This window comes from Eoetvoesiella caeni, assembly GCF_003315175.1.
Classification (GTDB): Bacteria; Pseudomonadota; Gammaproteobacteria; order Burkholderiales; family Burkholderiaceae_B; genus Eoetvoesia; species Eoetvoesia caeni.
The window spans coordinates 56872-112801 of the sequence record NZ_QNRQ01000014.1 but is presented as its reverse complement, the minus strand read 5'-3'; the positions used below and the strand labels follow the sequence as shown (position 1 = coordinate 112801).

At 59.7% G+C, this 55930-nt stretch carries 47 protein-coding genes and 1 pseudogene (1 of these 48 cut by a window edge); 35 read left to right on the top strand and 13 right to left on the bottom strand.

Annotation, left to right across the window (positions count from 1 at the left end):
• The first annotated feature begins 164 nt into the window (after positions 1 to 164).
• From DFR37_RS19390 to DFR37_RS19360, 7 genes are all read left to right on the top strand, one after another.
• A complete protein-coding gene (locus tag DFR37_RS19390; protein WP_113934837.1) occupies positions 165 to 737 on the top strand; it encodes a recombinase family protein in 573 nt (190 codons plus the stop codon).
• Between the two features lie 29 nt (positions 738 to 766).
• On the top strand, positions 767 to 2893 hold the full coding sequence (locus DFR37_RS19385; protein ID WP_113934836.1) for a site-specific DNA-methyltransferase: 2127 nt from the start codon (positions 767 to 769) through the stop codon (positions 2891 to 2893).
• 3 nt (positions 2894 to 2896) lie between these two features.
• Positions 2897 to 5497: a DEAD/DEAH box helicase gene (locus DFR37_RS19380; protein WP_113934835.1), complete on the top strand. Its 2601-nt coding sequence runs from the start codon at positions 2897 to 2899 to the stop codon at positions 5495 to 5497.
• A gap of 51 nt (positions 5498 to 5548) precedes the next feature.
• Positions 5549 to 5761, top strand: a complete 213-nt coding sequence (locus DFR37_RS19375) for a hypothetical protein (protein ID WP_113934834.1) — start codon at positions 5549 to 5551, stop codon at positions 5759 to 5761.
• A 107-nt stretch (positions 5762 to 5868) separates the two neighbouring features.
• The gene (locus DFR37_RS19370; RefSeq protein WP_113934833.1) at positions 5869 to 6672 is read left to right on the top strand and encodes a restriction endonuclease; all 804 of its coding nucleotides are present in this window, start codon (positions 5869 to 5871) and stop codon (positions 6670 to 6672) included.
• Between the two features lie 10 nt (positions 6673 to 6682).
• Positions 6683 to 7462 carry a Hachiman antiphage defense system protein HamA gene (locus tag DFR37_RS19365; RefSeq protein WP_113934832.1) on the top strand — a complete coding sequence of 260 codons (780 nt, stop codon included), beginning with the start codon at positions 6683 to 6685 and terminating at the stop codon, positions 7460 to 7462.
• Between the two features lie 79 nt (positions 7463 to 7541).
• Positions 7542 to 10967 (top strand): DEAD/DEAH box helicase, encoded by a 3426-nt coding sequence (locus tag DFR37_RS19360; RefSeq protein ID WP_242341728.1) that lies wholly within the window; start codon positions 7542 to 7544, stop codon positions 10965 to 10967.
• A 739-nt stretch (positions 10968 to 11706) separates the two neighbouring features.
• On the opposite strand, the gene glmS is transcribed toward DFR37_RS19360, so the two are convergent.
• Positions 11707 to 13539, bottom strand: a complete 1833-nt coding sequence (glmS, locus tag DFR37_RS19350; protein WP_113934829.1) for a glutamine--fructose-6-phosphate transaminase (isomerizing) — start codon at positions 13537 to 13539, stop codon at positions 11707 to 11709.
• A 246-nt stretch (positions 13540 to 13785) separates the two neighbouring features.
• Here glmS and DFR37_RS19345 point away from each other — a divergent pair, with 246 nt between their 5' ends.
• Positions 13786 to 14274, top strand: coding sequence for an Lrp/AsnC family transcriptional regulator (locus DFR37_RS19345; RefSeq protein ID WP_113934828.1), 489 nt, complete (start codon positions 13786 to 13788; stop codon positions 14272 to 14274).
• Positions 14275 to 14335: 61 nt separating this feature from the next.
• Here DFR37_RS19345 and DFR37_RS19340 read toward each other — a convergent pair whose 3' ends face one another.
• The 6 genes from DFR37_RS19340 to DFR37_RS19315 form a co-directional block, all read right to left on the bottom strand.
• Positions 14336 to 15646, bottom strand: a complete 1311-nt coding sequence (locus DFR37_RS19340; protein ID WP_113934827.1) for a HipA domain-containing protein — start codon at positions 15644 to 15646, stop codon at positions 14336 to 14338.
• Positions 15643 to 15909, bottom strand: a complete 267-nt coding sequence (locus tag DFR37_RS19335) for a helix-turn-helix domain-containing protein (RefSeq protein ID WP_113934826.1) — start codon at positions 15907 to 15909, stop codon at positions 15643 to 15645. Before DFR37_RS19335 ends, DFR37_RS19340 begins: the two co-directional genes overlap by 4 nt.
• Positions 15910 to 16170: 261 nt before the next feature.
• Positions 16171 to 17238 carry a glycosyltransferase family 4 protein gene (locus tag DFR37_RS19330; protein WP_113934825.1) on the bottom strand — a complete coding sequence of 356 codons (1068 nt, stop codon included), beginning with the start codon at positions 17236 to 17238 and terminating at the stop codon, positions 16171 to 16173.
• 6 nt (positions 17239 to 17244) lie between these two features.
• The gene (locus tag DFR37_RS19325) at positions 17245 to 18597 is read right to left on the bottom strand and encodes an MFS transporter (protein WP_113934843.1); all 1353 of its coding nucleotides are present in this window, start codon (positions 18595 to 18597) and stop codon (positions 17245 to 17247) included.
• Between the two features lie 40 nt (positions 18598 to 18637).
• Positions 18638 to 20008, bottom strand: a complete 1371-nt coding sequence (gene glmU, locus DFR37_RS19320) for a bifunctional UDP-N-acetylglucosamine diphosphorylase/glucosamine-1-phosphate N-acetyltransferase GlmU (RefSeq protein WP_113934824.1) — start codon at positions 20006 to 20008, stop codon at positions 18638 to 18640.
• A 120-nt stretch (positions 20009 to 20128) separates the two neighbouring features.
• Positions 20129 to 20860 carry a PhaM family polyhydroxyalkanoate granule multifunctional regulatory protein gene (locus tag DFR37_RS19315; RefSeq protein ID WP_113934823.1) on the bottom strand — a complete coding sequence of 244 codons (732 nt, stop codon included), beginning with the start codon at positions 20858 to 20860 and terminating at the stop codon, positions 20129 to 20131.
• Between the two features lie 93 nt (positions 20861 to 20953).
• Between DFR37_RS19315 and DFR37_RS19310 the strand changes: the two genes are divergently transcribed.
• On the top strand, positions 20954 to 21181 hold the full coding sequence (locus tag DFR37_RS19310; protein ID WP_113934822.1) for a DUF3717 domain-containing protein: 228 nt from the start codon (positions 20954 to 20956) through the stop codon (positions 21179 to 21181).
• Here the strand turns inward: DFR37_RS19310 and DFR37_RS19305 are convergent.
• Positions 21114 to 21983: an NUDIX hydrolase gene (locus DFR37_RS19305; RefSeq protein WP_113934821.1), complete on the bottom strand. Its 870-nt coding sequence runs from the start codon at positions 21981 to 21983 to the stop codon at positions 21114 to 21116. The two genes, DFR37_RS19310 and DFR37_RS19305, sit on opposite strands and share 68 nt — an antisense overlap.
• Before the next feature lie 262 nt (positions 21984 to 22245).
• On the opposite strand from DFR37_RS19305, the gene coxB reads away from it, so the two are divergent.
• From coxB to DFR37_RS19285, 5 genes are all read left to right on the top strand, one after another.
• Positions 22246 to 23406 carry a cytochrome c oxidase subunit II gene (coxB, locus tag DFR37_RS19300; RefSeq protein WP_113934820.1) on the top strand — a complete coding sequence of 387 codons (1161 nt, stop codon included), beginning with the start codon at positions 22246 to 22248 and terminating at the stop codon, positions 23404 to 23406.
• 89 nt (positions 23407 to 23495) lie between these two features.
• Positions 23496 to 25097, top strand: coding sequence for a cytochrome c oxidase subunit I (gene ctaD / locus DFR37_RS19295; protein ID WP_113934819.1), 1602 nt, complete (start codon positions 23496 to 23498; stop codon positions 25095 to 25097).
• A 9-nt stretch (positions 25098 to 25106) separates the two neighbouring features.
• A complete protein-coding gene (locus DFR37_RS23165; RefSeq protein ID WP_211317288.1) occupies positions 25107 to 25217 on the top strand; it encodes a cytochrome oxidase small assembly protein in 111 nt (36 codons plus the stop codon).
• Positions 25218 to 25228: 11 nt separating this feature from the next.
• A complete protein-coding gene (locus DFR37_RS19290) occupies positions 25229 to 25453 on the top strand; it encodes a DUF2970 domain-containing protein (protein WP_113934818.1) in 225 nt (74 codons plus the stop codon).
• A 47-nt stretch (positions 25454 to 25500) separates the two neighbouring features.
• Positions 25501 to 26376, top strand: coding sequence for a cytochrome c oxidase subunit 3 (locus DFR37_RS19285; RefSeq protein WP_113934817.1), 876 nt, complete (start codon positions 25501 to 25503; stop codon positions 26374 to 26376).
• A gap of 218 nt (positions 26377 to 26594) precedes the next feature.
• Here the strand turns inward: DFR37_RS19285 and DFR37_RS19280 are convergent, their stop codons facing one another.
• The gene (locus DFR37_RS19280) at positions 26595 to 26801 is read right to left on the bottom strand and encodes a twin transmembrane helix small protein (protein ID WP_113934816.1); all 207 of its coding nucleotides are present in this window, start codon (positions 26799 to 26801) and stop codon (positions 26595 to 26597) included.
• Between the two features lie 35 nt (positions 26802 to 26836).
• Between DFR37_RS19280 and DFR37_RS19275 the strand changes: the two genes are divergently transcribed.
• The 5 genes from DFR37_RS19275 to DFR37_RS19255 all read left to right on the top strand — a co-directional run bounded on the left by DFR37_RS19275 (position 26837) and on the right by DFR37_RS19255 (position 30812).
• Complete coding sequence (locus DFR37_RS19275) at positions 26837 to 27622, top strand: SURF1 family protein (RefSeq protein WP_113934815.1); 786 nt, start codon at positions 26837 to 26839, stop codon at positions 27620 to 27622.
• Positions 27623 to 27746: 124 nt separating this feature from the next.
• The gene (locus DFR37_RS19270; RefSeq protein WP_242341739.1) at positions 27747 to 28292 is read left to right on the top strand and encodes an SCO family protein; all 546 of its coding nucleotides are present in this window, start codon (positions 27747 to 27749) and stop codon (positions 28290 to 28292) included.
• Between the two features lie 9 nt (positions 28293 to 28301).
• Entirely contained in the window at positions 28302 to 29312 is a 1011-nt protein-coding gene (locus DFR37_RS19265; RefSeq protein WP_113934841.1) for a COX15/CtaA family protein, read from the top strand.
• Positions 29309 to 30199, top strand: a complete 891-nt coding sequence (gene cyoE / locus DFR37_RS19260) for a heme o synthase (protein WP_113934814.1) — start codon at positions 29309 to 29311, stop codon at positions 30197 to 30199. Before DFR37_RS19265 ends, cyoE begins: the two co-directional genes overlap by 4 nt.
• Positions 30200 to 30209: 10 nt before the next feature.
• Positions 30210 to 30812 (top strand): SCO family protein, encoded by a 603-nt coding sequence (locus tag DFR37_RS19255; RefSeq protein ID WP_113934813.1) that lies wholly within the window; start codon positions 30210 to 30212, stop codon positions 30810 to 30812.
• Positions 30813 to 30910: 98 nt separating this feature from the next.
• On the opposite strand, the pseudogene DFR37_RS19250 reads toward DFR37_RS19255, so the two are convergent.
• Both DFR37_RS19250 and rpoH read right to left on the bottom strand, forming a co-directional pair.
• Positions 30911 to 33473: pseudogene (locus tag DFR37_RS19250) on the bottom strand (cation:proton antiporter).
• Between the two features lie 710 nt (positions 33474 to 34183).
• Positions 34184 to 35065, bottom strand: a complete 882-nt coding sequence (gene rpoH / locus DFR37_RS19240; RefSeq protein ID WP_113934811.1) for an RNA polymerase sigma factor RpoH — start codon at positions 35063 to 35065, stop codon at positions 34184 to 34186.
• A 294-nt stretch (positions 35066 to 35359) separates the two neighbouring features.
• On the opposite strand from rpoH, the gene DFR37_RS19235 reads away from it, so the two are divergent.
• From DFR37_RS19235 to DFR37_RS19220, 4 genes are all read left to right on the top strand, one after another.
• On the top strand, positions 35360 to 35989 hold the full coding sequence (locus DFR37_RS19235; RefSeq protein ID WP_113934810.1) for a PepSY-associated TM helix domain-containing protein: 630 nt from the start codon (positions 35360 to 35362) through the stop codon (positions 35987 to 35989).
• Positions 35990 to 36032: 43 nt separating this feature from the next.
• A complete protein-coding gene (locus DFR37_RS19230; protein ID WP_180148034.1) occupies positions 36033 to 36545 on the top strand; it encodes a DUF2271 domain-containing protein in 513 nt (170 codons plus the stop codon).
• 161 nt (positions 36546 to 36706) lie between these two features.
• Positions 36707 to 37507: a DUF4198 domain-containing protein gene (locus tag DFR37_RS19225; protein WP_113934808.1), complete on the top strand. Its 801-nt coding sequence runs from the start codon at positions 36707 to 36709 to the stop codon at positions 37505 to 37507.
• A gap of 27 nt (positions 37508 to 37534) precedes the next feature.
• Positions 37535 to 38542, top strand: coding sequence for an FAD:protein FMN transferase (locus DFR37_RS19220; RefSeq protein WP_113934807.1), 1008 nt, complete (start codon positions 37535 to 37537; stop codon positions 38540 to 38542).
• 52 nt (positions 38543 to 38594) lie between these two features.
• Here the strand turns inward: DFR37_RS19220 and DFR37_RS19215 are convergent, their stop codons facing one another.
• Positions 38595 to 39029: a MarR family winged helix-turn-helix transcriptional regulator gene (locus DFR37_RS19215; protein WP_113934806.1), complete on the bottom strand. Its 435-nt coding sequence runs from the start codon at positions 39027 to 39029 to the stop codon at positions 38595 to 38597.
• A gap of 349 nt (positions 39030 to 39378) precedes the next feature.
• On the opposite strand from DFR37_RS19215, the gene DFR37_RS19210 reads away from it, so the two are divergent.
• The 12 genes from DFR37_RS19210 to DFR37_RS19155 all read left to right on the top strand — a co-directional run bounded on the left by DFR37_RS19210 (position 39379) and on the right by DFR37_RS19155 (position 54090).
• Positions 39379 to 41817 carry a thiamine pyrophosphate-dependent enzyme gene (locus tag DFR37_RS19210; RefSeq protein ID WP_113934805.1) on the top strand — a complete coding sequence of 813 codons (2439 nt, stop codon included), beginning with the start codon at positions 39379 to 39381 and terminating at the stop codon, positions 41815 to 41817.
• 13 nt (positions 41818 to 41830) lie between these two features.
• Entirely contained in the window at positions 41831 to 43387 is a 1557-nt protein-coding gene (locus DFR37_RS19205) for an indolepyruvate oxidoreductase subunit beta family protein (RefSeq protein ID WP_113934804.1), read from the top strand.
• 28 nt (positions 43388 to 43415) lie between these two features.
• Positions 43416 to 44738 carry an aromatic ring-hydroxylating dioxygenase subunit alpha gene (locus DFR37_RS19200; protein WP_113934803.1) on the top strand — a complete coding sequence of 441 codons (1323 nt, stop codon included), beginning with the start codon at positions 43416 to 43418 and terminating at the stop codon, positions 44736 to 44738.
• Positions 44735 to 45229 carry an aromatic-ring-hydroxylating dioxygenase subunit beta gene (locus DFR37_RS19195; RefSeq protein WP_113934802.1) on the top strand — a complete coding sequence of 165 codons (495 nt, stop codon included), beginning with the start codon at positions 44735 to 44737 and terminating at the stop codon, positions 45227 to 45229. The genes DFR37_RS19200 and DFR37_RS19195 overlap by 4 nt, the downstream gene beginning before the upstream one ends.
• 10 nt (positions 45230 to 45239) lie before the next feature.
• The gene (locus DFR37_RS19190) at positions 45240 to 46868 is read left to right on the top strand and encodes an AMP-binding protein (RefSeq protein ID WP_113934801.1); all 1629 of its coding nucleotides are present in this window, start codon (positions 45240 to 45242) and stop codon (positions 46866 to 46868) included.
• On the top strand, positions 46865 to 48040 hold the full coding sequence (locus DFR37_RS19185) for a thiolase family protein (protein WP_113934800.1): 1176 nt from the start codon (positions 46865 to 46867) through the stop codon (positions 48038 to 48040). Before DFR37_RS19190 ends, DFR37_RS19185 begins: the two co-directional genes overlap by 4 nt.
• Positions 48037 to 49284 carry an SDR family NAD(P)-dependent oxidoreductase gene (locus DFR37_RS19180; protein WP_113934799.1) on the top strand — a complete coding sequence of 416 codons (1248 nt, stop codon included), beginning with the start codon at positions 48037 to 48039 and terminating at the stop codon, positions 49282 to 49284. The genes DFR37_RS19185 and DFR37_RS19180 overlap by 4 nt, the downstream gene beginning before the upstream one ends.
• Positions 49285 to 49341: 57 nt before the next feature.
• On the top strand, positions 49342 to 50133 hold the full coding sequence (locus tag DFR37_RS19175) for a cyclase family protein (protein WP_113934798.1): 792 nt from the start codon (positions 49342 to 49344) through the stop codon (positions 50131 to 50133).
• A 33-nt stretch (positions 50134 to 50166) separates the two neighbouring features.
• Positions 50167 to 50895: an SDR family NAD(P)-dependent oxidoreductase gene (locus tag DFR37_RS19170; RefSeq protein WP_113934797.1), complete on the top strand. Its 729-nt coding sequence runs from the start codon at positions 50167 to 50169 to the stop codon at positions 50893 to 50895.
• Between the two features lie 142 nt (positions 50896 to 51037).
• The gene (locus tag DFR37_RS19165; protein WP_113934796.1) at positions 51038 to 52192 is read left to right on the top strand and encodes an ABC transporter substrate-binding protein; all 1155 of its coding nucleotides are present in this window, start codon (positions 51038 to 51040) and stop codon (positions 52190 to 52192) included.
• 491 nt (positions 52193 to 52683) lie between these two features.
• A complete protein-coding gene (locus DFR37_RS19160) occupies positions 52684 to 53793 on the top strand; it encodes an S-(hydroxymethyl)glutathione dehydrogenase/class III alcohol dehydrogenase (RefSeq protein ID WP_113934795.1) in 1110 nt (369 codons plus the stop codon).
• A gap of 9 nt (positions 53794 to 53802) precedes the next feature.
• Positions 53803 to 54090, top strand: a complete 288-nt coding sequence (locus DFR37_RS19155) for a metal/formaldehyde-sensitive transcriptional repressor (RefSeq protein ID WP_113934794.1) — start codon at positions 53803 to 53805, stop codon at positions 54088 to 54090.
• A gap of 78 nt (positions 54091 to 54168) precedes the next feature.
• On the opposite strand, the gene DFR37_RS19150 is transcribed toward DFR37_RS19155, so the two are convergent.
• Positions 54169 to 55930, bottom strand: the 3' end of a protein-coding gene (locus DFR37_RS19150; protein WP_113934793.1) for a hydantoinase B/oxoprolinase family protein. The gene runs 1907 nt beyond the window's last position; 1762 of the gene's 3669 nt are visible here — the last part of the coding sequence; its start codon lies off the right edge, out of view; its stop codon occupies positions 54169 to 54171.

The window sequence follows — 55930 nt, the reverse complement described above, 5'->3', positions numbered from 1 at the left end:
GTGCTTTATTTTCCGTTTTCTGAGACGACCACAGATCAGAAAAGACTGTGCAGCCGACTCTTGATATTCCGTGCAGTCACCTTCTGAAAATGACATTTACCTTCGTGAAAGCCGCTCTCTGGTGTTAATATCGGCGTCAAGTTTTCAATGTCCCGGATGCGTCCATGAATCAACGCATAGGATACGCCCGCGTATCAACCGATGATCAGCACCTTGACCTGCAGCGCGACGCGCTCCAGCAGGCTGGGTGTGGCGTGATCTATGAAGAAGCGGCCAGTGGCAAGAATACGGCTCGCCCCGAGCTTGAGCAGTGCCGCAAGGCGCTGCGGGCAGGGGACACCCTGGTGGTGTGGCGGCTGGATCGGCTCGGGCGCAGCCTGCCAGACCTTGTGCAGATCGTGACCGATCTTGAGCAGCGCAGCATCGGCTTTGAAAGTTTGACAGAAAAGATCGAAACCGGCAGCGCGGCGGGCAAGCTTATTTTTCATGTGTTCGCAGCACTGGCCGAATTTGAGCGCGGTTTGATCCGAGAGCGGACGCAAGCCGGGTTGGCGGCCGCTCGTGCCCGTGGCCGCGCCGGTGGCCGCAAGCCGAAGCTGGATGAACAGCAGGTTAGAGAGATCAAAGCCCTGCTGCGTGACCCCCATATTCAGGTGGCTGACGTGGCCCGTCGCTATGGCGTATCTCGAACCACGATTTACAAGCATTGCGGCGTCGTACAACCACGCCATCAATAGCGAAGAAACAAAAGAGGGAAAGCATTTCCGTGTCCAGACTGACTGATTTGATTGCCAAGGCAAAAGCCAAAGATTCGGCCCTGGGGGCTGAGTTGGATCGAGAGTTCAAGATTCTCTCTTCGCGCCTTCCCTTCGGCTTGAACTTCGAGCGGCATAGCCCCGAAGCGGTTGAACTGCCGCTGCGCCCGATACGCAAGGGCGACAAGGTGCGCGTGCTGTCGGAACGTGGCACAACCCAAAAGGGCGATCAGCGGCTGTGGCAGGTGAAGTCGATCCACAAGGCGAAGAAAACGGCTGACTTGGAGCTGCTGGATGCGACAGAGGTCGAAATGCAGACCGTGGCGCTGGGGGATTTGGTGGTGGTAGCCCAGTTCCGCGACATCATCTATCCCGGCCTGGTCAGCACCGGTAAAGTGCAGCGTGGTGGCGACAAGCCGTGCCACACCGTCATCAACGGTGAGAACTACCACGCTCTCAAAGCGCTGACCTATACCCACCGGGGAAAGGTGGACGTCATCTATATCGACCCGCCGTATAACACCGGGGCGAAGGACTGGAAGTATAACAACGACTATGTGGAGGGCGACGACCAATATCGTCACAGCAAATGGCTGGCGATGATGGAGCGCCGCTTGCTGGTAGCGAAAGAATTGTTGAATCCGGCGGATTCAGTGTTGATCGTAACTATTGATGAAAAGGAGTATCTGCGGCTTGGGTTGCTTTTAGAACAGGTATTCCCAGAAGCTAGAACCCAAATGGTTAGTGTTTCAATCAACCCAGCAGCGGTTGCTCGTGCAGGGTATTTCGGCAGATCCGACGAGTATTATTTTTTCGTGATGCTGGGGCGAAGTGGGGTCAAACCAATTCGCCTTTCTGACGAGTGGATCACGACAAAGGGCCGAACTCATAAAGGTGACATTCGATGGGATTTACTTCGAAAATCTGGATCAAGTCCAACTCGAGACGGGCACCCTGAAACTTTCTACCCTTTTTTTGTTTATGAAGATGGGAAATCGTTCCATAGCGTTGGTGAACCAATTGGGGTAGGTGCGAATCGTCACGACACGGTAGCTCCCGATGGAACGATAGCTGTTTGGCCCATCCGCAAAAACGGAACAGAGGGACGTTGGCGGCTTAAGCCATCCACTGTGAGAGAAGTTTTGTCGTCCGGAGGGCTTCGACTTGGAGAACTGAAGGGTGAAACAACTCCCGTATATTACCTGGCAGAGGGCGAGCGTTCGAAAATTGAGAACGGAACTTATGAGGTGCTTGGGCGTCGCGACGACGGATCGGTAATTACTTCGACACTAGAAACGACAGATCGCGTTACCGTACCTGGCTCTCAATGGCGTATTGGTTCACATGATGCGACACAATACGGCACGAGGTTGCTGCTGAATTTTCTTCCTTATCGCAGATTTCCATTTCCAAAGTCGCTCTATGCGGTTGAAGATGCACTACGTTTCTTTGTCTCTGACAAATCGGAGGCTGTTATTCTCGACTTCTTTTCTGGTTCTGGAACCACTGCGCACGCTGTAATGCGGCTTAACAAGCAAGACGGCGGGCAGCGCCAATGCATCAGTGTGACTAACAACGAAGTTGCCGCTGACGAACAGAAAAAGTTGCGCGAAGCAGGTTGGCGTCCCGGCGATGCCGAGTGGGAAAAGTGGGGCATCTGCGACTACATCACCAAACCTCGCGTTGCCGCTGCCATCACGGGCAAGACACCCGACGGCGAACCCATCAAGGGCGACTACAAATTCACCGATGAATTTCCGATGGCTGAAGGCTTCGAGGAAAACGCAGAGTTCTTCACGCTGACCTATGAGACGCCGGTATCGGTCAATTACAACCTGGCGTTCAACCGGATTGCGCCGTTGCTGTGGCTGCGAGCAGGAGCGCAGGGCAGTCGCATAGACAAGCTGCCCGACAATGGGTGGGCGGTGGCCAATACTTATGGCTTGCTCAGCAATGTGGATGCGGCCACACCCTTTATCAAGGCGCTGGCTAAGGCCGATGGAGTACGCATTGCCTATATCGTCACCGATGATGACCGCCGCTTCCAGGCGATTGCCAAGCGGTTGCCCGATGGCGTCGAGCCGGTGCGCTTGTACGAATCGTATCTGACCAATTTCAGCTTCACTAACGGAGAGTAACGGATGAAGTTCACGCTCAAAGACTACCAGCGCGACGCCGTCCGCGACTCCCTGAATAACCTGGGCAAGGCCCGCCGCCTGTGGCATAACGAATCCGACCGAACGGCGTTTTCGCTTACAGCGGTGACTGGTGCGGGTAAGACCGTGATGGCCGCTGCCACATTCGAGGCGCTGTTTCACGGTGATGATGAGTTCAGCTTTGATGCCGACCCCGGCGCGGTGGTGATCTGGTTCAGCGACGACCCTTCGCTGAACGAACAGACCCGCTTTCGCTTTATCGAGGCGAGTGACCGCATCAACTACACCGACCTGGTGGTGGTGGAAAACACCTTCAACAGACCGAAATTCCAGGCGGGGAAAATTTACTTCCTCAATACCCAGAAGCTCAGCAAGAACAGCTTGCTGGTGCGTGGCCATGATCCTGAAGAAATGGCCGCCAAGCTGGACAGCACCTTCGCGGACATGCGGCCCGACCTGCGGGCATACACGATTTGGGACACTATTCAGAACACCATTGAAGACCCGGATTTGACGCTTTATCTGGTGCTGGATGAGGCGCACCGTGGTATGGGTGTGCAGACAGCAGCCAGCCAGAACGCCAAAAGCACGATTGTGCAGCGGCTCATCAATGGCGTGGGCAGCGTGCCCGGTGTTCCTGCTGTCTGGGGTATTTCAGCCACGGTGGAGCGGTTCAACAAAGCGATTGAGTCGGCAGGCAAACACATCAAGCTGCCCAATGTGGAAGTTGATGCGTCCAAGGTGCAAGAGTCCGGCCTGATCAAGGACACCATCCTGCTGGATATTCCAGACAATGCGGGCGATTTCGATACCGTGCTGGTGCGGCGTGCGACCGATAAATTGAAGGAATCCAGTCTTGCCTGGGGCGCTTATTCCAAGCAGCAACAGGAAGCTCAGCTTGTCGTGCCATTGATGGTTTTGCAGGTGCCCAACACGCCTGACCCCGATGAAATCGGGCGGGCGCTGGATACCATTTTCGAGCGCTACCCTGAGCTGCCCTCTGCCAGCGTGGCGCACGTTTTTGGGGATCACACCACACAGCGCTTCGGTAACCGCGATGTGCCCTACATCGAGCCGCAGCGAGTTCAAGAATCGGCCTGGGTGCGGGTGCTGATTGCCAAGGATGCGATCAGCACCGGCTGGGATTGCCCGCGTGCCGAGGTCATGGTGTCGTTCCGTGCGGCCAGCGACAAGACGCACATCACTCAGTTGCTGGGTCGCCTGGTACGTTCGCCGCTGGCCCGCCGTATTCCTGGCAACGACCGCCTGAACGCAGTGGACTGCTTGCTGCCGAAATTCAATCGCAAGGCCGTGGAGCAGGTGGTCGATGAGCTGACAACTGGCAACGAGGCGGCAACGCCTGGGCGCGTGTTGATCGACTACATGGAGGTGCAGCCGAACCCTGCTGTCGCGCCTGCCGTGTGGGAAGCATTCGAGGCGTTGCCGTCACAAACGCGGCCGCAACGTGGTGCCAGGCCTGCGGTCAGGTTGACTTCGTTGGCACACGAATTGGCGTCCGACGATATTCTGTCCGGCGCGGGCAGACTGGCACACGCCGAGATGCACGCAGCCTTGGATTCGTTTCAGGCCGACAACGAAGCCAAGATCAAGGCCAAGCGGCAGTCCGTGTTAGTTGTGGACGGGAAAACCGTGAAAGCAGACATGCTGGGACAGGGCCGGAGCCTGGAACAGTTCTGGGAAGATGCCGATATGGCGGTGATCGACGATGCCTACCGCCGTGCGGCGCGCATCTTCAGCCCGGCGATTGCTCATTCGTATGTCGACCATCTGGCGAGCCAGGAAGCCGACCGGAACGAAGACCCGGAAGGCTTTCTTGAGGCCATCATGGAGGCCCGCGTAACCGTTGCTGGTTTGGGGCTGGTGATGGAGGCGCAGGCCTATTTTGATGCTGAGGCCGATAAGCTAGCGAAGGACTGGTTGACTCGGTATGGGGCGCAGATCAAGGCGCTCAGCGATGATCGACGAGAGTCGTACAGGCAGATCATCGAAATGAGCACGGAGCCGCAGGACGTGGGCTTGCTCAAGCCTGAAGCTCGTTATGAGGCAACCAAGGCGAACGAAAACGGCAAGGTGAGAGTGCTCCCAGTCTGGGATGACCACTTGCTATGCAACGATGCCGGCAAATACCCCGCTGAACTGAATGACTGGGAGCGGACGGTAGTCGAGACTGAATCGGCAAGGCCGGGGTTCTCGTTCTGGTATCGCAACCCGCAGCAGCCTGGGCAGGCTTCGCTGGGTATTGCCTATGAGAAATCGGGGCAGTACGGCATTGTTCGCCCCGACTTTCTGTTCTTTGCCACGCAGGGGGATGGCTCTCTCGCCGTCGATCTGGTTGACCCGCACGGCCTGCATCTGAGTGACGCGCTTGCCAAGCTGCAAGGCTTGGCGCTGTACGCTGCCAACCATGCTGATGCCTATCGCAGGATCGAGTCGATTGCACAGGTGAAGGGTAGCGACAAGCTGCGGGTACTCGATTTGAAACGGCAGGACGTGCGGGATGCGATTGCCGTGGGCCAGGATGCAGAGCTGCTGTTCAGCAGTGGGCTGGCAGATGACTATCAGTGATTGTCCAAGCGCAGTGACGAATCAGATCAGCGACTATCGGAGCGGCAGCGTATGAAGAGGGACAGCACAAGCGAGCCGTTTTTCATCACCGAGGAAGTCGGGGCCGAGATGGCCGCCGCTGGCTATGAGTTCGAGCCGCCGCCCATTGCCTGCTGGGGGCGTCTGCGTGATGTGCTGGAGGGTATGAGCGATGCCGAGCTGGCATTGCAGCCGGGTGAGATCGCCGACCAGGACCGCGAGCGCCGTCAGAGCTGCGTGAGTTAGTTAAGCGGTTTGTTTTCGTCAATGGGGGTGAATTTATTAACTCAATACGGTCCAACGATCTACGCCTTGTAGATGACCTCGTTGATTTCATCCGAGGTCCCGGGTTCGTGCTCGATTTTTCCGACACGAGTTTTGCGGATTTTTTTGCCTCGGAGCTAAGGGTCAATATTGACGATCCCAAATACGCGGCTAATGGTGGCTCCAAGGGGAAGCGGCTGCGCTATTTCCTACAGAACTGTGACGATGCCACTGCCGTTTGCATACTTACAGCTCTCTGGGAGCACCGCTCCGACTATCTTGCCCGCAGCGGCAGCAAGGATCCAGTAATCAATGCGCAGTCGCGCTATCAAGGCTTGATTAATCGTCTCTCCGGTGGTGCGGCTCCGAAGCCAACCCAATCCCAGCTCCAACCCACCGTCGATCGTCAGAAGATCGCCACCATTAAGGCCGAGCTGCTACAGGTCTCCTCGCTCAGTGCTCAGGCCCGTGGTTTTGCCTTCGAGGGTTTTCTCAAGGGGATGTTCGACGCATTCGGTTTGGCCGCTCAGGAGCCGTTCCGCCTTCGCGGTGAGCAAATCGACGGCAGCTTCCAACTCGGCAGCGAGACCTATCTGCTGGAAGCCAAATGGCATAGTCAGCCAATTGGCGTCGCCGATTTGCACACGTTCCACGGCAAGATTGAACAGAAGGCCGCCTGGACGCGGGGCCTGTTCGTGAGCAACAGCGGCTTCTCGAATGATGGCCTCATCGCCTTCGGCCGAGGCAAGCGCGTTATCTGTATGGACGGCCTCGATCTCTATGAGTTGCTCGACCGCGAGATACCGCTCAACCAAGTTCTTGAACAGAAGGTGCGCAGAGCAGCCGAAACCGGCATGCCCTTTCTTCGCGTTCGCGACCTTTTTCCGAGCTAAGGAGGAGGGCATGGTCCAATTCAATGATTGGTGCGACTCGGCAGACACGCCATTAGGCAATCATCATGTTCGCGTCATGACAGGCCGGCCAGCGGACACTGCGACCGGCATTCAGGTGACGGCTAGGGCTATCCCCGCCCACTACGCCACCGAGGAGCGCATCGCCGCCGCGTTTGCGAGGTTGGGCAAGGCCGCAGCTGCTCAGATGATCACCGATCTACTCCCGCAAACGCCGCAGATCCGATCGGGTGACCTCGGCGAGATCTACGCTACAGAATGGATCGACGCGCACAGCGGTTATCGCGCGCCTATCAAACGGTTGCGCTGGAAGGATCACCGCAACATGGCGATGCGCGGCGACGACGTCATCGGCATGCTTCTCGATCCGGCAACACAGCGCCTCTGTTTCCTGAAAACAGAGGCCAAGAGCCGCATCAACCTGCGTGCTCAAACGCTGGAGGAGGCGCGGGGCGGCCTGGATAAGGATGGCGGCCTTCCCTCGTCGCATGCATTATCCTTTATCTCAGCCAGACTGATGGAACTAGGCACCGACGCACCGCTCGTCGACGCCATCGACGAGGCGCTCTATCGGCACGGTATCCCGCCCGAGAGCGTGAAACATCTCCTCTTCACGTTCTCCGGAAACTCCCCGCAGGCGCTGCTGACGCAGGCGCTGCAGGCCTATCCTGGTCCGATTGGACAATTGGGTATCGGTCTGTACGTCGACGGCCATGCCGCCTTTGTCGGGGCCGTCTACGATCGAGTCATAGCCGATGCCAACCACCCCTGATTCGATCACAGGCGCTATAACGGACGCCGCGGCGGCAGGCTTTCGCGGCAGGCTCATTGCGCGGGGTCAGGCACGCGCAATGATCTGGCGTGACGGTGTTCTTCCACTTGGTGCGCCAGCCTTCTCGCCGCAACTGAGCTTCGACCTTCACAGTTACGCCTATGGCTTGCTTGGGCTCGGGCTACGCCTTCTAGAGCTCGATGGTGACCCGAACCAGGCACGGATCGCATCCGAACAGGCGGCGACAGCCCTTGAGTCGGTTATGGCCAACAGCAATCGCGACGAAGCTGACCGCGATTTCCATTTCGTCATGGCAGCGGCCAGCTATCACTTGGCGCACCTTTCCGCCCGGGCCTATTCCCTCCTCGCAATCGCGGCCGACGAGGCGAATTTCTCGCCGATCGAACAGGCGCTCGCCCTGTTGATGCGCCGAGACATCAATGCGCTGCGTGCACGCGTGTATGCCTTCCGCCTCGATGGCCGAGGATCGGACGCGGCCATTACGGCGCTCCTCCAGCAGCGCCTCGCCGAGCCCGTCGCTGTCGATGCGCCGGAACGAGACGGAAAGGACTTTCTTTTCGAAGGCCTGGATCTCGCGCTGACAGACGCTTTCTTCGGCGCCTTTTCGATGTTCCTGCTCGCCCTGGATCGCGGCGAACGTGCTCTTCTCGACCGGGCGATCGCCCAGCTTCGCGAGAATCTCGACATCTGCGGGGAGCTGAATCTTCTGCCTCAATGGTGGGTGAACCGGATCGCTATCCATCTACTTTCCGATCTCTGGTCGAACACCTTCCACGAAAAGGTCCCACTGTTTCCCGCCGGAGGTGCTGCCCCTTCATGGTCCCACCTCCGCGAACTCTTCATCGCCTTGCTCGCTCGACGCCCAAGGGCCGAGGTCGACCTATGGCCGTCACAGACCGAGGCGGCATCGCGCGCTGTCGATCAAACCGACAACCTTGTCGTTTCACTGCCGACCAGTGCCGGGAAGACCCGCATCGCTGAGCTGTCCATCTTGAGATGTTTAGCCGGCGGGCGGCGCGTCATATTCGTGACCCCGCTTCGCGCCTTGTCGGCGCAAACTGAAAACACGCTCCAGCGCACGTTCGGGCCGCTTGGCAAGACCATTTCCGCCCTCTACGGCAGCATCGGCGTGTCCGGCTTCGACGAGGATGCCATTCGCGAGCGTGACATCGTCGTCGCGACCCCCGAGAAGCTCGATTTCGCCTTGAGGAACGATCCATCGCTGCTCGACGATGTGGGCCTGCTCGTGTTCGACGAAGGCCATATGATCGGGCCTGGCGAGCGCGAAGTTCGATATGAGGTTCAGATTCAGCGCCTCTTGCGTCGTCAGGATGCCGATCAACGCCGCATCGTCTGTCTGTCGGCAATTCTTCCCGACGGCGATCAAATGGAAGACTTCTCTGCGTGGCTACGGCGAGATCAACCGGGAAGTCCCATCAAGAACGATTGGCGCCCGACGCGCTTGCGGTTCGGCGAAGTAACCTGGAACGCGCCGACAGCGCGCCTCAATCTTCGCGTCGGCGAGGAAAGACCCTTCGTGCCCCGATTTCTCACCGGCACCGCGCCGCCGCTGTTCGTGCCGCCGAAGAGGCTTCGCACCCGGCTCTTCCCGGACAATCAGCAGGAATTGAGCCTTGCTACCGCATGGCGCCTCGTCAGCGACGGCCAGACCGTGCTGATCTATTGTCCAGAGCGCCGCAGCGTTGAACCGTTCGCCAAGGTCATCGTTGACTTGCACTCGCGCGGCGCACTCGCATCCTTGCTCACGGTTGATCCAGCCACCTTGCAGACCGCCGTCGCGCTAGGTGAAGAATGGCTTGGGCCGGACAGCGACATCCTGAAATGCCTTCGGCTTGGTGTGGCGCTTCATCATGGCGCCTTGCCGACCGCTTATCGCAAGGAAGTCGAGCGCCTTCTGCGTGACGGTGTGCTCAAGGTCACGATCTCATCGCCGACCCTGGCGCAGGGGCTCAACCTTTCGGCGACCGCAGTCGTCATGCACTCGCTCTACCGACACGGTGAGAAGATCAAGGTTTCGGAGTTCAAGAACGTCATCGGCCGCGCAGGCCGGGCCTACGTCGATGTAGAAGGCCTTGTCCTCTATCCCATCTTTGAAGATACGAGGAACAGGAAACACGACAAATGGGTCGGGTTGATCGAGGACTTCGGCGCCCGCGAGATGGAAAGCGGGCTCATCCAGCTCATCTTCTCGCTGCTGAGCCGCATGCACGCCCGCCTCGGTGGCAACCTCGACCAGTTGATCGACTATGTCGTCAACAATGCCGCGGCGTGGACTTTCCCCGAGGTCGCCGGCGAAGACGCCAACAAGCGCGAGCGGGCGCTGAAAGAGTGGGAGCGTCATATGGCAACGCTCGACACCGCCATTCTCAGTCTCATCGGCGAGGCCGACGTGCCCGATGACCAGATCGAGGCCGCGCTCGACAACATCCTTCAATCTTCGCTCTGGCAACGCCGCCTGCTTCGCGTCGACGACGCATCGCGCGCAGCCTATCGCACCACACTGCTTACTCGAAGCCGGCATATCTGGGCGAATTCGACTGCCGCTACACGACGCGGCTACTTTCTGGCCGGGCTTGGCCTTGAAGCTGGACATGCGCTGGACGCAATTGCGCCAGAGGCGAACGACCTTCTTATACAGGCCAACGCAGCCCTCGTGGCATCGGACCATGAGGCGGCAATCGCTGCGATCACAGGTATCGCCGAACGCGTGTTCGCCTTCTACCCGTTTGAGCCGGACCCACTCCCAGCGAATTGGCGCGAAGTCCTCAGATATTGGCTGCTCGGGCAGCCGTTGGCAGCGATCATCGCCGGAGAGGAGACTGATGCATTGCAGTTTATTGAGGGCGGCCTAGTTTATCGCCTTCCCTGGGCCATGGAGGCCTTACGGGTCCGTGCCGCCGCTAACGGCGATGTCGTTGGCATGTTCGCACAAGCGTTGGACGACTATGAACTCGGCCTGGCTGTTCCGGCTGTCGAAACGGGGACGATGAACCGCTCCGCCTCGATTCTGATCCAAGCGGGTTTTAATTCACGGCTGGCGGCCATCAAAGCTGTCACCGACACGGCCGCCACCCTCACGACCGGTGCAGAATTGCGCGACTGGCTGCGTTCACCCGGCCTCGCGGTCTGGTCGGCGCAACCAAACTGGCCAACGGCCGAGACTCGGGCCATATGGCTCGCATTCATCCAGGAGTTTGCTCCGTCAGACAACCAGACCTGGGCGCGGCGAGATTATCTTGGAAACGTCCAGTGGTTCTCTGTACCGGCGCCTCCCGGAACACCAGTCAGCCTTTTTCATTGGAACGGACAGCCGCTAGTGCTGGCACCTGACGGGCACGCGATTGGTCTGCTACAACACCCACTCAACCCGAATCGGCGAGGTGTTGTTCGAGCGACGGTCGCTATGAATAACGGCCAGCTTGATCTGAGCTATCTGGGCCCCGATGATTTGTGGCGAGGCTAGGGTTGCAGATGGCGAATCACCTACATACCTGGGCGAATGTGGGTGTACAAATTACCGCTCTGACGGCTTGAATTCTCTCAATATGGTATTTTTTATGGTATCTGGCGCATCAAATGACTCAACATACTGACTTGTAAGGATATTTTTTTGTGATTAATAATAGAGTGGGAATGATTGATCTTGGGAACGGCTTCACCACCTTCCTTGTGATCCATTCCACCTACAAGTGCACCGGCGATCATCTCAGTTCAGATGGCCGGAATACAGTTCGCTCGGCAATAGCACTTCGCAGCCTTCTCCAGTAGGATTCTTACGCGGGTGGCAGCCACGATCTCGACCCGATGCATGCCTTTGTATGTTGCTTGGCAGCTAAAGTAGCGAGCAATCAATCTCTTGAGATGAGCGCCGCCAGGCACCTTAATGATCATTCAGCTTCTCCTATTCGCTAGAATGCTGTGATTCGTTATGCCGGAGTACTCGCTAACAAGTATGCCGACTTCAGTCATTGTCCGAGAACCGTCCGTAAATTCACAGCCAATGGTCTCGCGTAGACCGCTCCAGATTTTTTGAAAATAGCAGAAGATAGGTAAATTTATGCCTAGATTGCCGTATTTTGCACGAAGTTGACTATCGACAGACTTTATTCTCTTTCGACAGACTTTATTTTCACTCTTCACTATCGTATTAAATTATCCCTAATATTAGGCAATCAAAGACTCCGTCACAGCCTAGGCCGCGCTCACTCCACCGTCACACTCTTAGCCAAATTCCTCGGCTTATCCACGTCCGTACCCCGCACACACGCCGTGTGATACGCCAGCAACTGCAGCGGTATGGTGTGCAGAATCGGGGATAGCTTGCCGTAGTGTTCGGGCATGCGGATGACATGCATTCCTTCGGTGCCCACAATCTTGGTGTCGGCGTCGGCGAACACATAAAGCTCGCCGCCGCGCGCCTGCACTTCCTGCATATTGGACTTGAGTTTTTCCAGCAGTTCGTCGCGGGGGGCGATGGTTACTACGGGCATGTGCTCGGTGACCAGGGCCAGGGGGCCGTGCTTGAGCTCGCCGGCGGGATAGGCTTCGGCGTGGATGTAGCTGATTTCTTTGAGCTTTAGCGCGCCTTCGAGGGCTATTGGGTAATGCATGCCGCGGCCCAGGAATAAGGCGTTTTCTTTGCTGGCGAAGCGGTCGGCCCAGGCGATGATTTGCGGCTCCAGTGCCAACACGGCGCCGATGGCTACGGGCAGGTGGCGCAAGGCTTTCAGGGCTTCGGCTTCTTGCTCGTCGGTCATGCGGCCTTTGACTTGGGCCAGGGCCAGGGTCAGCAGGAACAGGGCTGTCAGTTGGGTGGTGAAGGCTTTGGTGGAGGCAACGCCGATTTCAACGCCGGCACGGGTAATGTAATTGAGCTTGCATTCGCGCACCATGGCGCTGGTGGCAGAGTTGCAGATGGTCAGGGTGTTTTCCATGCCAAGGCTGCGCGCATGTTTGAGCGCGGCCAGGGTGTCGGCGGTTTCGCCCGATTGGGAAATGGTAACGACCAGGGAGCGAGGGTTCGGCACGCTGTCGCGGTAGCGGTATTCGCTGGCGATTTCGACGTTGACCGGTATTTTGGCGATGGATTCGATCCAATAGCGCGCGGTCAGGCCGGCGTAGTAGCTGGTGCCGCAAGCCAGGATCAAAACGTTGTCGATATCGTTGAATACTTTGTAGGCGGCGTCGCCGAACAGTTCGGGCGTAATGCTTTCGATATCCAGCAGGGTGTCGCCCACGGCACGCGGTTGCTCGAAGATTTCTTTTTGCATGTAGTGGCGGTATGGGCCCAATTCGGCCGCGCCCGAGTATGCATGTACGACGTGCGCCTCGCGCTCTACCGGCCGGCCGGTGCTGTCGGTTATCCAGACGCGCGCAAGCTGCAGATCGACGACGTCGCCGTCTTCAAGGTAAATGATTTTATCGGTGGTGCCGGCCAGCGCCATGGCGTCCGAGGCCAGGAAGTTTTCGTTGCTGCCCAGGCCCACAACCAAAGGCGAGCCCTGGCGCGCACCCACGACGCGGTGCGGTTCGTCCTGGCAGAACACGGCGATGGCGTAGGCGCCATGCAAGCGCTTGCGGGCCTGCTGGACGGCTTCGAACAGGTCGCCGGCATACAGGTGGTCGACCAAGTGCGCGATGACTTCGGTGTCGGTCTGGCTTTCGAATATGTAGCCGGCGGCCTGCAATTCGGTGCGAAGTTCTTCGTAGTTCTCGATAATGCCGTTATGCACGAGGGCAATACGCGCCTGGCCGCGGCTTTGGCCGGAGAAGTGCGGGTGGGCATTATGCGTGGCGGGTGCACCATGAGTGGCCCAGCGTGTATGCGCAATGCCGGTAAAACCTGCCAGGCCGTCCTGCTGGACTTCGCGTTCCAGTTCAGCCACCCGCTGGGTGCTGCGGGCGCGGCGCAAGGCGCCGTCGGCGTATACGGCGACGCCGCATGAGTCGTAACCCCGGTATTCCAGCCGTTTAAGACCCTCAAGCAGAATGGGGGTAACGTCGCGTTGCGCCACAGCGCCAACAATGCCGCACATAGAAAAGCTCCTTATTTGTAGACTTAAGTATTGTGCTCAACAAACAAGGAAATTAGATTTCTTAATTGCAAGACATATGTATTTTTATTTCACAAAATATGAAATAATAAAATTAATTTCATATTTATTATTATTTTTATAATTAAATTCAAAACCATTGAACACAGTCCGCAACAAAGTTGCGCCGCAAAAATCACCGCATCAGCCAAATAAAGCATTTATATAACCGAAAGGGACTTCCAGCCCATGATCAAGCCCCCACAACTACCTATTGTCCTGGACGACCTGGATCACCGCATTCTTGACCAGTTACAGTCCAACTGCGCGCTAACCAATCTTGAACTGGCGCAACGCGTGCACGCGTCGACCCCAACCAGCTTGCGCCGCGTGCGGCGTCTTGTGGACGAGGGCGTGATTGAAAAACAGGTCGCCATCCTTAACCCGGAAAAGGTCGGCAATACTTTGACGGCCATCGTTGAAATTACGCTAGACGTTCAAACCGCCGAACACCTGGATGAGTTCGAAGCCGGTGTTGCGGCGGAGCCTGCTATCTTGCAGTGCTATCGCGTATCTCCAGGCCCGGATTTTGTGCTGATAGCTCAGCTAGTGGATATGCCGGCCTATCATGCCATGGCCCATCGCGTATTTACCTCGAAGGCCAATGTACGCAATGTACGCACTTTCTTTTCCGTACACCGCAGCAAGTTCGAAACCCGCACGATTGTGGCTAAGTAATTCCATTTCTAATTAAACGGAACGCATTCCGGCGACCACGAGCATGGCCGAGTGCACTGGATCAATCTATCCTCATCCGGGTGGCCATTTCATTCATCACCGTATGGACAATGGCACGCACGCCCCGGCTTTCGCCCGCCAATGTACTACCCAGTTCAGGCCTTGCTGCCACAAGCTGCGCGTTTTGCATGATCATTTCATCGTACAGTTTGCCGGCTTCTACCAAAACCCGTTCCCGCATGGTGAGCAGTAAACGTCGGGCCGTACCCGCCGCCAGCCCCAAAACCTGCCCAGCTTCCACCAAAATTAGCGCGTTAAGCTCGGCAAACCGATTTGCCGCCAGAATCGGCCAAGCAAGCTGGGTGTGCGCTGGCCAACCGTCTTGCTCAAAGGCGCGTGATTCATAACACGCCACACTTAACAAGTCATAATGCGGGGCAAGCTCAATACCTTTGTTTGTCACTAAAAAACTCAGGTTTTTCAAGTGGGCATCGCTATTGCCGACCAGCACATTAAATACCAGCCACTGATACAAGCGGGTTCGCGCAACCGCACTACTGCGACACAGGGCAGCCAAACACGCCAGCGACTCAACGCTGCCCTGCGCATACTTGAAACTACGGTCCAGGCCAAGCAACTGACAGGCGTCGATGACATGGCGTCGCTGCCAGCCCGCCTCATTGGCCGACCGGTCAAAGCGCTCAATAAGGTAGACCGGTTCCGGAACGTAGCGGCGATAGACCTTGGGCACCTGCAGCCCAAGCCGAGCTGCCAACACCATAACGAACCACTCGTTGACCGCTGAGTGCGGATAGTCCTCCCCGGGATGGTCGGGCTTAAGAATATGCGTGGACGGTTGGGCGCCATAGGGTTCAAACAGGGCCTCGGCATCGAGCACCACCGCCAACTTATGCTGGGCGCCGGCCAACGACATGCGCTTGATGGCTGCTTGGGTAAGCGGCACGTTAGGCAGGTTGCGAATCCGTGCCGACAGATCCGCATCAGGCAACGCCCTCAGTCCGCCCACGCCTTGCACGACCGACCCCTCAGGCAACAAAGTGATGGATCCGGCAGATTCCGCGCCGTAATAAGCCAGCAACCCCATGGCATCGGCCGTCTCAATCTTGGCGTCCTTGGCCAGCAGTGTGCGTTGGCCTTCTTCAGGCAGCAGATTATCAAAGTACCATTGGACTGGCCGCTCCGACGCGCCATCGACGAGCGGTTCCCCTTGCAAAGGCAAGTGCGGACTGAGGGCAAATCGGTCAGGATGATGTAGCCACGCCTGCGCGTACTGGAAAGACCACACGCCGCTGGCGTCGCGCAACGCGCCAACCAGGGCGTTGTTGATGTAGGCCCCTAACTGGCCGCTCATGAGCGCCTCCGTTGCCCGGTGGAGAGTTCCGGACGCAAGGTCACGTGGTCCGGCACGTCGACGGTGACCTGGATTCCCAAACCGTCCAGCACCTGAAAAAGCTTAGACCAGGTGACCGACGCATCGCCACGCTCTATCTTGCCCAGAAAATTTTCGCTGACCCCAATACTGCCGGCCGTGTCGTCCTGACGCATACCTTGGGCCTTGCGGACGGCGCGCACAATAGGCCCGAGCGCGGATGCATGATCAATGGGTAATTTCATCTTAAATCCTCAGGTTTATGAGGATTATGACCTATTTTTGCTATTTTTAACAGAAAACCGCTCGCCCGTGAGGATTTTGATTAAAACACCACGTTGGCGCCGTGAATCCTTGCGATCATGCGGATGACGCCTCACACGCCCAGGCCGCGCTGGCGTCCCGGAGACGCGCGCCGCGTGCTCAATCTGCTGGGCCGGATGGCCAAACGTGGCCGTCTCTAGCCAGCGAAAGTGGCATTGTGCCAACCCTCTGGAAACTCGGAACTAGTCGCCCGCCATGGCGCCAAGCCGCGCATACACATCAAGATAGCGCCGCGCCATGCCTGCGGCGTCGTGTTCGCGCAGTACATAAGCCTGCGCCTTGGCGGTCATGTCTTTGCACAACTCGGTGTCGTCCAATACCCGCGCCATCGCCTCGGCCAGGCCTTGCGCATCACCCACCTTGCACAGTAAACCTCGCCCCTCAGCCAGCAGTTCGGGCAAGCCGCCAGCCGCGGTAGCCACGACGGGAACGCCGTACAGAAAGGCGTCCAGCACGCTGCTGCCCAAGGCCTCTTCGCGCGAGCTCAAGACGAACACATCCATCAAGCGGTACAGGTCTTCAACCTGTTCTTGAAAGCCTGCAAAAACATAGTGCTGCGCAAGGCCCAGCTCTTGCACCAACGAATGCGCCTGAGCTTGAACATCGCCACCAGCCCCAAGATGCAGGAACACGAAGTCGTCACGCGTACGGCGCAAAATATCGATAGCCCGGATCAAAGTGCAGGGGTCTTTTTCTCGACTCATGGCGGCTGCGGTGGCAATGACGCGCTTACCTTGTAAAGCCTGCGTTTGTGCAAAGGTGCTTGCATGCTGCAAGTCGACAGGCCGCTGAACTACCGCGCTAGGAATTAGCGTAACCGCCAGGCCCAGGCTGCGTGGCTGGGCTGCAGCTGCCGCGCTGATCGCGACGAAAGCGTCGGCCTGCCGCCACTTCCAAAGGGTTTTACGCAAACGCTTGGGCGGCACGGTAAACGCCGTGCGGCGCGTAAACACGACCGGTCGGCGCAAACAGACTTTAAGCACGGCCAGCCAGGTAAGCGTATTGGCGGTTTGCGCATGCAACACGTTAAAGCGGCGCCCGTGGCACAACAAGAAAAGCAGCAAGCCGCCCGCCCCGCCCACCTCGTGGACCTTGAAGCCTTCAGCCGCGGCGGCTTTGGCCAAGGCTTCGCCCCGGCGCGCCACCAATTCCACTTGATGCCGCGCGCCTCGGAACTGCTGCATGCACAGCAAGGTCTGGCGTTCGCCGCCGCGCCAGCCTCGTTCGATATTCAATTGCAGGATACGCATGGCGACCTAAAGCTCCGTATCCGGGACAGGACTGAAATAACGCACGACATTGATGGCCAGCGCAGCCACTGCCAGCATGACGCCCACCATGATGCCCAGCACGGCGCCATGAGTGGTGCTGGCGTGAAAAGCCAGGGCGGTCAGTGCGGTGCCCAGGCCCTGGCCGAAAACCCGTGTCGTGGCCTGCAGCCCGCCCGCCGCACCGCTGCGCTTGCGCGGAGCCCCCAGCAACATTGCGCGGTTATTGGGGCTTTGAAAAAAGCCGAATCCCACGCCGCCAAGCAGCATGGAAGCGCCAACCCAGACAAAACCGGTATCTTGCGGCATCAAAACAACCCACAACAAGCCCACGGTAGTGCAGGCGGCCCCAATGCCGCACAGCACCGAAACCTGATGCTTGTCGGCCAGACGGCCGGCAACCGGCGCCATGACTGCCGTACCTACCGACCAGGCCCCAAGCAAGATGCCGACGTCGGCGTATGAATACCCCAGGACATTCAGAAAATAGAAAGGCAGCGCCACAAATGCGGCCATTGCCGAGGCGAACGAACAGCAAGACGCAGCCACGGCATAAGCCACCGGCGTAATGCGCAGTAAGTCCACAGGCACCATGGGCGCGGTCTGGCTGCGCGAACGATGAACCAGAACAACTGCCGCCAGCCCCGCAACCAACAAGCTGCCCAACGCCTTCAAAGGCGCGTCGGTCAAGGTATCCAGCCCAATAATAGCCAGCCCAAACATAAGCATGCTAAGCAGGCAAGCCCACCAATCGAAGCGATGCTTGCTGCGGGGCCCTTCGGGCAGGAAACGAATGCCAAAGTACGACAAGATGCACAAGGGCACGTGGATCGCGAATATCCAGGGCCAGGACGAAACCTGCAGAACAAATGCCCCTATGGTCGGCCCTAGAACCGCCATCGAACCTACCATCAAAGAGTTCAGGCTGATGCCAAAACCCAGTTTGTTCATGGGGTAGATATTGCGCAGCAGCCCGCCGAACAGGCACATCAACATCGACGAACCAAGGCCCTGTACGATCCGCGCAGTCAGCAGCACTGGAAACGATGAAGCCAAAGCGCAAGCCACCGCCCCAAGCATGAATACAGTAAGCCCCAGCGCGAACACACGGCGAAACCCGACGCGCTCGGCGACAGCGGAAAACGGCAATAGGGTTATGACCACCGTCAGACTATTGGCGATCATCACCCACATGACCAGGCCCGGCGCAATGTGCAGGTCTTTGGCGATAGCCGGCAAAGCCACATTGACCATCGTGGCATCCAGCGATGCCACGGTCAGAACCACCATCAGGGTGGCAACCGCCCAATGGCGCCGCGGCACCTCAAGCCCGTCGGGCATCGAAGCTTTTGCGCTGGAGGCGGGCTGGGTCGTCTGCACGCTATTTTTTCTTGATGGGGCGCGTCCAGCCGGTAATGGTCTTCTGAACTGTGCGCGAAATAGTCAGTTGACCGGCTGGCGCGTCTTTGGTCAGTGTCGTGCCCGCGCCAAGAGTCGCACCGCGGCCTACAGTAACAGGCGCCACCAATTGCGAGTCCGAGCCGATGAAGGCGTCGTCCTCGATAATCGTCTGGAATTTGTTCACGCCGTCGTAGTTGCACGTAATGGTGCCCGCGCCGATATTCACCCGCGCTCCGATCCGGGCATCGCCGATATAGGCCAGGTGGTTGGCTTTGGCGCCCTTGCCCAGCCGGCTTTTCTTGATTTCAACGAAATTGCCCACATGCGCCTGGTCGCCGATATCGGCGCCGGGACGCAAGCGTGCGTACGGGCCAATGCGCGCGCCCTCGCCCACCACCGCGTCCTGGATGTGGCTGAACGCTTCGATATGCGTACCGGCGCCAATGCGCGCATCTTTTACGACGCAATGCGGCCCAACGCGCACGCCATCGGCCAGCTCGACCCGGCCTTCGAATACGCAGCCGGCATCGATGAATACGTCGCGGCCGCATTCAAGGACTCCGCGCAGATCGAACCGCGCCGGATCTGCCAGAGTCACGCCCAGCTCAAGCTGGCGGCGCGCCAGTTCGCCCTGCCAGATGCGTTCCAGCTGCGCCTGCTGCACACGGCTGTTGACGCCCAGGGTTTCCCAACCTGCATCGGCTTGCGCCGCATTGACCGGCACGCCGTCCTTGACAGCCAGGCCCACCACGTCGGTCAGATAGTATTCGCCCTGGGCATTGTTGTTGTCGATGCGCGCCAGCCAATCTTTAAGGCGGGACGTAGGCGCAACCAGAATGCCGGTATTGACCTCGGCGATTTCGCGCTCGGTGTCGCTGGCATCTTTGTGCTCGACAATGCGCACGACGTGACCCTTGTCGTTGCGCACGATGCGGCCATAGCCGGACGGGTCGGCCAAGGTCTCGGTCAGTACGGCCATGCCACCGGCCCGGGCCTGCAGCAAGCGGCTTAATGTCTTGGGTTGCACCATGGGCACGTCGCCATACAACACCAGCGTGGCGTCGTCGGCGCTGCCTTCAAGCAATTCCGGCACAGCCTGCTGCACGGCATGCCCGGTGCCCTGTTGCGGGCTTTGCAAGACGAATTGCAGGCCGTCGTAATGGGAAAAAGCCTCCTGCACATGCTCGGCGCCATGGCCGACAACGACCACCACGCGATCGGGCTGCAACTGCTGGGCATTGTCCAATACATGAGCCAGCATGGGCTTGCCGGCAATAGGGTGCAGCACTTTGGGCAAGTCGGACTGCATGCGCTTGCCCAGACCAGCCGCCAAAATCACAATATTCAGCATTTGAATCGTTTATCTAATTAGAGAGAAAGAAACGACGGGAACCGTCCCGTCGCCATACCCGTGCGGTAGATCTGAAAAGGCGGACCGCACCGCCATGCCTTGACGTGGTGTCGCCCGCTGCTACGATGAGCGCGTTTTGGCGGCCGTACGGCTTTTGCGGGGCGCGGCTTTGGATGCCGGCGCGGCGCGCTTCACGGCCTTCTTTGCCACTGGCGATTTTACGGCAGATTCGGCGGGCCTGGCGGCGCTTCCGGCCGCGGCAACCGCCTGGGCCGCCTGCTCGGCCAAAGGCGCAGCGGCGGCCTGCACGGCTTCGGCGCCCTGCATGGTGGCCGCGGCCAGGGTATTGAACTGGTTTTGCAGCATATTCCACCAGCCTTGGGCGGGATCGCCGTGCTCTATGCCGGGCAGGGGCTCCTTGGCATGGGCGGCGGACTCGTCCGTGTCATGCATGGTCTTGATCTTGGCCTGCCCCGATGGCTTGATTCCCAGCGCCACTTCCAGCGGCGAGGGATTGCCCGCGCCGCCCTCTTCCGGAGCCGACGTTGCGACAAAGGCTTTGAGCGTTGCAATGGTTGCACGCTGGACTTCCAGACCTTGAATGGTGCTGGCCAACATGGTGGAGCTCATGCGCAGCCAATTTTCGACCGCCCGCATATCGGCAATGCGCTTATCCAGCTCGTCGATGTCCATGGGCAGGCCCAGACTTTGGGGCGAGAGCGCGCCCGAGCCCGCCAGGCCTTGCCAAGCCTGGCGCATCATTTCCATGCTGGTCAATATCGGATTCTGCCCCATCTCGCCGCCCTGTCCAAAACCGGGCAAGACAAAGGGATTCGTGTTTTGCGTCGTCATGTTGGCTCCGATGGTAAGTATAAGAGTGAGGAACAAAATCTCGCGAATGATGGTGTAAGCTTAAACTGAACTTCGCCTTACCGTCTAATCGCCATGCAAAACTCTTATACGCTCGCCCAGATGGAAGCCGCCATTAACTATTGGCGAACGCGCTCGCCCTCGCAAGGCGAGGAAATGCGCCTGTGCCCGCAGGCCGGCGCGTTGGCGGAGCCGTACGCGCTTATGATTTTCAATGGCCAGCCCGCCATCGAACTCAGCGCCCTGCCGCCCGCCGCGCGGCAAGCGCTGGAAGACTGGCATCAGGCCCTTGGGCACGCCTAAGCAGGCAATCAAGCACGACCAGTTCCGCTTCAAGCGTGAACTGCCCTGTGTGCGCCAATTCCCACGCCTCGCCGACGGACACGTTGGTTATTTCACTGACTTCGCCGTCCTTGTTGGCCGGCACGACCTTGTCGTCCAGCACACACTCGCTGACCAACAGATTTTCGACCTGATAGCCTTCAGGCAAGCGCCGATGCATACGTAAAATGGTGTGCAGCGCTGAGCGCGCGGCCATATCCGCCGGCGTCAACCCCGCTTCTTCATTGCTTTCACGCAACAACGAGTCGTCAAGGCCTTCGCCAGCCACTGCCAGGCCGCCCACCAGGGTATCCCACATGCCAGGGTCGGTGGACTTGGTGAGCGCGCGCCGTGCAACCCAAAGCCGGCCATCCGGCGTCCACGCATTAAGATGCACGGCCGTGGTAAGCAGCCCCAAGGGGCGCAATGCGGCGCGCTCGATAACCCCCAGGCGCCGCCCTTCGCCCACCACGTCCAGCAACTCGCCGCGCCAGCCGCGCAGACAGCCGGCATCGCGCAGAATCTGCGCAAGGTTTTCAAGGACTTTATTCAGGGATAAACGCTTCGAAGTGACGGGGCCGACATGCACGGCTTCGGGCTCGAGGTCGACGCCGGGCGCCCCTGCAAGCGCCTTCGTGGCCTTGGCCGTGATCCAGCCGGAGACCCGTCCGGACACCGTGAGAGGCCGCGAACCCAAGGGCGGAAGCTGCTGAGCGCGGGCTATAAGTTGTTGATAACGCTTGTCTATGGCGCCAAGCAATGCGGGATCATGGGCGGACTTCATGGCGCGATTGTAAAGTAAAGAGAAAGCAATCGCGCGGCGTTACACTGAAGCACCAAGGCTCGCGGAATAGTTATTAACCCACTGAAGTTGCATGTTCGTTATAATTCTGCGGTCTCTTAGTCATTAACTCGAGCAGGTAGTTTGAGGCACTTGTCGTTTTAAGCCTGCCGTCCAATCACATTGTGTATTCTCCAAAGTTTTCTTAGTCGCCTTGCGATTAAAGTCAATTTTTGGTGAAGTCGCACCGTATTTCGAGGTCAGCATGAAGAAGTTGAGAGGGGTATTGGGGACTGGCTCATTGCTCTTTGCAAGCGCCGTCGGGGCGCAAGTACAAGATATGCCCGGTGGCCCAAAAGTCAATCAGCTAAATCTCCCCCAAGGAGTCACACCAATCGCCCACGACATTATGTGGCTGCATTGGATGATACTCATTATCTGTACCGTCATTTTTATTGGCGTGTTCGGGGTAATGCTGTATTCCATCATCCGGCACCGCAAGTCGCGCGGGGCAGTCGCGTCCAAGTTCCACGAGCATTTGGGCATCGAGGTGGCGTGGACCATCATCCCCTTCCTTATCGTTATTGGCATGGCCTTGCCGGCCACGCGCACCGTGGTCGCAATGAAGGACACGTCCAGTTCCGACCTGACCGTCAAAGTTACCGGCTACCAATGGAAATGGGGCTACGAGTACATTGACGGGCCGGCTGCGGGCGTCAATTTCATCTCGACCCTGTCCACTCCGAATGAACAGATCACCGGCGCCGAGCCGCGCGGCCAGTTCTACCTTATGGAAGTGGACAACGAACTGGTTGTGCCCGTCGACAAGAAAGTGCGTATTGTCCTGACCGCCGCGGACGTCATCCACGCATGGATGGTTCCCGACTTCGGCGTCAAGCAAGACGCAGTGCCCGGCTTCCTGCGCGACACCTGGTTCCGTGCTGAAAAAATCGGCACCTACCGCGGTCAGTGCGCCGAGCTGTGCGGCAAAAACCATGCCTTCATGCCCATCGTCGTCAAGGTCGTATCGCAGGCCGACTACGAAAAATGGGCTGCCGAGAAGAAAAAGGCCATGGCCGGCGCTGCCGACGACCCCACCAAGACCATGTCCAAGGAAGACTTGATGGCTCGCGGCGAAAAAGTCTTCGCCAGCAACTGCGTGGCTTGCCACCAGGCCAACGGCAAAGGGTTGCCCAATACGTTCCCGGCACTGGATGGCGACGTGAAGTACGTGCTCGCCCCCATGAAAGGACAGATTCTCACCGTGCTGAATGGCCACCCGGGCACCGCCATGGCGGCGTTCCGCGACCAACTGAACGATGTTGAAATCGCTTCGGTCATCACCTACACGCGCAATGCCTGGGGCAATGCGGGCAAGGGGCCTGATCCGATCGTCCAGCCGTCCAACGTCACCGCGCTGCGCTAAATTGATTAGCGCTCGGGTCAAGAAAATTCACAAGTTTTTGTCGGGGCTGGCCGCATGCGCCACCCCGGTCAAGTAGGAAGGAGTCCATCATGAGCAGTGTTACTGCCGATCACGTCCCGGCCACTCAAGGGCACGATGATCACGCCCACGAAATGCCGCACGGTTGGCGGCGTTGGCTGTTTGCCACCAACCACAAAGATATCGGGACGATGTATCTCATCTTCTCGTTCCTGATGCTGCTGGAAGGCGGCACACTGGCCTTGCTGCTGCGCACCGAGCTCTTCGAGCCGGGCCTGCAGTTTTTCCAGCCTGAACTGTTCAACCAGTTCACCACCATGCACGGCCTGATCATGATTTTCGGGGCCATCATGCCGGCCTTCGTAGGCTTTGCCAACTGGATGATCCCGCTGCAAATCGGCGCGTCCGACATGGCGTTCGCCCGCATGAACAACTTCAGCTTCTGGCTGCTGCCCGTGGGTGCCATTCTGTTCACGGCATCGTTCTTCGTGCCCGGCGGCGCAACCGCCTCGGGCTGGACAATGTACGCACCGCTGTCCCTGCAAATGGGCATCGGCATGGACTTCGCCATCTTCGGTGTGCATATCCTGGGTGCCTCGTCCATCATGGGCGCGATCAACATCATCGTGACCATCCTGAACATGCGCGCCCCCGGCCTGACCCTGATGAGAATGTCGCTGTTCTGCTGGTGCTGGCTTATTACGGCCTACCTGCTCATCGCCGTCATGCCCGTGCTGGCCGCAGCCGTAACCATGCTGCTTACCGACCGTCACTTCGGCACCGCGTTCTTCAATGCGGCCGCAGGCGGCGACCCGGTCCTGTACCAGCACGTGTTCTGGTTCTTCGGGCACCCCGAGGTCTACATCATGATTTTGCCGGCCTTCGGCATTGTCTCGGCCATTGTTCCCACGTTTGCACGTAAAAGGCTGTTTGGCTATACATCCATGGTGTACGCCGTGGCTGCCATTGCCATCCTGTCCTTCCTGGTCTGGGCCCACCACATGTTTGCCACAGGCATGCCCACCACCGGCCAGCTGTACTTCATGTACGCCACCATGCTTATCTCCATCCCCACCGGGGTGAAGGTGTTCAACTGGGTGGCCACCATGTGGCGCGGTTCGATGACCTTCGAAACACCCATGCTGTTCGCGATCGGCTTTATCTTCGTGTTCACGATTGGCGGCTTCACCGGCCTTATCGTCGCCCTGGCGCCTATCGACATCGCGGTACACGACACCTATTACGTGGTGGCGCACTTCCACTACGTGCTGGTGGCCGGTTCGCTGTTCGCCTTGTTCGGCGGCGCGTACTACTGGCTGCCGAAATGGACTGGCCGCATGTACGACGAGCGCCTGGGTAAATGGCACTTCTGGTCGACCATGATCTCGTTCAACGTTACCTTCTTCCCCATGCACTTCCTGGGGTTGGCGGGTATGCCACGCCGCTATGCCGACTATGCCGCACAGTTCACCGACTTCCACCAGGTGGCCACGATAGGCGCATTCTGGTTCGGTCTGTCGCAACTGATCTTCATGTATGTCGTCCTGAAGGCCTACGCCGGCCGCGGTGAACCCGCGCCCGCCAAGCCCTGGGAAGGCGCCGAAGGCCTCGAATGGGAAGTGCCTTCGCCTGCACCGTTCCATACTTTCGTCGTCCCGCCAGTTGTTAAGTAATAGCTGCTCATGACACCAGAACAACGCCGCCGCAACCGCAGAACAGGAATCATCCTGGCCATTATCGTCATTGGGATCATGGCCTGGGTCTTCCTGCGCGGCAGCGCCGTCCTGAATTAACCGAGGTCACCATGAGCGACGACATACGTAAACTTTCGCAGCGCAAGCTAAGCTTTCTGCAAACCCTCAAGGCGGTTGCCTGGGGGTTCTTCGGAGTGCGCAAGAAATCAGGACACCAGGAAGACGTTGCAAAGCTGAATCCGGTTCATCTTATTATTGCGGCTATCATTGCCACGTTAGTGTTTGTCGTCGGACTCGTCATGATTGCGCGTTGGTTCATCGGCCAGGCGGTCTAAACAGACTAAAATCGTACAGTTCAATAAATTCGTTTCAGGAGATCAACATGAGTGCAAGTCACTCGGCTCACGGCAGCGAGGCACCTTACTACTACGTGCCGTCCCACTCGGTTCATCCGGTTCGCGCCAGTGTGTCTTTGCTTATTACGCTACTCGGCGCCGCGTTGTGGATCAACAGCATCTACATCGGCCATTGGATGTTCCTGGTCGGCATTCTTTCGCTTTTCGTCACGCTGTATTTCTGGTTCGGCGATGCCATTCGCGAATCCGAAGACGGCATGAACAGCCTGCGCGTCGATCACTCGTACCGCTGGAGCATGGCCTGGTTCATTTTCTCGGAAGTCATGTTTTTCGCGGCGTTCTTCGGTTCGCTGTGGTACACCCGCGAAGTCACCACGCCCTGGCTCAGCAACCTGGACCACCAGACGCTGCTATGGCCTAATTTTTCCGGCACCTGGCCAAATCTGGGACCAGCAGGCGTTGTCAATGCGTTCCAAACCGTAGGCCCCTTCTGGCTGCCCACGATCAACACCGCATTGCTGCTTACCTCGGGCCTGACCCTTACCGTCGCTCACCACGCCATACGCGTCAACAATCGCGGCAAGACCATATTCTGGCTGGCGCTTACTGTTCTGCTGGGCTTTGCGTTCGTGGCTTGCCAAGCCTACGAATACCATCATGCCTACACTGAACTGAACCTGCGCTTCGACTCGGGCGCCTTCGGCTCGTTGTTCTACATGCTGACCGGTTTCCATGGCTTCCACGTTATTCTGGGCGCCACGTTCCTGACCGTCATTTTGCTGCGTGTAATCAAAGGCCACTTCACCGCCGACAGCCATTTCGGCTTTGAAGGCGCGGCATGGTACTGGCACTTCGTCGACGTGGTCTGGCTGGGCTTGTACCTGTTCGTCTACTGGTTCTGATTCCATCCGATATCCAGGAATGGAGTAACACGCCACCAAGGCTGGCCTGCATGCCTTATGCGAAAGGCCAGCCCAGGCAACCCAAAAGGCTGGCCTTGCTGGCCTTTTTTCTGGCTGCCGCCAACGACAGCCACCTTGCCCGGTAAAGAACTATGGTTTGCAACCAGGCAAGTGTGCTGCTTGGTTAGTTCGCGCGTTCGAATTAACCAAATAGCACACTAACGCGGCCCAAAGCCGGTGCTTTGAATCCAGCCCATGTGATGTGCGAACAGCACAAACAGGAACAGGGCAATCGACAGCCCCACCCTCCAGGTCAATGCGTTGACCGTACGGTTGGTCCGGCCTTTGTCCCGCATTAGATAAACAAGCGCCGACGCCAGGCTCGCCAGGATGCCCAGAAACGCCAGGATGACGATAATACGCATTAACGATCTCCGGTAAAACCCGCAATTTTACAGACATGGCCAAACCACACTCCACTTTACGCACGTTGATCACGCTGGCATTGCTTGGCGTGCTGGCTGTTGCGTGCGCAATGATGGGCAACTGGCAGCTACGCCGGGCCGCCGAGCGCGATGCCATAATGCAGACCATCGAGGCCGGGCGCAAGGCGGCGCCGCTGAAGCTGGATGCCGCCACACCGGACGGCGAACTGGTGCAATGGCGCCAAGCCGCAACCCATGGCGTGTGGCTGCATGACTTCACCGTACTCCTGGACAACCGCAATTTCAAGGGAAAGCCCGGCTTCTGGGTTGCCACGCCCCTGCTTATCGACCCGGCCACGCGCACGGCTGTGCTGGTGCTGCGCGGCTGGCTGCCCCGCCCCATCCTGCCCGGCGAGTCCCTGCCCCCGCTGCCCCGCCCCGAAGGCATGCAGCAGGTGCAGGGCCAGATAGTAAGCCATGTACCCCGGATGTTCGAGCTTTGGTCCCTGAGCGGCAAGGCGGCCAGCGCCTTGCCCAAGCTTCCTTTGCCCGATAAAACGCCGCCACGGGTGCAAAATCTTCCTCTGCAAGACCTGGCAAGCGCGACTGGCTTAAAATTACTGCCGGCCGTCCTGGAACAAACCGGCGGGGCCGACGGCGACACCGAACCTTTTGTCCAGGAATGGCCCCAGCCTTCGACCGACTCCGATCAAAACCGCGGCTACGCGCTGCAATGGTTCGGTTTTGCCTGTATTGCCGCCATAGCGGCCCTGGTAGTCGCCTGGCGCGCTTTGCGCCGGCGCACGCAGCCGGCCCGCTGAACCACCGAATTTAACTGTCGACACCCAAGGATTGATTGTGGTCAACACCAACACTACCCCGCCCAAGCCGCGCTCCATCAAGCCGCTGATCTGGATCTTGATTGCCTGCCTGGCCCCTGTGGTCATGGCGTTTCTGGCGTACTACGTGCCGGCGCTGGGTTTGCGCCCTGAAGGGAATACCAATTACGGCCAGTTGATAATTCCGCAGCGCAGCCTGCCCGCGGCCGAAACACTGGGCCTGAAGACCCTGGATGGGCAGCCTTTCGACCTGCAAAGCCTTAAGGGCAAGTGGGTATTGGTTTCAGCCGACCAGGGCGCCTGCCCCGAAACCTGCGTAACCAAGCTGTTTATCCTGCGCAATTCGCACGCAAGCCAGGGCAAGAACGTCGAACGCCTGACACGCGTCTGGCTGGTTACCGACGACGCCCCCATCTCGGAGCAAATCATGGAAGCCTACAAAGGCACCATCGTTCTGCGCGCGGACCCGGTAAAACTGGCGGGCTACCTGACCCCTGGCGCCGATGCGCAAGGCGCGGCCGCCGCGCTGGCCAAGCCCATGTGGATCATCGACCCGCTGGGCAACCTGATGATTCAGTACCCCGAGAATTCCGATCCGGTTTCAGTGCGCAAGGACATCAGCAAACTGATCTACAACTCGCGCATTGGCTAAGCAATTATGATCGACCGTATCACGGCCCGCTATCGCAAGCTGGTTTTCCTTACCTGGTTTTTAACGCTGGATCTCATCATGTTCGGCGCCTTCGTGCGCCTGACCGATTCCGGCCTGGGCTGTCCCGACTGGCCCGGCTGCTACGGCAAAGCAACGCCGTTCGGCGCCTCGAACCATATCGCGCAGGCGCTTGAAGCCATGCCGTATGGCGCGGTCAGCTTGTCCAAGGCATGGATCGAAATGGTCCATCGCTACGCCGGTTCACTGCTGGGCATGCTGATCATTGCCATCGTGTACATGGCATGGCGCTACCGCACGGTATTGGGCAATACCCCTAAACTGGCCGTCTTTACGCTGGTGGCGGTATGCGTGCAAGGCGCCTTCGGGGCCTGGACGGTCACGCACAAGCTCATGCCTATCATCGTCACGACGCATTTGCTTGGCGGTATGGGCCTGCTGGCCTTGATGACCTGGCTGGCTGCGCGCGAAAAAGAACATCCGCCAACAAATCCCGCGGTACATACGCTGTTGCCCTGGGCCGCCGTGGGGCTGGCTTTACTGTTTGTCCAGATTGCACTGGGCGGCTGGGTCAGTACCAACTACGCGGCGCTGGCCTGCATGGACTTCCCCACCTGCCACGGCGAACTGCTGCCCCCCATGGATTTCCATGGCGGCTACTCGCTTATTCGCGGCCTGGGCCTGCTGCCTTCGGGCGAAGCCATTTCGCAATACGCCCTGACCGCCATCCACTGGACCCATCGCAATTTTGCCTTTGTCGTATTTGTTTACATGGGCGCGCTGGGATTCCGGCTGCGAGGCGAACCGGGTTTACAATCACCAGCAACGCTACTGCTTTTACTGCTGCTGGCGCAACTGATCACAGGCCTGACTACGATATTTTTCCAGTGGCCCCTGCTGATTGCCGTCATGCATAACGGCGGCGCGGCCGGCCTGGTTCTTATCACCGTGACAATCATGGTGCGCCTGGCGCGCGCCGACGGGTCTAAAATACCGACATGACTACCGCTACCGCCCCGCAACCCAATCTTTTGCGCCAATACTTGGTGCTGACCAAACCGCGCGTAACCCAACTGGCCGTATTTTGCGCCATTATCGGCATGTTCCTGGCCAGTCCCGGCCTGCCGGATATGCATTTGGTGGTGGCGGGCACGTTGGGCATCTGGCTGCTGGCGGCGGCGGCTTTTGCGATAAATTGCCTTATCGAGCAGGAAATCGACGCCAAGATGCTGCGCACGGCGCGGCGCGCCACGGCGCGGGGCACTATCAGCAATACCCAGGTAATTCTGCTTTCAGGGCTGCTGGGCGGGCTGGGCATGGTCGTACTGTACAACTGGGTCAATCCGCTGACCATGTGGCTGACGCTTGCCACCTTCATTGGCTACGCCATTATCTACACCATCATCCTCAAGCCGCTGACTCCTCAGAACATCGTCATCGGCGGCCTGTCGGGCGCCATGCCGCCCGCGCTGGGTTGGGCCACCATCGCCAACTCGGTGCCGGCCCAGGCCTGGGTGCTGGTGCTGATCATCTTCATCTGGACCCCGCCGCACTTCTGGGCATTGGCCCTGTATCGCAACCACGACTACGAAAAGTCCGGCCTGCCCATGCTGCCCGTGACGCACGGCAAGCAATTCACCCGCTTGCACATTCTGCTTTACAGCATTGTGCTGTTTGCCGCGACGCTGCTGCCCTTCATGGTGCGCATGAGCGGCTTTCCATATCTTGCGGCGGCCATTGTGCTTAGCGGCCTATTCCTGTGGTACGCATGGTGCCTGTACAAGGAATACAGCGACGAGCTGGCGCGCAAGCTGTTCCGCTACTCCATCCTGTATCTTTCCTTGCTTTTCGGGGCATTGCTGCTGGACCACTGGATAGCCCTCATTTAGGAATTCAACTATGTTTCAGTTCGAACCCAAGCGCCGTGCTTTGCTCACAGCCGCCGCGGCCACTGCTGTATTGACGCTGGCCGCCTGCGGCAAAGAAAAGAAACTGGCCATCAAGGGCAGCGACATCAGCGGCACGCATTTGGGCAGCGAAATGGCCATGGTCGACCAGGACGGCAAGCTGCGCACGCTGGCCGACTACAAGAACAAGATTCCCGTTGTGTTTTTCGGCTTTACCCACTGCCCCGATGTCTGCCCCACCGCATTGGCGCAACTGGCCCAGGCCATGGAGCTGCTTAAGGACGATGCCTCGAAGGTTCAGGCCATCATGATCACGGTCGACCCCGCACGCGACACCCCCGAGGTAATCGGACGCTACGTCAAGGCCTTCAACCCCAGCTTTACAGGGCTTTCGGGGTCGCCGGAACAATTGGCCAAGACCGCCAAGTCGTTCCGGGCTTTCTACGCGAAAGCGCCGGGCCCCAACCCGGACGAATACTCCATGGACCACAGCTCGTCGTTCTATATCCTGGACCAACAAGGCGAAGCCCGCATACTGCTGCCCGGCAACGCCTCGGCGCAGACCATTGCCGACGACATCAAGCAGTTGCTGTAGCAGGCCGTAAAGGGCGTGATTGCCGCAATGGCACCGTGCCCGCCTGCCCCTCCGGCAAAAGGCCGCCGCGGCGCGCTCGCCGCCCCCCCATGACAGCGTCAGCCGTCGCCCAGCGAGCCTTGCGGACGACGCGATAAATCGGGCAAAGGCTCGTGCTGGCGTTCGCCCGACTCGAACTGGCGCCAGACTTCCAGCGCCCTCATGCGCTGCTTGGCGACCAGTTCGATTTTTTCGCGCAGCGCGGGGTCGCGTTCGAGCATTTCATTGAATTCGCGCGTTTGCAGCATCAGCAATTGGCTATACGAGAGCGACCGGACGCGCGCTTCGAAGTCGTAGCCGTCGAAGAGGGAAATTTCTCCGAAGAACTCGCCGCTGCCCAGTTCAATGGTGCTGCCGTCCGGCAAGTCGACCACCACGGCGCCCGACGCCACAAAATACATGGCGCGCGAACGCCCGGCCTGCATGCTGACTTCTTGGCCGGGAACCGCCAGGCGGGGCTTGAGCAGTTTGGCGATGGCGTGCAAGGTTTCGGGCGCCAACCCTTCGAATACCGGCACGCGCTTGATCAGGTCGTCGGCGCTCATGGCGATGTCGATGGCGGGGCGCTTTTCGATATAGGCCCAGCGATGCTCGATCTGCTTGATCAAGTCGGCATAGACTTCGCCGCTGATCAGGAATTGCGAAAGCATGTCGCGATAACGCATGCGCTCCAGCACCCGGGCGGTACGCCCCAGATAAGACTCTTGCAGCCACAGCGCAAACGAAAGGGTATTGCAGATTAAGCGCTTGCAAGGCGCCGTCCAGCCGCTCCAGCCGCTGTCTGTGCGCCTGCACGATCACGCCGGTCGCCTCGTTTCCCAGCAATGGAGGCAGCTCGCGCTCGGCGAAGACGATAAGATGCTGCGCCTCGGACCGCTTGCTCATGAGGCTCATGAAGCGATTGGCGATTTCGCGGGCCAGCCAGCCCTGTATGCCGAACAGGTAGTACAGTCGCAGGGCAGTTCTGAAGGAAAGCGAATAATGCATGTCGGTGACTATGGCGGCTTCAAACCCGGCCAGCCCGCCGGCCCGCACCGCATCGCTCATGCGTTCGGCGCGCGCCAACAGGTTTTCGGCGATGCGCCAGTCGACGATCTGCGTCTTGAGCATCTCGAAGAACATTTCTTCTTCTCGCGCCGCCACAATGGCCAGCCCCACAGCCACCCGCTCGTCCTGAGTCAACTGACGTATCTGTCCGTCGTTGGCGCTGGCCAGCGTTGTATTGAAAACCGCGCGGATGCGGCTGTTGGCTTCGGCACCGATATTTTCGTTGCGCGCGATCTCGTCGGTTTTCTCCTGCAGCCCCTCCAGCGCCACAATCAAGGCCTGGTTGCGAATGGTGCGCTCAATGGGCGACAACTGATTAAGGCGCAGACGGCGTATAAGCGGGCGCAGCGTAACCCCATTGATGAACAAAGTCATCAGGACAAAGCCTGTTGTTGCCACCGCAATGAACTGGCGCGCTTCGTAAGGCACGTTCTGCTGTTCGGTTACCGCCAGCGCCAAAGCCAGGGACACGGCGCCGCGCAAGCCGCCCCACCACATGACAATGCGGTAAGAGCGGCTTACCCCAGTGCCCAGGCCTGTTCGGCCCAAAAGCGGCAACACGCCGAACACCATGACCGCACGCGCGCCCAGCGTCACGACAAACAGCAAAGCCACCAGCAAAGCCTCTTCCCAGGTTGCATCGGTCATCATGCGGGGGATAAGCATGGCCGCAAACACGAAAATCAGCGAGTTGGCCCAGAACCCGAACTGAGCCCAGGAGTGCTCGAGCTGCTCGAATGTCGTCGGCGACATGCGCGTGCGGCCCGACGAGCCCACCACCAGCCCCGCGACCACGGTGGCGACGACGCCCGACACGGCAAAGTAATGCTCGGATACGAAGAAGGTCAGGTAAGCCAGCGCGACGGTCAGCGTAACTTCGGCCATGGGCCAGCCGCGCAGCAATATGAACAGCCCGCAGGCCAGGCGCCCCATGAGAAAGCCCGCCACGCCCCCGCCCATGAAGCTGAATAGGAAACTGGAAAAGATGGCGCTGACTGAAACCTCGGTGCTGCCGCTGTACAGCATGGTCAACAAGACCGAGTACAAGGCTATGGAGGCCGCATCGTTGAACAGAGACTCGCCCTCTACCAACGTAGTCAGGCGCTTGGGCGCGCCCACATTGCGAAATATGCCCACGACCGCCGCAGGGTCGGTGGTGGCGACAATGGCCCCCAGCATCAGGCAGACTATCAGGCCGTAGTCGGAAACCGCACTGATGGAGAAGCCCACCGCCACGGTGCAAACGACGACGGCCACCACGGCCATCATGAGTATCGGGCCGATATCGTCAAGCAAGCGCCTTACATTGGTCGCCAGCGAGGTCTCGAACAGCAGGACCGGCAGAAAAACGAACAGGAAGGTTTCAGACGAAACTTCAAAATGCTGGAGCGAATCCAGGAAGTCGGACATAAGGGCCGGCGCCCAACTATGCACGTGAATAACGATGCCCAGGACGAAGCCGACAATGGCTAGGAGCACCGAATACGGCAAGCTTAGCCGGCCGGCCAAGGCAGGCATGAAGCAGATCAGCGCCAACAGGCCCGCCAATCCGAAAACAAGAAACCCTACATCCATCGTTACCCTCGTAGATGGTCTGGACCACGGGCCAAAGCGCGAGCGCGGCACGCAACAAAAGAGGCGTGGACGACGGCTCTTTGGGAACCGAAGCCTCTTTGACACGTGGCGAAGAAGCTACGCACTGAAGACGGGATCTTTACAGCTTTGGAAGATGGCGCAGGCGGCCGCGCCTTGTGTAGGATACACTTTTTTATCCGCGCTTTTGCATTGATTCTGTTGCGGTAGCCCGACGGCAAAAGATACCCACACGCGGCGCCGCTATGCGACTTGCTGCCCCACGCCCGGTCGCCCTTACGCCGTTGCGCTTCACTTCATTCGCTGTGATCAACGTATGGCGGGACTTGCACCCGCAGGAGTGCGCCCATGCTGGGCGCACATAAAAAATGGGACACCGTCGAGGTGTCCCATAAACATCCGCTTCAAAAGGGAGGGGATTGAGGAGAAGCAGAAGCGGACGAATGAACAACAAATACAACCGAAGTTGCACCAGTCTCATCGCTCATGATGTTTAGTCAAAGCGTCCGGCAATAAGTTCTGCTTTTGATTGGCTATTTTGTATTTAGATGTAATTTGGCGCTGGTGCTGAAGCTGTCGGGCATGGCGGTCGGGTCGGCGTGACGCGGACCGTCGCTGCTTTTTAGCTTGTGCCGGCTGGGCGGCGCCCGGCCCGATAGCTGCCGCCTGCCCGGCCGCAGCTGGGGGATGGCTTAAGCAGCCAGGGCCTGGCGCATTTTTTTGAACGCGGCGGCTTCGATCTGGCGTATGCGTTCGGCCGACACGCCGAATTCGGCGGCCAAGTCGTGCAGCGTGGCGCCGCCTTCGTCTTGCAGCCAGCGCGCCTGAACGATGCGCCTGGAACGAGGGTCGAGCAGTTCAAGGGCGTCTTCCAGGCCCGACCCGTGCAGCGTGTCGACGGCACGGCGCTCGAGCACACTGGTGGGTTCTTGCGCGTCGTCCGACAAGTACGAAATAGGCGAGTAGGTGTCTTCGTCGTCTTGCGGGCTTTCAAGAGCCATTTCGTGGCCCGACATGCGCACTTCCATCTCGCTGACGTCCTCGGGGCGAACGTTGAGCTCGCTGGCGATTTCGCTGATTTGCTCGCGGTCGAGTGTCTGGCCGTCGGGGCGCATGCGGCGCAAATTGAAGAATAGCTTGCGCTGCGCCTTGGTGGTGGCCACTTTGACCATGCGCCAGTTGCGCACGACGTATTCGTGGATTTCGGCTTTGATCCAGTGCACGGCAAACGAAACCAGCCTCACGCCGCGGTCGGGGTCGAAGCGCTTGACGGCCTTCATGAGGCCTACATTGCCCTCTTGGATCAGGTCGGCATGAGCCAGGCCGTAACCCAGATATTGCCGCGAAATGGAAACCACCAGGCGCAAATGGGACAAAATAAGCTGACGCGCCGCATCGAGGTCGGTGTCGTCACGCACTTTTTTTCCGAGTTCGACCTCTTGCTCTTGCGTCAGCATCGGCAGGCGGTGGACTGCGCTGATATAGGCTTCAATAGTGCCTAGCGCGCCCGGATTGGCAATAGCCGCCGCCAACGCATTGTTGGATAAGGCTAAAGAGTGCGTACTGGTTGTCATCGTTTAAGGTAGTCCTTTAATAGATAAACCACTATAACAAAAATTGGCACTCAGGTTAAGAGAGTGCTAATAATCAGACCCGATCCATCACGAAAAGTTCAGTCACACGAAAGGCAATGAGTGTGCATGCCTTTATGACACGATAGCCCCAACCAAAGAAGCGCTGCCACCATTATTTTATTTCAATCCGTTGCAAGCCTGCGATGCGGCACATAACGCACCTGATAATCATTCCCATTTCCTGTAGAATTGGCGTCCTGTTACGACAGCTCCTCTTCAATTCGACACCGGGAAATGAAGTCCACCACCAAAACACACCGCCGTACTCGTTGGCTTAAAACCCTGCATCAATGGCACTGGATGAGCTCCGCACTGAGCCTCGTCGGACTGATCCTGTTCGCGGCAACCGGGATCACCTTGAATAATGCGGCGTGGTTCGAATCCAAGCCGACGGTTATTACGCGGCAAGCGGATCTGCCGGGCGAGATCCTGCAAATATTGGCTCCGGCTTCGACTTCGGCCAAAAAGGCCGCACTGCCAGCCCAGGCGGAAGCGTGGCTGGACTCGCAATTGGGCATCCACATAAACGGACGCACGGCCGAGTTCTCCAGCGATGAAGTCTACGTCTCGCTGCCTGAGCCCGGCGGCGACGCCTGGCTGGCCATCGACCGGGCCAGCGGCGAAGTGACCTATGAGCGCAGTCGCCGAGGCTGGATCGCCTACCTGAACGATCTGCACAAAGGACGCAATACCGGCGTCATCTGGAGCTGGTTCATCGATATTTTTGCGGCCGCCTGCCTGATTTTCGGCCTAAGCGGCCTGTTGCTGCTTAAGCTGCATTCCAAGAACCGGATCTCAACATGGCCCATGGTGGGCCTGGGATTGTTCGTTCCTTTCGTTCTGTTGCTGCTTTTCAGCCACTAGGGCCTGTTAATACTCGTCAAGGAATCGCGAAGCCATGAAACATCTGTTCAAGACCACAATTGCCTGCTCTTTGGCTGGTCTGCTGGGCGCGCCCGCCCTGGCGGCCGAAATGAGCGTCCAGGTTGCCATTCCCCGGCTGGACGCCACGGAATACCACCGCCCTTATATCGCGGTCTGGCTGGAAAGCGCAGACAAACAGACCCTGCGCGACGTTGCCGTCTGGTACGAGCAGGAAAAGGCCGGCGGCGAAGAGGGCAAGAAATACCTCAAGGATTTACGGCAATGGTGGCGCGTCAGCGGGCGCAGCCAAGGTACGCCGGCCGACGGCATAAGCGGCGCAACGCGCGCGGCGGGCGTGCAAACCATACGCGTGGACGACAAAATCCTGGCCGGCCTGCCTGCGGGGAAATATGAACTGGCGGTCGAGGCGGCACGCGAAAAAGGCGGACGGGAACTGCTGCGCCTTCCTTTGGCATGGCCGCCCGCCAAAACGGAAACGGTTACCGCCCAGGGCCAGCATGAATTGGGAGCCGTCAACGTCAAGCTTGCCCCTTGAACCGTGCGGCGTCCCGCCTGCGATACGCTTTCAAAACCTTGCGGTTTCAGGCCCATGAAACCATTTCGCTTTTAACCAGGCTGCCGGATTCGAGCCGTCTTTCACCATAAGGCCGCAGAACACAGCTGGCCGCCTTGCTGATTTCCCTTGGAGTCTTGTCTATGAAACGTTTCGCCCCCCAATTGTTTGCCCTGGCCCTGGCTTTGCCCTTAGGCGCGCAAGCCCATGACGCCTGGATAGTGCCCTCGTCCACAGTGCTTTCGGGCGACGCCGCCTGGGTGACGGTGGATGGCGCCATCGGCAACGACAAGTTTTATTTCAATCACCACTCCTTGTCGCTGAAGCCGCTGCAAATTACCGCCCCGGGCGAGAAGTCCATCGAAGCGGAAAATCAAAGCACCGGCAAGCTGCGCAGCAGTTTCGACGTACACCTGACCGATGACGGCACCTACCGCATTGCGCTGGTCAGCCAAGGCGTGATGGCTCGCTGGAAGGAAGACGGCAAAATGAAGCGCTGGTTCGGCGCAAGCGGCGATTTCAGTAAAAACGTGCCGGCCAAGGCCGAAGAGTTGCAAGTGCAAGAACGTGCCAGCCGCGTGGAAACCTTTGTAACCAAGGGCAAACCCAGTCCTGTGGCGAAAGTCGACCAGGGCATTGGGCTGATTCCGCTTACCCACCCCAATGACTTGTTCTCGGGCGAGAAAGCCAGCTTCATTTTCACCATAGACGGCAAGCCCGCGGCCCAGACCGCCGTGGAAATCGTGCCGGCAGGCAGCCGCTACCGCGACACGCTGAACACCATCGAACTTAAAACCAACGACAAGGGCGAGTTCAGCGTTACCTGGCCGCAACCCGGCCTTTATTGGCTGCACGCCGCAAGCGAAGACCAGAAGGTTTCGGTCCCCAACGCCAGCAAGCGCAGCCTGTCGTACTCGGCCACGCTTGAAGTCTTGCCGCAGTAGCCAAGCGTTCGGCCACCCGGCTTGACCATGTCTTCCAATTTACCTGACCACCCCGCTTTCCAGTCAGAAGCCCCCGCGGGAACGACGTGGGGGCTTATCGACGGCACGAGCATGGGTACGAGCTGGACGGTGAAATACCTTGGCGCAAGCAGCGACGCCGCACGCCAAGAACTGGCCAATGCCGTGCAGCGCGCCCTGGATGGCATCGTCGAACAAATGAGCACCTGGGAATCGGACAGCATAATCAGTACGCTGAACCGGGCAGAGGCTGGCTGGTACCAGGTGCCCCCGGCATTTTTCTATGTGTTGCGCCACGCCCTGGAGCTGGCGGAGCTCTCTGGCGGCGCCTATGATCCTACACTGGGGCGGCTTACCGACTTGTGGGGATTCGGAGCCAACGGCCGGATCGAACAGCCGCCCAGCCAGGACGAGGTCAACTCAGCGCTTGCGCTATGCGGCTGGCGACTGACTGCACTGAACCATGAACACCAAGGCGTCTGGCAGCCCGGCGGCCTGCAATTCGATCTTTCCTCCATTGCCAAGGGCTACGGCGTGGACGAAATTGCCCGGGTGCTGGACCAGCACGGCGTTCTTCACTACCTGGCTGAATTGGGCGGCGAGCTGAAAACACGTGGTTTCAATGCGCGCGGCACGCACTGGGAAGTGGATATCGAGGCCCCCGACCAAAGCGGCGCCAATCTGCCTGTATTGCTGGCCGACTGCGCCCTGGCCACCTCGGGCGACTACCGCCGCTGCTTCGAGCACGGCGGCCAGCGCTATGCCCACACCCTGGATCCGCGCACCGGCCAGCCGCTACGGCACTGTCTGGAGTCGGTCAGCGTCGTGCACGAACAATGCATGATGGCCGACGGCCTGGCTACCGCGCTGCTCTGTATGGGCACTGAAAAAGGCCTGGCCTATGCGCGCCGGAACAGCATTGCTGCTGCGTTCATTGCCCGCGCCGAGCGCGGCCTGGCCGTCGAGATGACCGATAAATTCAGGGATCTGGCGGAATCAGGGCTTTCGCAGGGGTAGTCCGGCACAATCCGGCGACGGCAAAAGGCGGGCCGGCCGTAAAACAAAGTATTCAATGCTTGATGATGGCGCGCAGCATGTCGACCAGGCGGTCGGCGTGGTCGGGGTCGAGCTTTTCAAGAATACGATGCTGGTGCTGCATGGCGCTTTCGCACAGCCCGCTAATTAGCTTTGTACCCTTGGGGGTAATGGTGACGAGCGTCTGGCGCCGGTCGGCGCGTGCCGTTTGCATGGTAAGCAGGCCTTCGGATTCCAGCCGCGGCAATACCTTGCTTAGCGTAGGCTGCTTGGTCACCGCCAGTTCGGCCAACGCCCCCACGGTTTCGCCCTCGCCCTCGATAAGGCTGCCCAGCACCCGCCATTCGGTGACCGTCAGTCCGGCATTGCGCACTTCCACATGGAATTCTTCAGAAATGCGGTGGCTCGCCAAAGCAAGCACCGATGCCAGATAGCGATGTACGAAACGGGGTTGCCCAGCTTTTTGCATATTCCTTCCTGAACCTGGCCTGGCGGCGCGACATAATGGCCGGTGCTTTGGCGCGCGTCCAAAACCCTGCTGCGGTGCATCATAAAAAAAGGGCAATGAGCACGGAAAAAATCGTAGTTCATTTGCACAAAAGCGTCAATGTAGTGGTTTGCCCTGATATGCAATTGACTGTTCCATAAGTTAAATTTCAACAATATATGAATATTCATGTTTCTCATTGACAAAGGAATCCTTCACTCCTAAAGTATTTGAAGGAAACAAAAATATTCTAATCCCGACGTGCATCGCCGCACGCGCGGGACAAGCCCGATTCTCGGCGAAATTGCAGTAGGTCAGCAGGAGATTTGCCATGGCAGAGCGCTCATTCAAGAAAGAAGTTCAACAGTTAAGGATCGGAGAAGGGGAAGAATTCCGCGGTGAAGGCATACTTGCCGTCACCAAGGCCCTCTTGCAGTCCGGGGTCAGCTATGTCGGGGGCTACCAGGGTTCGCCGATTTCCAACCTCATGGATGTGCTGGCCGACGCTCAGGACATCCTGGAAGAATTGGGCGTGCACTTCGAGACCAGCGCTTCGGAAGCCACCGCCGCCGCCATGCTGGCCGCCTCGGTCATGTACCCAATACGCGGCGCCGTCACCTGGAAGTCCACGGTCGGCACCAACGTGGCGTCCGACGCGCTGGCCAACCTGGCATCGGGCGGCGTCACCGGCGGCGCGCTGATCATCGTCGGCGAAGACTACGGCGAAGGCTCGTCCATCATGCAAGAGCGCACGCATGCATTCGCCATGAAGTCCCAGGTCTGGCTGATAGACCCGCGCCCCAATCTTGAAAGCATGGTCAAGGCTGTCGAAGACAGCTTTCAGCTGTCCGAGGCCAGCAATACGCCGGTCATTCTGCAATTGCGCATCCGCAGTTGCCACGTGCACGGCCGCTTCACCGCCGAAGCCAACAAGCGCCCCCAATACACTCTGTCCGAAGCCATGGCCAACCCGGTGCGCGACGTCAGCCGCATCGTGCTGCCGCCCGCCTCTTTCCTGCACGAGCAGGAAAAGGTCAAAGAACGCTGGCCGGCCGCTGTGGAATTCATCAAAGAAAAGAAACTCAACGAGTTCTTCGACGGCGACCTGAAGGACATGGGCCTTATCTTGCAGGGCGGCCTGTATAACGGCGTCATCCGCGCCCTGCAACTGTTGGGGCTGGCCGACCACTTCGGCAACAGCCGCATCCCCTTGTATGTAATGAATGTCACCTACCCGGTCGTCGACGACGAAGTCATCGAATTCTGCCGGGACAAGAAAGCCGTAATGCTGCTTGAAGAGGGCCAGCCCAACTTCATCGAGCAAAACATGAACACCATCCTGCGCCACGCCGGAATCTCCACCGTATTGGCGGGCAAGGGTTTGCTGCCCATGGCGGGCGACTACACCACCGTGGTCGTGCGCGACGGCCTGCAGAAATTCCTTGAAGTACACCAGCCCGACGTGCTGCCCACCATGGAACCGGCAGGCTATCTGCTGCCCAAGAAGCCCTCGGTACGCCCGGCGGCAACGGCGGCCGCGAGCGCCGCGGCGCCTGCCAAGCCATTGCAGGTCAGCGAGGTTTCACGCAGCATTCCGGCCGTCGCCGCCGCCCCGGCGGTCAATGGCCAGGCCGCCGTCGCCCAGGCGCTGATTTCCGAAGCCTTGATCGAAGAGCATGAAATCGGCGAACCAGGCACACAACTGGGCGCCGCCAACACTGTCGCCGACGTTGTCCTCGATTCCCGCCCGGATGCCGGCACCGCCGTCGAGGCCGCCGAACAGCCCCTGACTTTCCACGAGCACGTCAAGAGCCTTGGCACTGTCGTCCCTGCGCGTCCGCCAGGTTTCTGTACCGGCTGTCCCGAACGGCCCATCTTCGCGGCCATGTCCCTGGCCCAGGAAAAGCTCGGCCAGCATCACATTTCTTGCGACATCGGCTGCCACTTGTTTTCCATTTTGCCGCCTTTCAACCTGGGCGCCACCACCATGGGCTATGGCCTGGGCGCGGCCAGCGCAGCCGCCTTCAACGTTCCGTCCTCCAAGCGCACGGTATCGTTCATGGGCGACGGCGGCTTCTGGCACAACGGCCTGTCTTCGGGCATAGGCAACGCCGTGTTCAACAAATACGACGGCGTCATCATTATTGTCGACAACTACTACTCTGCGGCAACCGGGGGGCAGGACATCCTGTCGTCGCGCGCCGATAACAAGCGTCGCGTCACCAACAACCCCATCGAAGACGCCGTCAAGGGCGTGGGCGCCAAATGGGTGCGCACGCTGGACCGCACCTACGACGTCACCAAGATGCAAGCCACCATCGAAGAGGCCCTGACCACCAAGGAAACCGGCCCCAAGATCATCATTGCGCAGTCCGAATGCATGCTGAACAAGCAGCGCCGCGTCAAGCCGCTGTTCAACAAGGCGGTCAAAGAAGGCAAGCGCCTGGTCAAAGAACGCTTTGGCGTCGATCCCGACGTCTGCACCGGCGACCACGCCTGTATCCGCCTTTCGGGCTGCCCTTCGCTTACCATCAAAGAAAGCGCCGATCCGCTGCGCGAAGACCCTATTGCCTATGTCGACAACACCTGCGTAGGCTGCGGCAACTGCGGCGAAGTCTCGCACGCGGCCGTTCTATGCCCGTCGTTCTACCGCGCCGACATCGTGAACAACCCCAGCAAATGGGACCTGTTCATGGCCAAGGTTCGCCGTAGCGTCATCGGCTACCTGCAAACCCGCCGCGGCAATCGCCAAGCCCAGTACTCTTTGTAAACGAACGCACACTATGGCTAATACAACGCAATTTAACGCCGGCACCCCCATCAAGATAGCAATCATGGCCATGGGCGGCCAAGGCGGAGGGGTACTCGCCGACTGGACCGTCGACCTGGCCGAACACGCCGGCTGGTGGGCCCAGACCACATCCGTACCGGGCGTGGCCCAACGTACCGGCGCCACCATTTATTATGTCGAGCTCATGCCCGGCGCCGCCGTCGAAGCCGCTGGCCGGGCGCCGACGCTGGCCATGATGCCCACGCCCGGCGACGTCGACCTTGCCGTGGCCGCCGAACTCATGGAAGCCGGGCGCGCGATCCAGCGCGGCCTGGTCACCCCCGACCGCACCACCCTTATTTCTTCTTCGCACCGCGCTTATGCGGTCTCCGAAAAAGCCGCGCCCGGCAACGGCATCGGCGACTCGAACAAAGTCATTGAAGTAGGCAACGAAGCATCCAAGCGCTTCATCTGCAGCGACTTGCAGGCTCTGGCGGACCAGGCGGGCAGCGTTATCAGCGCCAGCATGTTCGGCGCCATGGCCGGCAGCGGCGCCTTGCCGTTTACGCGCGAACAATTCGAAGAAACCATACGCCGCAGCGGCAAGGGCGTAAACCCCAGCCTGAAGGCCTTCGACCTTGGCTTCCAGTCCGCCGCCAACGCGCCGGTAACCGCCAGCAAAATCGACTTCAGCAAGCCCGTAACCGAAATTCCCGAGACCGCCTCGCACCCGAAGGTGCGGGCTTTGCTCGACGACATCAAGACGAATTTTCCTGCCCCGGCGCAGCCCATGCTGGTGGCCGGCCTGCGCCGCACGCTGGACTTCCAGGACCTGCGCTACGCTCAGGAATATATGGAGCACATGCGCAATATCCATAAGCTGGACAGCCAGTTCGGGGGTTTGGCCAAGTCGTGGGCGCTGACCACCGCCGCCGCGCGCTACGTGGCAGTAGCCATGGCGTACGACGACGTCATCCGGGTAGCCGACCTTAAAACCCGCGGCACGCGCTTCGACCGTGTGCGCGATGAAGTCCTGGCCAAGCCCAACCAGCTGGTCTACACCACCGAATACATGCACCCCCAGGTAGCCGAAATCTGCGGCCTCATGCCGGCTGCGCTGGGCCGCTGGATGCAAGACTCCAAAAGCATCAGCAACTTCATCAATATTTTCTGCCGCAAAGGCCGCTTCCTGCAAAGCGGGACGCTGTCCGGCTTCTTGATGCTATATGTGCTTGGCGGCGTACGGCGCTTCCGGCGCGGAACGCTAAGGCATCAAGTCGAGGCCAAGTCCCTGCAGCAGTATCTGCAACTGATCGAGCGCACCGTGCGCCAGGACTACGACCTGGCCGTCGAAGTGGTGAACTGCCGCCGCCTGGTCAAGGGCTATAGCGACACACACGAACGCGGCAACAGCAAATACCAGCGTCTACTGCGGGCAGCGGCCGATCTTCCCGGCCAGGCCAATGCGGCAACGCGGTTGAAGCTTTTGCGCGACGCCGCCCTGGCCGACCCGGAAGGAACACAACTGGACAAAATGCTTGCGCAAACGGCCCAACCGGCGGCAGCCTGACGTCAACTCTTAAGCTGTAGGTATCCGAATGAACTACCGCAACAATCCGAAAGCCGTTCAGGCGCTGATACGCCCGACCGAGGTGCACAAAGACATTTTCGTCGATGACGAGGTCTTCGAGCTTGAAATGGAGCATTTGTTTGCCAACACCTGGGTCTATGTCGGCCACGGCAGCCAAATTCCCAACCCCGGCGACTTCTACACCACGACGGTCGGCGACCAGCCGGTCGTCATGGTGCGGGACAACGACGGCACGGTCAAGGTTCTGAACAACCGCTGCCCGCACAAAGGCGTTGAAGTTGCGGCTCCCGGATGCGGCAACACCGGCAAGTTCTTCCGCTGCCCCTACCATGCATGGACATTCCGGCTTGACGGAAGCTTGCTGGCCCTGCCGCTAAAGCGCGGCTACGACCCGCAGGTGTTCAGCGAATGCGAAGCCAGCCACGGCATGGCCGCAGTCGAGAACGTACGCGACTACCACGACTTCATCTTCTGCCGCCTGAACCCCGTGGGGCAAAGCTTTGAAGAATTCTTCGGCGAGTCGCTGTCCACCATCGACAACATGATCGCGCGCTCGCCGCAGGGCAAGCTGGAAATCGCCGGCGAACCGCTGCGCTACATGCACGAGTGCAATTGGAAAATGCTGGTCGACAACCAGACCGACACCTGCCACCCCATGGTGGCGCATGAATCGTCGGCGGGCACAGCCGTGCATATCTGGGAAAGCTCCGGCAAGGAAGGCCCCACGCCCATGGCCGTCGAGCAGTTCGCACCGTTCATTTCCTCGTACGAGTTCTTCGAAGACATGGGCATCCAGGTCTGGGAAAACGGCCATGGCCACACGGGCGTCAAAAACTCCATCCATGCCGCGTACTCACCAATACCGGGCTACATGGAAGCCATGCATGCCGCCTACGGCGAAGAGCGCACCAAGCAGATACTGGGCGACGTACGCCACAACACCACCTACTTCCCCAATATCATGGTCAAGGGGCCCATCCAGACCTTGCGCATTTTCAAGCCCGTAGCCGCCGACAAGACTTTGGTGGAGTCCTGGGCCTTTCGCCTGGTGGGCGCGCCCGACAAGCTGCTGGAGCGCACCCTGATGTACAACCGGCTCATCAATTCGCCCACTTCCATCGTCGGCCACGACGACCTGGAGGTCTACCAGCGCGCCCAGGCGGGCCTGATGTCACGCGGCCGCGAATGGGTGAACGTAGCGCGCCTGTACGACCCCACAGAAAGCCAGCGCAAAAATGAAGCCACCAATGGCACCAACGAATGGCAAATGCGCAACCAATACCAGGCATGGGGCCGCTATATGACAGCATCGATGACGGAGGCCGTATGAGCGGTTTCAACGACCAGCAACTGAGCAATTTCATCTACGCCGAAGCCCGGCTTCTGGACGAGCTGCGCTTTGAGCAATGGCTTGAACTGTTTACCGCCGACGCGCATTACTGGATGCCCCTGACGCACGGCCAGACCGACCCGTTGCTGCAAGGCTCGCTTATGTACGAAGACCTGCTGCTGCTCAAGGTCCGTGTTGAACGCCTGGCCGGCAAGCGAACCTATTCGCAGCAGCCCAAAAGCCGCTGCCACCACTTGCTGGCACGGCCTGAAATCGAAACCGCCCATCCCGAGCACCAGCCTGAAAAAGGCCAGTATGTAGTGCGCACGGCATTTCACTATGTTGAAACCCGCCTGGAACAGCAGTGGCTGTATGCTGGCTGGGCCACGCACCAGCTCGTCACACAGGACGGCGCGCTGCGCATCCGCCAGAAACGGGTCGACCTGGTCAACTGCGACGCCACCCTGCCCGGCATCCAACTCTTCATGTAAGGGGCATACATTGTCCGCAACGGTATACCAAGCTTTTTCCCAGTCCGCCCGGCAATGGCCGGAAAACTCCTTTCTATGCATAGTTCCCGAAACTGCCCAGGTCTACGGAATCCCGTCCGGTGAAATCGGCTATGCGCAAATGCACGAACGCATCGAAGCACTGAAAAACGCCTACCAGGCCGCGGGCTACGGCCATGGGCACCGCGCCGGCCTGCTGCTGGAAAACCGCCCCGCCTTCTTTCTGCATTGGTTCGCCCTGAATGCCCTGGGCGTTTCCGTAGTGCCCATCAACGCCGACCTTCGCTCGGCCGAGCTGGAGTATCTGGTCGGCCATTCCGAAATCAGCATCGCCGTAGCGCTGCCCAGCCATCAAGCTGTGCTGCAAGCCGCTGCCAAGGCGGTAAGCAGCCCCCTGGCCATTATCGGCCCCGACGACGCCCCCGTGCCGGCTGCCGCCCCTGCGCCCCTGGCCAGCCAACCCGTCGGTACGGCAACCGAATGCGCGCTGCTGTATACCTCGGGCACCACAGGGCGGCCCAAGGGCTGCATCCTGACCAACGAATATTTCCTGCACACCGGCAACTGGTATGCCAATGTAGGCGGCATGGCTACACTGCGCCCCGGCGTCGAGCGCATGCTGACGCCTTTGCCGCTGGTGCATATGAATGCCATGGCATGCTCGACCATGGGCATGGTTATCACCGGCGGCTGCCTGATTCCGCTGGACCGCTTCCATCCCAGAACCTGGTGGGACACGGTGCGCGAGTCACGCGCGACCGTCGTACATTACCTGGGCGTCATGCCCGCCATACTCATGAAGGCCGCCCCTACCGACCAAGACAGCCGCCATAACGTGCGCTTCGGTTTCGGCGCTGGCATAGACCGCAGCCTGCATGCGCCGTTCGAACAGCGTTTTGGCCTGCCCTTGCTGGAAGCCTGGGCCATGACCGAGACCGGCTCGGGCGCCGTGGTCATTGCCAACCACGAACCGCGTTATATCGGCACCAGTTGCTTCGGCAAAGAAGAGCCCGATGTTCTGGTCAAGTTGGTCGGCGACGACGGCCAGCCCGCGGGCACGAACGAGCCGGGCGAATTGCTGGTCAAGCATGCCGGCGCAAATCCGCGCTTCGGCTTTTTCTCGGGTTATCTCAAGGACGAAGCGGCAACGCAAGAAGCCTGGCAGGACGGCTGGTTCCATACCGGCGACATCGTCATGCGCAACGAGCACGGCCACCTCGTCTTTATCGACCGCAAGAAGAATGTCATTCGGCGCAGCGGCGAAAACATTTCGGCGGTGGAAGTGGAAAGCGTGCTGCTGCAACACCCCGCCGTCAAGGCCGCCGCCGTGGCGGCCGTGCCCGACGAAGTGCGCGGCGACGAAGTGCTGGCATGCATCGTGTGCACCACCATGCCCGACACGGCGGCCATGGCCGACCTGGCGCAGGACATCGTCAAATGGAGCCTGGCGCGCCTGGCCTATTACAAGGTGCCCGGCTACGTGGCGTTTGTCGAAGCCCTGCCGCTTACGGCCACCAACAAGATCCAGCGCGGCGAACTCAAGGCCAAGGCTCCGACGCTGGTCGGAACAAAGGCCTGCATCGACACCTGCGCCATGAAGAAAAGACAGGACGTCGCATGACACGCCGCCGAGCCAGTTACGACGGCGTCGTTGCTACCCTGCCGGTTACGGTTCCTTATGTGCGGTACTCCATCAACAGCGCGCATTGGTGGTTGGGCAAGGCGTTGGGCGCGCTGGTGCGCGGCTCGGGCCTGCAAAAGAACGAGATCGACGGCATGTGCGTTTCAAGCTTTACGCTGGCGCCGGATTCGGCCGTGGGACTGACCCAGCACCTGGGCATGGCTCCGCGCTGGCTCGACCATATTCCCACCGGCGGCGCCAGCGGCGTCATGGCCCTGCGCCGCGCCGCGCGGGCTGTGCAGGCCGGCGACGCCGATGTGGTTGCCTGCCTGTCGGGCGACACCAATCATGTCGACTCGTTCCGCCAGACGATCAGCCAGTTCTCGCGCTTTGCGCAGGACGCAGTCTATCCATACGGCGCCGGCGGACCCAACGCCAGCTTCGCGCTTCTGACTCATAACTACATGCGCGAAACCGGCGCCACCCGCGAAGACTTCGGCAAGCTGTGCGTGGCCCAGCGCGAAAATGCGCTGCGCCATCCCAATGCCCTCATGAAAAAACCGCTGTCGCTGCAGCAGTACATGGATGCCAAACTCATTACCGACCCCATCCATCTGTTCGACTGCGTCATGCCTTGCGCGGGCGCCGATGCGTTCCTGGTGATGCGCGAAGAAAAGGCGCAACAGCTTGGACTGCCGTTCGTCCGCATCCTGTCCACCATCGAACGCCACAACGCCTGGGCTGACGATCCCATACAAATCAGGGGCGGCTGGACCATGGACAAAGACGATCTTTATGAACAAGCCGGCATCGGCCCGCGCGACATCGACTTCATGCAAGCCTACGACGACTACCCGGTCATCAACTTCCTGCAGATCGAAGACCTGGGACTGTGCGAAAAAGGCGCTGCGCCGCAATTCGTGCGCGACAACAGCTTTACCGTCGACGGCACGCTGCCCTTCAACACCAACGGCGGCCAGCTTTCGGTAGGCCAGGCCGGCGCGGCCGGCGGCTACCTGGGGCTGGTGGAAGCCCTGCGCCAGCTAACCGACACGGCGGGCGGCACGCAAGTAAAGGACGCCAATATCGGGCTGGTCAGCGGCTTTGGCATTATCAATTACGACCGTGGAATATGCACCGCCGCGGCGCTACTGGCGCGAGGTACAGCATGACCCAGCCTTTGTCCCGCCCGCCCAAGAAAAACCCGGTGGCGCGCACGCGCCAGCCCACGCAGCCGCCTGCCGCACGCAGCCGCCGCGCCCTGGGGCTGACCGCCGCGGCCGCCGCAGGCCGGTTCGACCTGCAAGTGTGCCAGGAATGCCAAGCGGTTCAGTACCCGCCGCGCGAGGTCTGCCACCAATGCCTGTCCGACCGGTTGCGCTGGCAGCCCGTGGCCGCGCGCGGCACGTTGCTGGCATCGACCACTTTGCATCACAGCAACGACCTGTATTTCCGCGAAAGGCTGCCCTGGCGCATCGGCACGGTCATGCTGGAGTCCGGCCCGCGCGCCATCGCCCATGTCCATGGCGACTGCGAAGTCGGCCAGCCCGTCGCGCTGGCGCTCAAGCTGGACCGCAGCGGCCAGGCCGTCATGATCGCCCTACCCCCAAAGGCTACGCCCAATATGGAAGACGACAAAGTCCTGCGCGAAACCTCGTGCGACCCCAAGCTGCGGCGTGCCCTCGTCACGGATGGCAAATCGGAAGTGGGCATGGCTGTGGTCCAGGCTCTGCTCGATGCCGGCGCCACAACAGTATTTGCGGGCGATCCCGACATCTGGAAGAAAAACCAGGCGTTCGATGCGCTATGCCAGGACCCTCGTGTCCTGCCGCAAGCGCTGGACGTCACAGACACCGACTCGGTCGAGCGCCTGTCGCGCTCTATCGGCGGCAAGGTGGATATCCTGGTCAACACGGCCGACTACGCCCGCTCGGGCGGCATTTTGCACAGCCGCGACCTGCTGAAGGCGCATGATGCCCTGAACGTGAATTGCCTGGGCCTGATGCGCCTGGCCCAGCACTTCGGCCCCGCCATGGCGGGGCGCGCCTCGGACGGCGTCAACAGCGCGGTTGCCTGGGTCAACTCTTTATCCATTTATGCCCAGCTTAATTTGCCGGCACGCGGCATGTGGTCGGCCTCGCAAGCGGCCGCGCTATCGGCCAGCCAGTGCCTGCGCAATGAATTGCGCCCCGCCGGCATACGCGTTATCCATGTATTTTCCGGCCCTATCGATTACGAATGGGAGCAACTGACTCCGCCGCCCCGCGTCAGCCCGGCCGTGCTGGCCAAAGCCATTGTGCGCGCGTTGCGCGATGGAGTCGAAGAAGCCTATGTCGGCGATGTGGCCCAGGAGTTTCTGGCCCGCATGCAGGACAACCCCAAAGGACTCGAGCGCGAGCTAGGCAGCCAAGCCTGAGCCCGCCCGCCGCCATATTGGCCTGGCCCGATGCCCGGGCCGGCTTTCGGAGCAAGAATGAGCACAAGCGTATTAACCCAATTCATGGCGGAGCTGCTAAGCGGCAAAATTCGCATCGTCGACCTGACCGAAACGCTGGCCCCTGAATTCCCCACCATCGTCATGCCGCCGGAATTCGGCCAGGCCTGGCCGTTTCGCATTGAAGAGATCTCGCGCTACGACGAACGCGGACCCGCCTGGTACTGGAATAATTTTTCCATGTCCGAGCACACCGGCACACACTTCGATGCGCCTGTGCACTGGGTTTCAGGCAAAGACCTGCCCGACAATACGGTCGACTCGATTCCCCTGGAATCGTTTATTGCCGACGCCTGCGTCATCGACTGCTCGGCCGAATGCCGCGACAACCCGGACTTCCTGCTGACCATCGACTTCGTCGAGCAATGGGAAGCCAAGCACGGCAAGATACCCGCGCGTTCCTGGGTCTTCATGCGCACCGACTGGTCGCAGCGCGACAAGCCCGGCGACTACCTGAACATGCAGGACGACGGCGCCCATTCGCCCGGGCCCGATGCGCAAGTCGTGCCCTGGATGATCAAAGAGCGCGATGCACATGGCTTTGGCACCGAGTCGGTGGGCACCGATGCCGGCCAGGCCCAGCACCTGGACCCGCCCTATCCCTGCCACTACTTCATGCATGGCAACAACCGCTACGGCCTGCAATGCATGACCAATCTGCACAAGCTGCCGCCCAAGGGCAGCGTCATCTTTTCGGCGCCGCTGAAAATACGCAGCGGCTCGGGCAGCCCCTTGCGCGTACTGGCGCTTGTGCCCAATACTGTCTCGTAACGAGCTTAACGATTACCGCAGGGAGTCCATATTTTGTCTACATCCCACACAGCCATCGTCACGGGCGGCAGCGCCGGCATCGGGGCCGAAATCAGCCGCCAATTGCTGGCTGCGGGCTATACCGTCGTTTCAATGGCGCGCCGCGACCCCGACTTCACGCATGCAAACCTGCACTCGGTCAAGGTCGACCTGCTCGATGCGACAGCCACCAAAGAAGCCGCGGATCAGGTCGCCGGCCAGTTCAAGGTTTCCCACCTTATTCATAACGCTGGCGTGATCTGGCCCCATCTGCTTGAAGACGTGGGGCTGGACGAGCTGCAGGGCCTGACCCAGATTCACCTGGGCTCGGCCATTACGCTGGCCCAGGCCTGCCTGCCCCACATGAAAGAACAGAACTTCGGGCGCATTGTGCTGATGTCTTCGCGCGGCGCCCTGGGCCTGCAAACCCGCACCGCGTATTCGGCGACCAAGTCGGGCATGATAGGCATGGCCCGCACCTGGGCGCTGGAACTGGCGCCCAAGGGCATTACCGTAAACGTCGTCGCGCCCGGACCTATCCAGACCGATATGTTCTACGATGTGGTCGAGGCGGGCAGCGACCGCGAAGCCAATATCGCCAAGGGCATTCCCGTTCAACGCCTGGGCCGCGCCGACGATGTGGCGCGCGCGGTGATGTTTTTCTCGGACCCGGCCAATAGTTTCGTTACCGGCCAGACCCTGTATGTATGCGGTGGCGCCAGCATCGGCTCTATCACTATTTAACCCTGTGCCGAACGAGCTGTTTAGTGTTTAGTGGACTTGAATGCACAAACTTGCCAAACAGCACACCGAGACACAACAACTGTCGTACTTTTATTAGTTATTTGCTACTTTCCGCCAACACCTATTAAAAAGAGCATGTACCATGAATATTAAAAAAATCACGATTGCACTCGCTGTTTTATCGGCTTTCAGCGCTGCGCCGGCCCTGTCTCAAGCGCAAGTAAAAATCGGCGTGGTAACGTCGTCTACCGGCCCCACCGCGCTTATCGGCATTTCGCAGCGCAACACTGTTGCGCTGATGCCCACCAAAGTCGGCGACCTTACGGTCCAGTACATTTCCCTGGATGACGCCAGCGATGTCACGCAGTCGGTCACCAACTTCAAGAAGCTGATTACCGACGACAAGGTCGATGCGCTGATTGGACCGTCGGGCTCGCCCAACGCCATGAGCGTCATTCAGTTTGCGGCGGAATCGGGCACGCCCATGCTGGCGCCGGTGGGCACGGCCTCGGTGGTGCTGCCCATGACGCCGGAAAAGAAGTGGGTGTTCAAGACCACGCAAAATACGGACATTATTGCCGATGCGCTAATCAAGCATATGGTCAAGACCGGGGTGAAAACGCTTGGCTTTATTGGCCTGAACGATGCGTTCGGCGAGGACTGGCTGAAGGTCATGAGCGGTCTTGCGGCCAAGAACAACATCAAGATCGTGGTGACCGAGCGCTATCAGCGTTCGGACAGTTCGGTAACAGGCCAGTCCTTGAAGATTCTGGCGGCCAAGCCGGATGCGGTGTTGATTGCGGGTACGGGCGCCGCTGCGGTCTTGCCCGAGGTAACGCTGGTGAAGCAGGGCTACAAGGGCACGTACTATCAGACTCATGGTGCTGCGCTGCCGGCGTTCTTGAAGCTGGGCGGCAAGGATGTGGACGGTACGGTTCTGGCAGCCAGCTTGATGCTGGTGATGGACGAAATTCCGGACAGCAATCCGTCGAAGAAGGTGGCCGCGGACTATATTGCACGCTATGAGGCGATGTACAAGGAGAAGCCTGCTACGTTCGGCGCGAATGTGTATGACGCCGGTCTGTTGCTTGAGAAGGCTATTCCGGTTGCGGCGGCAAAGGCGAAGCCGGGCACGAAGGAGTTCCGCAGCGCTTTGCGCGATGCGCTCGAGCAGACCAAGGAGTTGGTGGCTACGCAGGGGGTCTATAACATGACGCCCGAGGACCATAGCGGTTTCGACGAGCGTGGCCGTGAGTTGCTGACGGTCAAGGACGGGCATTGGCGTTTGTTGAAATAAACGGCGGTTTTTTTTGAGTTCTTGAGCGGCCGGCGGGCCATGCGCCGCCCCGCTCAGGTCGCTGCGGCCACAGCACAGCTGTGGCTACCCGCGCCAGCAGCCATTTTCGGGCGCTCGCAGAACTCACGCGAACGGGCAGCCCCCGGCTGCCCGTAAACGCCGCGTTCGAACAGCTGCTCGCTTGCACCCCGAAAATGGCTGCTGGCGCGGCTTGCTCCAACTTCGCTGCCCGGCGCATGGCCCGCCGGCTTGGCGTTTTGGGATTACGTCGCTCCGTAACCTCCGCCTCCCGCAGTTTCCATTTCGAAGTTGTGCTGCCGAAACAGACGATTGCGTTTTAGCTTATATCCGCCCGGAGTATGTTGCGCTATACTCCTGGGTAGTATCAAACATCTTGGGCAGACCGGTCGACGATCTGTTCTTATATTGCTTTTGGGGCCGGCATTGAAGGTGCTGGTTGACCTGTTCCCTCTATTTTTAAGGACCAAACCATGAAATCACGCGCAGCGGTAGCTTTTGCGGCCGGAAAGCCTCTGGAAATTGTTGAAATCGATGTGGAACCACCTCGTAAAGGCGAGGTTCTTGTCAAAATCACTCATACCGGCGTTTGCCACACCGACGCTTTCACGTTGTCGGGCGAAGACCCTGAAGGCGTGTTTCCTGCTGTTCTGGGCCATGAAGGCGCGGGGATCGTGGTCGAGGTTGGCGAGGGTGTCACCAGCGTGAAACCGGGCGACCATGTCATTCCGCTATACACCGCCGAATGCGGCGAGTGCCTGTTCTGCAAGTCGGGCAAGACGAATTTGTGTGTGGCCGTTCGCGCAACGCAAGGCAAGGGCCTGATGCCCGACGGCACTACGCGTTTCTCCTATAAGGGGCAGCCGATCTACCACTATATGGGATGTTCGACTTTCAGCGAATACACGGTGGTGGCCGAAGTGTCGCTGGCCAAGATCAATCCCGACGCCAATCCTGAACATGTCTGCCTGCTGGGCTGCGGCGTTACGACGGGTATTGGCGCGGTACACAATACGGCCAAGGTTCAGCCGGGCGATAGCGTTGCGGTGTTCGGGCTGGGCGGCATCGGCCTGGCTGTTATCCAGGGTGCGCGCCAGGCCAAGGCCGGCCGCATTTTCGCCATCGACACCAACCCGTCCAAGTTTGAACTGGCCAAGACTTTTGGCGCAACCGACTGCATCAACCCGAAAGACCACGACAAGCCCATCCAGCAGGTCATTGTCGAAATGACTGAATGGGGCGTCGACCATTCGTTCGAGTGCATCGGCAATGTCAACGTCATGCGCGCCGCGCTGGAATGCGCGCACCGGGGCTGGGGCCAGTCGGTTGTTATCGGCGTAGCAGGCGCGGGCCAGGAAATCTCCACCCGTCCGTTCCAGCTCGTTACCGGCCGCCGTTGGCTGGGTACGGCCTTCGGCGGGGTGAAGGGGCGTTCGCAGTTGCCCGGCATGGTGGAAGACGCCATGAAGGGCGACATCGATCTTGCTCCGTTCGTCACGCACACGCGCGACCTGGAAGGCATCAACGAGGCGTTCGACCTGATGCACGAAGGTAAATCCATACGCACAGTCATCAACTATTAACGGCACCTGATGCCTTACTCGCCGGAAGACAAAAAGCGCGTCATCACGCGCTTGAGCCGCATCAAGGGCCAGGCCGAAGCCCTTGCGCGGGCTGTCGAGGAAGGGACCGACTGCAGCGCCCTGCTGCAGCAAATCGCCGCGCTTCGAGGCGCGGCGAATGGTTTGATGGCCGAAGTCCTGGACAGCCATCTTCGCGAGTTGTTCGGCAGCTCTAGCAACGCAACGCGTCCTGCGGTCATTGATCCCGATGCGGAAATCGACGCGCTGATGAAGATGCTGCGTACTTATCTGAAGTAGCCGGCGCACAAGTCGCTGTGCTACTAAAAGCCTTGCGCGTCGCTTGCTCAAATCCAAGGCAATTGCCTTGGATTTGACTCAGGCTGCTCCGTAGCCGCCGCCGCCCGGCGTTTCTATTTCGAACATGTCGCCCGCCTGCAATTCGGCCTGGTCGGCGTGAGCCAATTCTTCGACCTTGCCGTTGCCACGGATTACCCTGGACTTGCCCAGGGCTCCGGGCTGGCCGCCCGCGGCGCCGAAGGCGGGGTGGATCCAGCCGTTGGACAGGGTAGAGACTGTCATGGGTTCCAGGAAGCGCAGGCTGCGGACACCGCCGTTGCCGCCGTGCCAGCGGCCGGCGCCGCCGGAATTCTGGCGAATTATGTAGCGTTCCAGGCGCACGGGGAAACGCAATTCCAGGACTTCGGGATCGGTCATGCGCGAGTTGGTCATTTGGGTTTGCACGACGGAAGTACCGTTGAAGCCGCCGACCAGCTTGCCCTGGGCGTCGAAGCGCCCGCCCGCGCCGGAGCCGCCCGAAATGGTTTCGTAGTACTGATACTGGGCGTTGCCGAAAGTCAGGTTGTTCATGGTGGGCTGGCTGCCGGCCATGACGCCCAGGGCGCCGTACAGGGCGTTGGTGACGCAGCTGGAGGTTTCGACGTTGCCCGCGACCACGGCCGCGGGGTAGCTGGGGTTCAGCATGGAATCCTGGGGCACGACAAGCTTAAGCGGCTTGAGCCCGCCGGCGTTGATCGGGATGTCGGCTTCCACCATGGTGCGAAAGACATATAGCACCGCGGCGGTCGTGACGGCGCGCGGTGCATTGAAGTTGTTCGGCAGTTGCGCCGAGGTGCCGGTGAAGTCCAGCGTGGCGCTGCGCGTTTCATGGTCGACTTTCAGCTTGACCTGGATGCGCGCGCCGTTGTCGAGCAGTTGCGTAAATTCGCCATCGTGCAGGGTAGCGATGACGCGGCGCACGGATTCTTCGGCGTTGTCCTGAACATGCCGCATATAGGCATGCACGACATCCAGGCCAAAGGCATCCACCATTTTCAACAGTTCTTCGCGGCCTTTTTCGTTGGCGGCTATCTGGGCGCGCAGGTCCGCGAGGTTCTGGTCGATATTGCGCGCGGGGTAGCGCGCACCGGCCAGCAATTGGCGCATGCTGTCTTCTTGCATGCGGCCGTTTTCCACCAGGCGGAAGTTGGTGATCAACACGCCTTCGTCTTCTATGGTCCTGGAGTCGGAAGGCATGGAACCCGGAGTCAGGCCGCCGATGTCGGCATGATGGCCGCGCGAGCCCACATAGAACAGGATGTCCCGGCCGGCCTGGTCGAATACAGGTGTCACGACGGTGACGTCGGGCAGGTGGGTGCCGCCTGCGTAAGGGTTGTTCAGCACGTAGACGTCGCCGGGCCGCAGGCTGCCGGCGTTGTCCTGGATGATAGCCTGCACGCTGGCACTCATCGAGCCCAGGTGCACGGGAATGTGCGGGGCGTTGGCCACCAGCTCGCCCGATGAATCAAAGATGGCGCATGAGAAATCCAGGCGCTCTTTGATGTTGACAGAGTGCGCGGTGTTTTGCAGCCGATAGCCCATTTGCTCGGCAATCGACATGAAGAGGTTGTTGAAGATTTCAAGCATGACGGGATCGGCGTCGGTGCCCACGGCGAACCGTTGCGGCCGGGGTACTGCGCGTTCCAGCAGCATGTCGCCGCGTGCCGTTACCGTGGCGCGCCAGCCATCGTCGACCAGCGTGGTGGCATTGGCGTCGGTAATCATGGCGGGGCCGGCAATGACGTCGTCCGCGCGCAGGTCGGCGCTGCGATACAGGGGGCATGTGCGCCACTCGTCGGCC

Coding starts and splice junctions, on each gene's coding strand:
- DFR37_RS19220 (WP_113934807.1), top strand. CDS start 37,535: ATGTCTTCCAATTTACCTGACCACCCCGCTTTCCAGTCAGAAGCCCCC.
- DFR37_RS19340 (WP_113934827.1), bottom strand. CDS start 15,646: ATGAGCGGCCAGTTAGGGGCCTACATCAACAACGCCCTGGTTGGCGCG.
- DFR37_RS19200 (WP_113934803.1), top strand. CDS start 43,416: ATGAACTACCGCAACAATCCGAAAGCCGTTCAGGCGCTGATACGCCCG.
- DFR37_RS19280 (WP_113934816.1), bottom strand. CDS start 26,801: ATGCGTATTATCGTCATCCTGGCGTTTCTGGGCATCCTGGCGAGCCTG.
- DFR37_RS19195 (WP_113934802.1), top strand. CDS start 44,735: ATGAGCGGTTTCAACGACCAGCAACTGAGCAATTTCATCTACGCCGAA.
- DFR37_RS19345 (WP_113934828.1), top strand. CDS start 13,786: ATGATCAAGCCCCCACAACTACCTATTGTCCTGGACGACCTGGATCAC.
- cyoE (WP_113934814.1), top strand. CDS start 29,309: ATGACTACCGCTACCGCCCCGCAACCCAATCTTTTGCGCCAATACTTG.
- DFR37_RS19160 (WP_113934795.1), top strand. CDS start 52,684: ATGAAATCACGCGCAGCGGTAGCTTTTGCGGCCGGAAAGCCTCTGGAA.
- DFR37_RS19375 (WP_113934834.1), top strand. CDS start 5,549: ATGAAGAGGGACAGCACAAGCGAGCCGTTTTTCATCACCGAGGAAGTC.
- DFR37_RS19210 (WP_113934805.1), top strand. CDS start 39,379: ATGGCAGAGCGCTCATTCAAGAAAGAAGTTCAACAGTTAAGGATCGGA.
- DFR37_RS19255 (WP_113934813.1), top strand. CDS start 30,210: ATGTTTCAGTTCGAACCCAAGCGCCGTGCTTTGCTCACAGCCGCCGCG.
- DFR37_RS19180 (WP_113934799.1), top strand. CDS start 48,037: ATGACCCAGCCTTTGTCCCGCCCGCCCAAGAAAAACCCGGTGGCGCGC.
- DFR37_RS19325 (WP_113934843.1), bottom strand. CDS start 18,597: ATGCCCGACGGGCTTGAGGTGCCGCGGCGCCATTGGGCGGTTGCCACC.
- DFR37_RS19310 (WP_113934822.1), top strand. CDS start 20,954: ATGCAAAACTCTTATACGCTCGCCCAGATGGAAGCCGCCATTAACTAT.
- DFR37_RS19390 (WP_113934837.1), top strand. CDS start 165: ATGAATCAACGCATAGGATACGCCCGCGTATCAACCGATGATCAGCAC.
- DFR37_RS23165 (WP_211317288.1), top strand. CDS start 25,107: ATGACACCAGAACAACGCCGCCGCAACCGCAGAACAGGAATCATCCTG.
- DFR37_RS19175 (WP_113934798.1), top strand. CDS start 49,342: ATGAGCACAAGCGTATTAACCCAATTCATGGCGGAGCTGCTAAGCGGC.
- DFR37_RS19155 (WP_113934794.1), top strand. CDS start 53,803: ATGCCTTACTCGCCGGAAGACAAAAAGCGCGTCATCACGCGCTTGAGC.
- coxB (WP_113934820.1), top strand. CDS start 22,246: ATGAAGAAGTTGAGAGGGGTATTGGGGACTGGCTCATTGCTCTTTGCA.
- DFR37_RS19365 (WP_113934832.1), top strand. CDS start 6,683: ATGGTCCAATTCAATGATTGGTGCGACTCGGCAGACACGCCATTAGGC.
- DFR37_RS19360 (WP_242341728.1), top strand. CDS start 7,542: ATGATCTGGCGTGACGGTGTTCTTCCACTTGGTGCGCCAGCCTTCTCG.
- DFR37_RS19330 (WP_113934825.1), bottom strand. CDS start 17,238: ATGCGTATCCTGCAATTGAATATCGAACGAGGCTGGCGCGGCGGCGAA.
- DFR37_RS19185 (WP_113934800.1), top strand. CDS start 46,865: ATGACACGCCGCCGAGCCAGTTACGACGGCGTCGTTGCTACCCTGCCG.
- DFR37_RS19380 (WP_113934835.1), top strand. CDS start 2,897: ATGAAGTTCACGCTCAAAGACTACCAGCGCGACGCCGTCCGCGACTCC.
- DFR37_RS19290 (WP_113934818.1), top strand. CDS start 25,229: ATGAGCGACGACATACGTAAACTTTCGCAGCGCAAGCTAAGCTTTCTG.
- DFR37_RS19335 (WP_113934826.1), bottom strand. CDS start 15,909: ATGAAATTACCCATTGATCATGCATCCGCGCTCGGGCCTATTGTGCGC.
- rpoH (WP_113934811.1), bottom strand. CDS start 35,065: ATGACAACCAGTACGCACTCTTTAGCCTTATCCAACAATGCGTTGGCG.
- DFR37_RS19285 (WP_113934817.1), top strand. CDS start 25,501: ATGAGTGCAAGTCACTCGGCTCACGGCAGCGAGGCACCTTACTACTAC.
- DFR37_RS19165 (WP_113934796.1), top strand. CDS start 51,038: ATGAATATTAAAAAAATCACGATTGCACTCGCTGTTTTATCGGCTTTC.
- DFR37_RS19235 (WP_113934810.1), top strand. CDS start 35,360: ATGAAGTCCACCACCAAAACACACCGCCGTACTCGTTGGCTTAAAACC.
- DFR37_RS19270 (WP_242341739.1), top strand. CDS start 27,747: ATGGCGTTTCTGGCGTACTACGTGCCGGCGCTGGGTTTGCGCCCTGAA.
- DFR37_RS19225 (WP_113934808.1), top strand. CDS start 36,707: ATGAAACGTTTCGCCCCCCAATTGTTTGCCCTGGCCCTGGCTTTGCCC.
- DFR37_RS19305 (WP_113934821.1), bottom strand. CDS start 21,983: ATGAAGTCCGCCCATGATCCCGCATTGCTTGGCGCCATAGACAAGCGT.
- DFR37_RS19215 (WP_113934806.1), bottom strand. CDS start 39,029: ATGCAAAAAGCTGGGCAACCCCGTTTCGTACATCGCTATCTGGCATCG.
- glmU (WP_113934824.1), bottom strand. CDS start 20,008: ATGCTGAATATTGTGATTTTGGCGGCTGGTCTGGGCAAGCGCATGCAG.
- DFR37_RS19205 (WP_113934804.1), top strand. CDS start 41,831: ATGGCTAATACAACGCAATTTAACGCCGGCACCCCCATCAAGATAGCA.
- DFR37_RS19275 (WP_113934815.1), top strand. CDS start 26,837: ATGGCCAAACCACACTCCACTTTACGCACGTTGATCACGCTGGCATTG.
- DFR37_RS19315 (WP_113934823.1), bottom strand. CDS start 20,860: ATGACGACGCAAAACACGAATCCCTTTGTCTTGCCCGGTTTTGGACAG.
- glmS (WP_113934829.1), bottom strand. CDS start 13,539: ATGTGCGGCATTGTTGGCGCTGTGGCGCAACGCGACGTTACCCCCATT.
- ctaD (WP_113934819.1), top strand. CDS start 23,496: ATGAGCAGTGTTACTGCCGATCACGTCCCGGCCACTCAAGGGCACGAT.